At 43.0% G+C, this 40,493-nt stretch carries 46 protein-coding genes, 1 tRNA gene and 2 other annotated features (1 of these 49 running past the window's edge); of the genes, 10 read left to right on the forward strand and 37 right to left on the reverse strand.

Features of this window, described 5'->3' with window-relative positions; translation table 11 throughout:
* The 4 genes from sucA to ACNAZ4_RS17375 all read right to left on the reverse strand — a co-directional run.
* On the reverse strand, window positions 1-1,789 hold the 5' portion of the coding sequence (gene sucA / locus ACNAZ4_RS17360; protein WP_415816393.1) for a 2-oxoglutarate dehydrogenase E1 component. 1,067 nt of this gene lie to the left of the window's left edge; the window shows 1,789 of its 2,856 coding nt (coding positions 1-1,789); it begins with the start codon at window positions 1,787-1,789; the stop codon falls past the left edge of the window.
* A gap of 273 nt (window positions 1,790-2,062) precedes the next feature.
* Complete coding sequence (locus ACNAZ4_RS17365; RefSeq protein ID WP_415816395.1) at window positions 2,063-2,299, reverse strand: hypothetical protein; 237 nt, start codon at window positions 2,297-2,299, stop codon at window positions 2,063-2,065.
* Between the two features lie 125 nt (window positions 2,300-2,424).
* Window positions 2,425-3,492 carry a tRNA 2-selenouridine(34) synthase MnmH gene (gene mnmH / locus ACNAZ4_RS17370; protein WP_415816397.1) on the reverse strand — a complete coding sequence of 356 codons (1,068 nt, stop codon included), beginning with the start codon at window positions 3,490-3,492 and terminating at the stop codon, window positions 2,425-2,427.
* A 119-nt stretch (window positions 3,493-3,611) separates the two neighbouring features.
* Window positions 3,612-4,190 (reverse strand): hypothetical protein, encoded by a 579-nt coding sequence (locus ACNAZ4_RS17375; protein WP_415816399.1) that lies wholly within the window; start codon window positions 4,188-4,190, stop codon window positions 3,612-3,614.
* A 360-nt stretch (window positions 4,191-4,550) separates the two neighbouring features.
* On the opposite strand from ACNAZ4_RS17375, the gene ACNAZ4_RS17380 reads away from it, so the two are divergent.
* Window positions 4,551-5,150, forward strand: coding sequence for an SAM-dependent methyltransferase (locus ACNAZ4_RS17380; protein ID WP_415816401.1), 600 nt, complete (start codon window positions 4,551-4,553; stop codon window positions 5,148-5,150).
* Window positions 5,151-5,313: 163 nt separating this feature from the next.
* Here the strand turns inward: ACNAZ4_RS17380 and trpA are convergent, their stop codons facing one another.
* From trpA to ACNAZ4_RS17420, 8 genes are all read right to left on the reverse strand, one after another.
* Window positions 5,314-6,084 carry a tryptophan synthase subunit alpha gene (gene trpA / locus ACNAZ4_RS17385; protein WP_415816403.1) on the reverse strand — a complete coding sequence of 257 codons (771 nt, stop codon included), beginning with the start codon at window positions 6,082-6,084 and terminating at the stop codon, window positions 5,314-5,316.
* A complete protein-coding gene (gene trpB / locus ACNAZ4_RS17390; RefSeq protein WP_415816405.1) occupies window positions 6,084-7,289 on the reverse strand; it encodes a tryptophan synthase subunit beta in 1,206 nt (401 codons plus the stop codon). Before trpB ends, trpA begins: the two co-directional genes overlap by 1 nt.
* Complete coding sequence (locus ACNAZ4_RS17395; protein WP_415816407.1) at window positions 7,290-7,907, reverse strand: phosphoribosylanthranilate isomerase; 618 nt, start codon at window positions 7,905-7,907, stop codon at window positions 7,290-7,292.
* Window positions 7,897-8,691, reverse strand: a complete 795-nt coding sequence (gene trpC / locus ACNAZ4_RS17400; protein WP_415816409.1) for an indole-3-glycerol phosphate synthase TrpC — start codon at window positions 8,689-8,691, stop codon at window positions 7,897-7,899. Before trpC ends, ACNAZ4_RS17395 begins: the two co-directional genes overlap by 11 nt.
* A 1-nt stretch (window position 8,692) precedes the next feature.
* A complete protein-coding gene (trpD, locus tag ACNAZ4_RS17405; protein ID WP_415816411.1) occupies window positions 8,693-9,718 on the reverse strand; it encodes an anthranilate phosphoribosyltransferase in 1,026 nt (341 codons plus the stop codon).
* Window positions 9,702-10,304, reverse strand: a complete 603-nt coding sequence (locus ACNAZ4_RS17410; protein ID WP_415816413.1) for an anthranilate synthase component II — start codon at window positions 10,302-10,304, stop codon at window positions 9,702-9,704. The genes trpD and ACNAZ4_RS17410 overlap by 17 nt, the downstream gene beginning before the upstream one ends.
* Window positions 10,285-11,682 carry an anthranilate synthase component I gene (gene trpE / locus ACNAZ4_RS17415; protein WP_415816415.1) on the reverse strand — a complete coding sequence of 466 codons (1,398 nt, stop codon included), beginning with the start codon at window positions 11,680-11,682 and terminating at the stop codon, window positions 10,285-10,287. Before trpE ends, ACNAZ4_RS17410 begins: the two co-directional genes overlap by 20 nt.
* A gap of 58 nt (window positions 11,683-11,740) precedes the next feature.
* Window positions 11,741-11,996, reverse strand: a binding site (T-box leader).
* A 71-nt stretch (window positions 11,997-12,067) separates the two neighbouring features.
* Window positions 12,068-12,314, reverse strand: a binding site (T-box leader).
* 61 nt (window positions 12,315-12,375) lie between these two features.
* The gene (locus ACNAZ4_RS17420; RefSeq protein WP_415816417.1) at window positions 12,376-13,017 is read right to left on the reverse strand and encodes an MOSC domain-containing protein; all 642 of its coding nucleotides are present in this window, start codon (window positions 13,015-13,017) and stop codon (window positions 12,376-12,378) included.
* A 171-nt stretch (window positions 13,018-13,188) separates the two neighbouring features.
* Here ACNAZ4_RS17420 and ACNAZ4_RS17425 point away from each other — a divergent pair, with 171 nt between their 5' ends.
* Window positions 13,189-14,460 (forward strand): MFS transporter, encoded by a 1,272-nt coding sequence (locus ACNAZ4_RS17425; protein WP_415816419.1) that lies wholly within the window; start codon window positions 13,189-13,191, stop codon window positions 14,458-14,460.
* A gap of 31 nt (window positions 14,461-14,491) precedes the next feature.
* On the opposite strand, the gene ACNAZ4_RS17430 is transcribed toward ACNAZ4_RS17425, so the two are convergent.
* From ACNAZ4_RS17430 to ACNAZ4_RS17460, 7 genes are all read right to left on the reverse strand, one after another.
* Entirely contained in the window at window positions 14,492-15,253 is a 762-nt protein-coding gene (locus tag ACNAZ4_RS17430) for an alpha/beta fold hydrolase (RefSeq protein WP_415816421.1), read from the reverse strand.
* Between the two features lie 245 nt (window positions 15,254-15,498).
* Entirely contained in the window at window positions 15,499-15,618 is a 120-nt protein-coding gene (locus ACNAZ4_RS17435) for a putative holin-like toxin (protein WP_415816496.1), read from the reverse strand.
* Window positions 15,619-15,756: 138 nt separating this feature from the next.
* Window positions 15,757-16,557 carry a DUF2935 domain-containing protein gene (locus ACNAZ4_RS17440; RefSeq protein WP_415816423.1) on the reverse strand — a complete coding sequence of 267 codons (801 nt, stop codon included), beginning with the start codon at window positions 16,555-16,557 and terminating at the stop codon, window positions 15,757-15,759.
* Window positions 16,558-16,784: 227 nt separating this feature from the next.
* The gene (locus ACNAZ4_RS17445) at window positions 16,785-18,644 is read right to left on the reverse strand and encodes a PTS fructose transporter subunit IIABC (RefSeq protein WP_415816425.1); all 1,860 of its coding nucleotides are present in this window, start codon (window positions 18,642-18,644) and stop codon (window positions 16,785-16,787) included.
* An 11-nt stretch (window positions 18,645-18,655) separates the two neighbouring features.
* Window positions 18,656-19,570, reverse strand: a complete 915-nt coding sequence (pfkB, locus tag ACNAZ4_RS17450) for a 1-phosphofructokinase (RefSeq protein ID WP_415816427.1) — start codon at window positions 19,568-19,570, stop codon at window positions 18,656-18,658.
* Entirely contained in the window at window positions 19,567-20,319 is a 753-nt protein-coding gene (locus ACNAZ4_RS17455; RefSeq protein ID WP_415816429.1) for a DeoR/GlpR family DNA-binding transcription regulator, read from the reverse strand. Before ACNAZ4_RS17455 ends, pfkB begins: the two co-directional genes overlap by 4 nt.
* Before the next feature lie 175 nt (window positions 20,320-20,494).
* Window positions 20,495-21,124 (reverse strand): LysE family transporter, encoded by a 630-nt coding sequence (locus ACNAZ4_RS17460; protein ID WP_415816431.1) that lies wholly within the window; start codon window positions 21,122-21,124, stop codon window positions 20,495-20,497.
* 138 nt (window positions 21,125-21,262) lie between these two features.
* Between ACNAZ4_RS17460 and ACNAZ4_RS17465 the strand changes: the two genes are divergently transcribed.
* A tRNA-Leu gene (locus ACNAZ4_RS17465) sits at window positions 21,263-21,346 on the forward strand.
* 318 nt (window positions 21,347-21,664) lie between these two features.
* Here the strand turns inward: ACNAZ4_RS17465 and ACNAZ4_RS17470 are convergent.
* Window positions 21,665-21,871, reverse strand: a complete 207-nt coding sequence (locus tag ACNAZ4_RS17470) for a cold-shock protein (protein WP_144479781.1) — start codon at window positions 21,869-21,871, stop codon at window positions 21,665-21,667.
* A gap of 415 nt (window positions 21,872-22,286) precedes the next feature.
* Here ACNAZ4_RS17470 and ACNAZ4_RS17475 point away from each other — a divergent pair, with 415 nt between their 5' ends.
* Together ACNAZ4_RS17475 and ACNAZ4_RS17480 are read left to right on the forward strand one after the other, a co-directional pair.
* A complete protein-coding gene (locus tag ACNAZ4_RS17475; RefSeq protein WP_415816433.1) occupies window positions 22,287-22,907 on the forward strand; it encodes a LysE family transporter in 621 nt (206 codons plus the stop codon).
* 97 nt (window positions 22,908-23,004) lie between these two features.
* Complete coding sequence (locus ACNAZ4_RS17480; protein ID WP_415816435.1) at window positions 23,005-23,310, forward strand: DUF6509 family protein; 306 nt, start codon at window positions 23,005-23,007, stop codon at window positions 23,308-23,310.
* A 45-nt stretch (window positions 23,311-23,355) separates the two neighbouring features.
* On the opposite strand, the gene ACNAZ4_RS17485 is transcribed toward ACNAZ4_RS17480, so the two are convergent.
* The 6 genes from ACNAZ4_RS17485 to ku all read right to left on the reverse strand — a co-directional run bounded on the left by ACNAZ4_RS17485 (window position 23,356) and on the right by ku (window position 27,503).
* The gene (locus ACNAZ4_RS17485) at window positions 23,356-23,751 is read right to left on the reverse strand and encodes a cytosolic protein (RefSeq protein ID WP_415816437.1); all 396 of its coding nucleotides are present in this window, start codon (window positions 23,749-23,751) and stop codon (window positions 23,356-23,358) included.
* A 30-nt stretch (window positions 23,752-23,781) separates the two neighbouring features.
* Window positions 23,782-24,279: a metallophosphoesterase family protein gene (locus ACNAZ4_RS17490; RefSeq protein WP_415816438.1), complete on the reverse strand. Its 498-nt coding sequence runs from the start codon at window positions 24,277-24,279 to the stop codon at window positions 23,782-23,784.
* 58 nt (window positions 24,280-24,337) lie between these two features.
* Complete coding sequence (locus tag ACNAZ4_RS17495) at window positions 24,338-24,856, reverse strand: hypothetical protein (RefSeq protein ID WP_415816440.1); 519 nt, start codon at window positions 24,854-24,856, stop codon at window positions 24,338-24,340.
* A gap of 225 nt (window positions 24,857-25,081) precedes the next feature.
* Window positions 25,082-25,579, reverse strand: coding sequence for a GreA/GreB family elongation factor (locus ACNAZ4_RS17500; protein WP_415816442.1), 498 nt, complete (start codon window positions 25,577-25,579; stop codon window positions 25,082-25,084).
* A 29-nt stretch (window positions 25,580-25,608) separates the two neighbouring features.
* Window positions 25,609-26,511 carry an NAD-dependent epimerase/dehydratase family protein gene (locus ACNAZ4_RS17505; RefSeq protein WP_415816444.1) on the reverse strand — a complete coding sequence of 301 codons (903 nt, stop codon included), beginning with the start codon at window positions 26,509-26,511 and terminating at the stop codon, window positions 25,609-25,611.
* A gap of 137 nt (window positions 26,512-26,648) precedes the next feature.
* A complete protein-coding gene (ku, locus tag ACNAZ4_RS17510; protein ID WP_415816446.1) occupies window positions 26,649-27,503 on the reverse strand; it encodes a non-homologous end joining protein Ku in 855 nt (284 codons plus the stop codon).
* 137 nt (window positions 27,504-27,640) lie between these two features.
* Here ku and ACNAZ4_RS17515 point away from each other — a divergent pair, with 137 nt between their 5' ends.
* Entirely contained in the window at window positions 27,641-29,473 is a 1,833-nt protein-coding gene (locus tag ACNAZ4_RS17515) for a DNA ligase D (protein WP_462937936.1), read from the forward strand.
* Between the two features lie 46 nt (window positions 29,474-29,519).
* Here the strand turns inward: ACNAZ4_RS17515 and dapF are convergent, their stop codons facing one another.
* The 8 genes from dapF to ACNAZ4_RS17555 form a co-directional block, all read right to left on the reverse strand.
* Window positions 29,520-30,500, reverse strand: coding sequence for a diaminopimelate epimerase (dapF, locus tag ACNAZ4_RS17520; protein WP_415816450.1), 981 nt, complete (start codon window positions 30,498-30,500; stop codon window positions 29,520-29,522).
* Between the two features lie 164 nt (window positions 30,501-30,664).
* The gene (locus ACNAZ4_RS17525) at window positions 30,665-30,994 is read right to left on the reverse strand and encodes a four-helix bundle copper-binding protein (protein ID WP_415816452.1); all 330 of its coding nucleotides are present in this window, start codon (window positions 30,992-30,994) and stop codon (window positions 30,665-30,667) included.
* Window positions 30,995-31,081: 87 nt separating this feature from the next.
* Entirely contained in the window at window positions 31,082-31,873 is a 792-nt protein-coding gene (locus ACNAZ4_RS17530) for a hypothetical protein (protein ID WP_415816454.1), read from the reverse strand.
* A 189-nt stretch (window positions 31,874-32,062) separates the two neighbouring features.
* Window positions 32,063-33,451 (reverse strand): S8 family peptidase, encoded by a 1,389-nt coding sequence (locus ACNAZ4_RS17535; RefSeq protein WP_415816456.1) that lies wholly within the window; start codon window positions 33,449-33,451, stop codon window positions 32,063-32,065.
* A 275-nt stretch (window positions 33,452-33,726) separates the two neighbouring features.
* On the reverse strand, window positions 33,727-34,506 hold the full coding sequence (locus tag ACNAZ4_RS17540; protein ID WP_415816458.1) for an ABC transporter permease: 780 nt from the start codon (window positions 34,504-34,506) through the stop codon (window positions 33,727-33,729).
* Window positions 34,503-35,411: an ABC transporter ATP-binding protein gene (locus ACNAZ4_RS17545; RefSeq protein ID WP_415816460.1), complete on the reverse strand. Its 909-nt coding sequence runs from the start codon at window positions 35,409-35,411 to the stop codon at window positions 34,503-34,505. The genes ACNAZ4_RS17540 and ACNAZ4_RS17545 overlap by 4 nt, the downstream gene beginning before the upstream one ends.
* On the reverse strand, window positions 35,411-35,611 hold the full coding sequence (locus ACNAZ4_RS17550; RefSeq protein ID WP_415816462.1) for a PLD nuclease N-terminal domain-containing protein: 201 nt from the start codon (window positions 35,609-35,611) through the stop codon (window positions 35,411-35,413). Before ACNAZ4_RS17550 ends, ACNAZ4_RS17545 begins: the two co-directional genes overlap by 1 nt.
* 113 nt (window positions 35,612-35,724) lie before the next feature.
* Complete coding sequence (locus ACNAZ4_RS17555; RefSeq protein WP_415816464.1) at window positions 35,725-36,045, reverse strand: DUF4870 domain-containing protein; 321 nt, start codon at window positions 36,043-36,045, stop codon at window positions 35,725-35,727.
* A 107-nt stretch (window positions 36,046-36,152) separates the two neighbouring features.
* Between ACNAZ4_RS17555 and ACNAZ4_RS17560 the strand changes: the two genes are divergently transcribed.
* The 3 genes from ACNAZ4_RS17560 (at window position 36,153) to ACNAZ4_RS17570 (ending at window position 38,456) form a co-directional block, all read left to right on the forward strand.
* Window positions 36,153-36,446, forward strand: a complete 294-nt coding sequence (locus ACNAZ4_RS17560; RefSeq protein WP_415816466.1) for a hypothetical protein — start codon at window positions 36,153-36,155, stop codon at window positions 36,444-36,446.
* A 52-nt stretch (window positions 36,447-36,498) separates the two neighbouring features.
* Window positions 36,499-37,623: an amidohydrolase gene (locus ACNAZ4_RS17565; RefSeq protein WP_415816468.1), complete on the forward strand. Its 1,125-nt coding sequence runs from the start codon at window positions 36,499-36,501 to the stop codon at window positions 37,621-37,623.
* Window positions 37,624-37,895: 272 nt separating this feature from the next.
* Window positions 37,896-38,456 carry a GNAT family N-acetyltransferase gene (locus ACNAZ4_RS17570; protein WP_415816470.1) on the forward strand — a complete coding sequence of 187 codons (561 nt, stop codon included), beginning with the start codon at window positions 37,896-37,898 and terminating at the stop codon, window positions 38,454-38,456.
* 142 nt (window positions 38,457-38,598) lie between these two features.
* On the opposite strand, the gene ACNAZ4_RS17575 is transcribed toward ACNAZ4_RS17570, so the two are convergent.
* Together ACNAZ4_RS17575 and ACNAZ4_RS17580 are read right to left on the reverse strand one after the other, a co-directional pair.
* A complete protein-coding gene (locus ACNAZ4_RS17575; protein ID WP_415816472.1) occupies window positions 38,599-38,763 on the reverse strand; it encodes a hypothetical protein in 165 nt (54 codons plus the stop codon).
* Between the two features lie 167 nt (window positions 38,764-38,930).
* Entirely contained in the window at window positions 38,931-39,710 is a 780-nt protein-coding gene (locus tag ACNAZ4_RS17580) for an SDR family oxidoreductase (protein ID WP_415816474.1), read from the reverse strand.
* Between the two features lie 168 nt (window positions 39,711-39,878).
* On the opposite strand from ACNAZ4_RS17580, the gene ACNAZ4_RS17585 reads away from it, so the two are divergent.
* A complete protein-coding gene (locus tag ACNAZ4_RS17585; RefSeq protein WP_415816476.1) occupies window positions 39,879-40,352 on the forward strand; it encodes an Hsp20/alpha crystallin family protein in 474 nt (157 codons plus the stop codon).
* A 66-nt stretch (window positions 40,353-40,418) separates the two neighbouring features.
* On the opposite strand, the gene ACNAZ4_RS17590 is transcribed toward ACNAZ4_RS17585, so the two are convergent.
* On the reverse strand, window positions 40,419-40,493 hold a 75-nt coding region (locus tag ACNAZ4_RS17590; protein ID WP_415813528.1), incomplete at its 5' end, for an IS3 family transposase.

The raw sequence follows: 40,493 nt of genomic DNA on the forward strand, positions 1-40,493 counted from the left end.
AATCGATTTTACCGTTTTCAGAAAATGCATCCTGCCTTCTCTGTAGGATTTTTGCCAATTTATTGAAAACATCGAACCCTTCCGGCCATTTAAGGAGGTCACTGTTTATTTTCATTAGTGTTTCTGCCGGCACGCCTGTATTGATCCTCGGAATGCCCATTTCCACTACTTCCGGGATATCCGGCTCTCTTTTAGCCTCTTTCTCTGCTTTCGGGACTTTTTCGTTGGCTTCTTTCAGGATTGTATTTATTTTATCCTCGATTCCGGCCCGTTTTTCATCTGTGAACACACCCTGGGATACAAGCTTTTTCCCATAGATTTCCTTTACTGTTGGGTGATTGTGGACAAGCTTATACATCTCGGGATTGGTAGTCATTGGTTCATCCATTTCATTATGGCCGAAGCGTCGGTACCCAATCAGGTCGATCAAGAAATCCTTGCCGAACGTCTTTCTGTATTCAAAGGCCAGCCTTGCTGCCATCAAACATGCTTCAGGGTCATCGGCATTCACGTGGATGATTGGTATTTCATATCCTTTTGCAAGGTCACTTGCATACCTTGTTGATCTTGAATCCATTGATTCAGTTGTAAAGCCGATCGTGTTGTTTGCTATGACATGAACGGTTCCGCCTGTCTTGAATCCCTGCAAACGGCTTAAATTCAAAGTTTCCGCAACAATTCCCTGTCCCGGGAATGCCGCGTCACCATGTATCAGGAGAGCCATGGCCTTACCCGGATCAAATTTTGCATATCCTGGCAGATCCCGGTCATCCTGCGCGGCCCGTGTAAATCCTTCAACAACAGCGCCGGCGAATTCAAGATGACTTGGATTGTTAGCCAGTGTCAACCTTGCATTGGCGGTAGTACCTGATTTGATTTTACGATCAATACCAAGGTGATACTTTACATCTCCAGTCCAGCCAAAATTGATCCCGATTGAGCCCTCAGAAGGAACCAATTCCTTGTTTGGAGCATGCTGGAATTCGGCAAAAATCATTTCATACGGCTTACCTAAAACATGGGCAAGGACATTAAGCCTTCCCCGGTGGGCCATTCCGATATTGATGGTCTCGACTCCGTTATTGACTGCTCTGGCTATGACTTCATCCAAAAGCGGCACCATTGTGTCTAATCCTTCGATTGAGAAACGCTTTTGCCCTACAAACGTCCTGTGCAGGTATTTCTCAAAGTTTTCGACCTCTGCCAGGCGCTCAAATAAGCTGATTTTCCTTTCAGCTTCCACCTTGGGAATCAGCGTTCCAGATTCTACTTTGTTCCTTAACCATTCTTTTTCATCGATTTGGTTCACTTGTTCAAATTCATACGCGATCGTACTGGAATATACTTTTAGCAAATAATCAAATGCTTCTTTTCCGGTTTTGACAGTAGGAGGTGCACTTGGACAGACTAGGTCAACAGGAATATTGTTCAAGTCATCTTCGGTCAGTCCCCATTTTTCCAGGCCATCCAGGACCTTTTCTGCATTTCCTGATTGTAACGGATAAATATTGGCAGATAAATGGCCATTTGAACGTATATAATCTGCATATCTCAGTGCAGCTGCGATTTTTGCAGGATTTCCAGAGATTTGTGCAGCTGGTGGCTTTTGGTCAGCAAATTGATCTGTACTCTTTCTTTTGTCAGAGTTCGTTTCAAAATATTCCCTGATTTCCGGATCTACTGCACTGGGGTCCTGCAGGTACAATTCATATAATTCTTCCACATATCCCTGATTAGCTCCATAAAACCCCGGCCATCCTGTTCGATATTCCGTAACAGGTTTTTTCATCGTATAACCCCCTTGCTTTTCGTAAAGTGCGCTAATTATTTGTTACCCTGTCGTATCCTTTTTTAACGGTAAAATCGAAGAATAATAATATAATTCAGATATCAAACGTTTACATTAATATTTTAACATGATATTTTCTTTTAACCAAAGGTTTTGACTACGAAGATGTTGTTAATTACTTTATTAGATTTTATTATTCCAAAAAAACGAACCCAATAAAAAAAACCGGCTATGCCGGTTATAGTTTCTAAATTTTTGTAGACATCAGGAAGGTTAAAGACTCATCATAGTCACATACATATTTTTGGGCGCGAATAGGTTATTTCTTTTCTCAATTTGATTTGTCTCGATCATTTCATTATGTTCAACAGGTAACTCAATGTGACCGCAAGTGATGCTCTTTTGGAACCTTGAACCTGCGTTGAATATGTCGACTCCATCATTATTGGTGAATCCAACCCTTTCTTCATGCAGCGAAAAACGATGATGACAAGTTTTTGATTCGCTCATATTCCAGCCTCCTACGATATAGTCCCTTACTATATTATATATCGAATTATCCAAATATTAAGTGATAAAATTCATAAAGAAAAGGAAAGCAATTTGAATGCCTTCCTTTCTTAATTACCATTCCATCAAATCTTTAAACCACTATTGGAATCAAAGAGTGTATGTTTTATTTTTTTTTCAAGTTGTACCAAAACATCAGGCGCATCCGCATCAATTTCATGAAAAGGACCTGAATACTCCTGAAGCGCATGTCCATAACGAGGATCATAATAATGAATTAACAGGATTTCGATCAGTTCCCGGTAATTCTTTTCTTTCAAGGCAATTTGTAGTGATGTTGCTGCATCTTGGGAAACCCGTCTCAAAAGCTTAGAGACCTTTTCCTGTACTTCTTCTTCAAACCATTTTTCTTCTTTGAAAGGATGGACATACTCGTTATATATTCGTTCAACCCTGTTTGGGATTGAACTTTTTACAAGGAAATGAACTCCGTCAGTCTTTTTCGCAATCATCTCTTCAGGTTGCGCGGAGCGTCCGATTCTCTTGCTTTCCGCCTCAATGATGAAATAATTCGATTCTTTTATTTCATTCAGCCGATCAAACAGCAGTGAATCAAACGTTTTTTGATTATGGGCATCTCCCATCCCAATCATTCCAAAAATCGAGCCTCTATGATTGGCTATTTGTTCAAGATCGATTACAGGATAGCCTTTTTCCTGCAGGGATTTTAAGAGTTCCGTCTTGCCTGTGCCCGTCATTCCATGCAAGACCACTGCCTTAGTCGGCAATAACTCGGGAATTTTTTCTAAAATGTATTCCCTGTAAGCGCGATAACCGCCTTCGAGGCGATAGGAAGGCACGCCTGCATATTCCAGGAACGAAGCAACAGAACGGCTCCTCATCCCGCCTCTCCAGCAATGGATAACAGGCTCCGCACCAGTATTTTTCAGTTCTTTAATTTCACCAAGAAGGCCTGGCAGCTTCGGGGAAACAAACTCCATCGCCCGCCATTTAGCTGCTTCTTCACCTGATTGTTTGTAAAGCGTCCCGATTTCCTGTCTTTCCTGATCGGTAAACAACGGTATGTTCACTGAACCCGGAATCGGTGAATCCTTATGCTCGATAGGAGCTCTAACATCTACTGGGATATATTTACTTGAGCTGATTAATTCTTGGACAGATATGTCTTTCATTTTTCCGATTGACCTCCATGGTCCTTAAAGTGAAACTTTAGTCCCACTCCTACATCATTTTTTTATAATCTCCATCGTACCATAATTTTGGCAAGAAAAAAACCGCAGTGCATCTGCGATCAACACGAAAACTTAATTCCAACTAGCTTGCTGATGGCCCGGCAAAATTCCACCCATTCTTTCGGGAATGCTTCAAGGCCTTTGCTTTCATATGTCTTTTCTTTCGTTTTAAGAGCAACTGACCAACTGGTGCCATCCACGATGATTCCCTCTGTTTGGTAATCTTCCTGCCAATCCCACAACCTAAACGAATACAAGTGTTTCTTGAATTCTTCTACGCTGCCATAGTTCCCCGTCCTTAGCGGTCCTGGTGCTTTCGAATCAAGGTGCCACTCAAAATAGGTGAATGTATTTCTTTTAAAATCTATTCGCACTCTCATCTCTGGACCCGGGTACCCATGCAGGACAACTGTCAGCATCAATGGTTCTTTATCTGGCCTGATTGAGACAGTGTCTTCATTTAGTACGAACACTTCTGTATTCCCAGTGATCAAAGTTTTAATATATGAAGGTTCAATAATCAGTTTCGTATGATGAAATCGGTCAGGGACCTGCTCATTCATTTCGTCGCATATGACTGGAATCGATGCGGTTCCCTTTTCTTCGAGTATCATGAGCATCGCTTCGTACATTTTCATATCGCTCAACTTCCTTTGTCAAAACTAAATATCTCGTCTAATATTTTACTATTTCTGTAAAGCTTAAATAAAGTATATATAATATTATCAAAAAAGTACTGTAACATATCGCACGTTTTTGTAAAAAATAAATCAGGTTGACTACGACGAAAAAAGGCAAATTATATCCTCGTTCGACCTTTCTTTGTAGTTTATTGTCTTATCTTGCGCTTTCCCGAGAAATAATTTTCAGAATAAACCAAAAATAATAAGTTGAGCAATATTTCTTCATCATAAGTTGCTGCTGATTTTATGTGGAGTTTAAAAAGAGACGAAAACTGGTATAAAAGAGAGAAGCAGCACTCCAGGGGTGACATAAAAATGATTGAATCGATCGCAAAACAATTCGAGAAGCCTAAAGGAATTCTTGGCAAGCTTGCCGGGACTGTCATGTACTTTGAGAATAGAAAAATCAACAGGTGGAGCCTCAATAAGCTTCTGGTCCAAAAAAATGACCGGATTCTTGAGATCGGTTACGGACCTGGATACGGAATTAAGACGTTAATGTCAAACTACAAAACAATTTTAGTGGACGGAATTGACCTATCCACCAAGATGAAGGATGAAGCGACAAGGAGAAATAAAAGATGGATTGAAACGGGGCAAGTCCAATTGACAGCAGGTGATGTGGCCGACTATCATCCCGATCATTGTTACAATAAAATGATTTCTGTCAATAACTACCCTCTTTGGGACAAACCATTGCTTTCATTGAGAAGATTATATAAGTTACTCGAAGTGGGTGGAAGGATTGTCCTTACTGTCCAGCCTCGTGAAGAAGGATCTACCGACGAGACGGCAAGACAGCTAGGTAAGCAAATGAAGGAAGATTTGCTTAATAGCGGATTCCAAAACCCGGAAATCTCCTTTTTAAAAGTAAGGCCGGTGTTGACTGTATGCGTCACCGCAGTAAAAAAGTAACCGCTGCTTGAAGATCAAGCAGCGGCCTTTCTGTCGGTAAATGTAAAAAATTTTCGCTTCGATCGTTGCTTTTCGTACAAATACACAATTCCGTATTCTACAAAGGTTCTGAGGATACGCGATAATTAAGCAACAAAGTCTACGAAAAGAGCCCATTGAAAGGTCAAACACTGATTTTTTCTGCAGAAAGAATCAGTTTCTTGATTTCCTCTCTTTCACCCTGTTCGAATAAATCGATTATTTTACTGCCTACAATGACTCCATCACAGTGCTTGCAGACTTCCTCGACTTGTTCTTGTGTTGAGACACCGAATCCGGCTAATACTGGCACGGAGCTCTCACTTTTAACAAAGGACAGGAACTCAGCAAGGTCTTCACTGAAATTATTTCGTGAACCGGTGATTCCTGTAACGGTTACTGCATAGATAAATCCTGATGCACTTTCAGCAATCTTCTTTATTCTTTCCTTTGGTGTCGTTAATGTGACCAGCCTGATCAGCGATATTCCATTCTGTTCAAATGGTGCAAGGACTAACTCTTCTTCCTCCAGCGGTAGATCAGGGATGATGCAGCCAGAGATTCCGGCATTGGCAGCATCAAATGCAAAAGCTTCAATACCATAGGCCACGACAGGATTTGAATAGGTCATTAATATCAAAGGGATCTCTATCTCAGTTTGGTATGATTTTAAATCATTCAGCACCTTTTTTACGGTGATTCTTTGAGCGAGCGCTCGGATTCCTGCTTGTTGAATCGTAGGGCCATCGGCAACGGGATCGGAAAAAGGAATACCAATTTCGATCGCATCTGCCCCTGCGTCCTGCAGGAAGAGCAATCTATCCTTCAGCGCTTCCAGTCCGCCATCTCCAGCCATTATATAAGGTACGAACACCTTTTTCCCTTTTTCAGTCAGTGCCTTTTTAATTCTATCCACTATTTCTCTCCTCCAATCAGATCTTTAATCGTCTGTACATCTTTATCGCCACGGCCAGATAAGCAGACAACGATGTTCTCATCTTTACTCATTCCGCCAGCAAGCTTGACTGCATATGCAATGGCATGTGCGCTCTCCAAAGCAGGGATGATCCCCTCTAATTTCGAAAGCAGCTGAAAGGCACCAAGTGCTTCGTCATCTGTTACGGATTCATACGTAATTCTGTTAATATCGTGCAGATAGCTGTGTTCAGGACCAATTCCAGGATAATCCAAACCAGCTGAGATCGAGTGGGCCTCCTGGATTTGACCATCCTCATCCTGTAACAGGTACATCATTGCACCATGCAGGACGCCTGGTTTTCCTTGCGACAGGGATGCAGCATGCTTTTCTGTTGTGAGTCCTAAACCTGCAGCTTCGACCCCATAGATCGATACGCTTTCATCTTCAATAAACGGATAGAATAATCCAATTGAATTGCTGCCTCCGCCAATACAGGCAACTAGAGCATCGGGCAGCTTTCCTTCTTTTTCGAAAAATTGCTTCTTCGTTTCTTTGCCGATGACACTCTGAAAATCGCGCACCATCTTAGGAAACGGATGGGGGCCCATCACAGATCCCAGAATATAGTGCGTGTCCCTGACGTTCGTTACCCAATATCTGAGTGCCTCATTGACGGCATCCTTTAGTGTCCCGCTCCCTGCATCGACACTGATCACTTTTGCTCCAAGCAGCTCCATCCTGAAAACATTCAACTGCTGGCGCCCGATATCCTCTTTCCCCATGAAAATCACACACTCCAAATTCAGCAAAGCACAGACTGTTGCAGTGGCAACTCCATGCTGTCCTGCTCCTGTCTCGGCGACAATCTTCCGCTTGCCCATCCTGACTGCCAGTAAAGCCTGCCCGACAGTATTATTGATTTTATGTGCTCCAGTGTGGTTCAGATCTTCTCGTTTAAGGTAAATTTTAGCGCCACCGGCATGCTTGGTGAGATTGCCGGCAAGGTATAAAGGAGTTTCCCTCCCCACGTAATTCTTCATTAAATTTTGCAGCTCGGATTGGAATCCCTCATCTTCCAATGCCCGGTTATATTCGTTCTCTAGTTCAAGTACAGCCTGCATCAGTGTTTCTGGAACAAACCTTCCGCCATAATTCCCAAAATGCCCCTTTTCGTCCGGTAAATTATAAGTGCTTGTAGTCATTTAAACTTCCTCCCTTTGATCTTTTGCATTATTTATAAAGTCTTTTATTTTCTCATAATCCTTTTCCCCATTCGACTCGACTCCACTGCTGACATCCACCATGAAAGGATTGACCATGGCACTTGCTTTGCTGATATTCCCCGGGTCCAATCCACCCGCCAAAATGATATTTGTCTTTGACTTGCCGATTGCTTTAGCCAGCTCCCACTCAAAAGTTGAACCATTTCCTCCCTGAAATTGAGCCGGAGGACTGTCTAGGAGTAAATAGTCCGCTTCTATATCGTCAAGTTTCTTAAGATCCTCCGGTGACGTAACGGAAACTGCCTTGATCAACGGCAGCCTAAGTAATCGATAGTCAGCAGGATTCTCATCCCCATGAAGCTGGATATGGGTAAGACCTGCAGTTTCCGCTATCTGCTTAATTTCTGCAACATTTGTGTTCACAAAAACTCCTACCTTCCAGACAGAGTCTGGTAAAACAGCAACAATATTTCTGGCCTCTAATTTTGTAATTTGTCTTTTGCTCCTTGCAAAAACAAAACCAAGAGCATCAGCCCCGTTTTCAACCGCATTCAGAGCCGCCTCTGTTGTTTGTATTCCGCAAATCTTAACCTTCATGTCGATCCCTCACTACAGGAACGGTAAATTCCCGGAAGGTTTCTAGTAAATCAGCGGAAGTCATGAATGTCTCCCCAATCAGCACACCGCTTGCACCTGCTGCAGCAGCACGGACGATGTCTTCCTTTGTTTTCAAGCCGCTTTCACTGATTAGAAATGCTCCGGCTTTTTTCACAAGCGGTCCAAGCTTCTCGGTATTTTCAAGATTGACCTCGAATGTCTTCAAATCACGATTATTGATACCAATGATTTGAGCCTTTATATGGAGAGCTTTTTCCAGGTCTGTCTCGTCATGAATTTCAACCAGGCACTCAAGCCCTTTTTCAGATGCATAATCGTATAGCTCTGTCAGTTTTTCCAAGGGAAGTGCCGATGCAATGAGCAAGATGACATCTGCTCCTGCCGATATGGCCAGATCAATCTGGATTTGATCAACGATAAAATCCTTGCAAAGAACTGGCAGGTCCACTGCTTCTCTGACTTTTTTTAAATCTGTGAAAGAACCTTTAAATCCTTTTTCATCGGTTAAAACGGATATAGCCGCTGCACCCGCTTTGGCATAAAGTTTCGCTTGCCGCGCAGGATCTAATGAAAGATTGATATCTCCTTTAGAGGGTGATGCTCTCTTGAATTCAGAGACAATGGCGACATTGTTGGCCTCTTTTAAAGCTTTGACCAATGATCTTGGTCCGGAATGAGGTTCAGCAATACCAACTCCCGCATTTCTCATCTCCTCCACTTCCACTCTTTTACGTTGAATGATTGAATCGAGTATTGTGCCCATCTCATCCTACCACCTTTTTGTTTTGATTGCTGACGCTGATTAAATTCTCCAGTTTAGCCCGTGCCCTGCCTGAATCGATGCTTTCGGCTGCTATCCCAACTCCCTGCAGAATCGATTCTGCCTTCCCGGCTGTATATATCCCCAACCCTGCATTCAGCAGGACTGTATCCCGGTGTGGACCTTTTTTTCCTTGAAGAACCTGAAGCAGGATCTCTGCATTGTCACGGGCATCCCCACCCATAATCTTGCTGTTATCGTATAGAGAGAGGTTCACTTCTTCTGGATGAAGCTTCATGCGCTTGATTTCCCCTTCTGAAACGAGGACCATCTCATTTTCACCGGCCAGCGATGCCTCATCCATTCCCCCCGCTCCATTGATGACAATGGCTCGCTTCCTGCTGAGGTTTGATAGCACATGTGCAAATTTATCAAGCATATCCCTGCGGTAAATACCAAGCAGCTGGTAATCAAGCTGAACAGGATTTGTCAGTGGCCCAATTAAATTGAAGATTGTAGGGATTTTCAGGTCTCTTCTTACCTTCATGATTTGTTTCAATTTCGGATGGACATGTGGAGCAAAGAGAAATGCGATTCCATTCTGTTCAAGGATTTCTTCTGTTGCTTCTGGAGTGAAGTCCAGGCTGACACCGAGAGCTTCCAATACATCCGCGCTTCCTGTCTTACTCGATACGCTTCTGTTTCCATGCTTTGCTACCGTGATACCGGCTCCGGCAATGACAAATGCTGATGTTGTGCTGATGTTAAAACTCTTTGAACCGTCCCCTCCCGTTCCGCAATTATCCAGAACATTCGGTATTTTCTTCGTAAAATGGAGAGCATGTTTCCTGATTGCTTTAACTAATCCGGAAACCTCTTCTGCTGTCTCGCCTTTTGATTTTAGTCCGGTCAAAAACGATGCAATCTCGCTATCCGTCGTTTCCTGCGTGAATATTCCCCTGACAGCTTCCTCCATTTCATGTTCCAGCAGCGAGTTGCCTTCGATCAGCTTTTCAAGATAATGTTTCATAAGAGTATATCCCCTTTCTGATTTCGGTTAGAAAATTCGCTAAAATCTGCTTTCCGTTCTTCGTTCCAATCGATTCTGGATGAAACTGAAGTCCGTATAACGGATAATGATTATGCTTGATTGCCATGATTTCTTCGTCATCGTCAGCTTCAGCCAGCACTGTAAAATTTCCATCAAGCGTCGTACGGTCAATCACCAGGGAGTGATATCTCATTACTTCAGGCCGTTCTTCAAGGTCCTTCATCAGCGAAGTTCCGGTATGACGAAGCCGAGACTCTTTTCCATGCCTGATTTTTTTAGCCTTGATGATTGAGCTGCCAAATGCATAAGCTATCGCCTGGTGGCCCAGACATATACCCAGAATCGGGATTGAGGACGCCAATTTTTTTACAGTTTCTACACAGATCCCGGCTTGTTCCGGCCTGCCCGGTCCAGGCGAAAGGACTATTGCCTCAGGTTCCATCCGTGATATTTCCTGGACCGTTAGTTTATCGTTCCGGACTGTTTTCACCTCTGCACCCAGCTCACTTAGATACTGGTAAAGGTTATAAGTAAATGAATCATAATTATCGATCAGTAGAATCATGGCCTGCCTCCATCAATGCTTTTAATTTATGATTTGTTTCATCAAACTCTTTCGCCGGGTCAGAGTCATATACAATGCCTGCCCCCGCCTGAAGATATCCATTGCCGTCCTTGACAACCAAGGTTCTGATTGCCAGTGCAAAATCCATGCTTCCACAAGCCGAGAAGTAACCGACGGCCCCTGAATAAACACCTCTTTTTTCTGTTTCAAGCTCGTTGATGATTTGCATCGCGCGAATTTTCGGGGCCCCTGACACTGTTCCAGCAGGCAGGCATGCCGCCAACCCATCGATTGGGTGGGCATCTGGCAAGAGCCTTCCGCTCACCTCTGATACGAGATGCATGACAAACTGGTACCTCTCGACAGCCAGGAATTTATCAAGTTTGACGCTGCCGACTTCACATATCCTGCCTAGATCATTCCTGGAGAGATCGACGAGCATCTTATGTTCGGCCAGCTCCTTTTCATCCTCCACTAATTCCATTTCAAGTTCTCGGTCTTCCTCTGCTGTATGCCCTCTTGGCCTTGTTCCTGCAATAGGATTAGTGATCATCGTTCCATTCCGGTATTTCACAAGGCTTTCCGGAGATGTACCCGCAATTGCATAGCTTTCAAAGTCAATGTAGTACATATAAGGGGAAGGATTACCAACACGCAGCTTTCTGTAAAATGAAAATGGATCTCCTTTGGCTTCCGCCGTAATCCTTCTTGATAACACAACCTGAAAGATTTCCCCCTCTTCAATCAGGCTCTTGGCTTTCCTGACAGATTCTTCATATTCCTCCCTGTTTTGCGAGGATTTAAAATCTGATAGTGAAAATCGACTGCCAGGCTGTTTTTTTATTGGCGAATCAAGTTCTTCTTTGCGCTTCTTGATTTTCTTTCTAAGTTCGTCATTGCTGTAACCTTGAAAAGGAATGCCAATCAAGCTGATTTTCTGTTTAAGATGATCAAACATGATAACTTCATTGAAGAACATCAAGTGTGCTTCAGGCATATCGAGAGGGTCTTCCTTCATCGGTCCGATATCTTCAAACTCCCGAATGAAATCATAGCTTACAAAACCGACCCCGCCTCCTATAAAAGGAATATCAGCTTGGGGCTTAACTTGCGGAAGCAACTCTTTCAGCGCCTGGGAAAATGATATCTGAAGTTGTTCCCTGCCCCCTTCCCTCAACAGGTATGTCTCTTCCTTTCCCTTCAATAGCTCGAAAACAGGATCACAGCCAATAAAAGAAAAACGGCCGGAATCGTTATGTTTATGGGAACTTTCGAGAAGGAATTTTTTCTTTCCGGAAATCATTTGATATACAGATATCGGTGTCAATGTATCTCCCTCAATTTCCTCGACCAAAACCTCTGGTGCTTCTGTGTTCATATAAATCCTCCTTAGAAAAATAAAAAAGTCCCCTATACATGCACAGAAATTGTGCTGTATAGAGGACGATTACGAATGGACCGCGGTGCCACCTCTGCTTGGAACTTAAAAAAGTTCCCTCTCTTCAAGTACAGGGAATCTAAAGTGATTCCGATATACCCTATCCCTTTAACGGAGGAAGCCGGGCAGCCCTACTGTCATTTCAGGCTGCCTCTCACAAGGCCATTCAGCAGGCATTATCGTACCGGTTCACACCATTCCCGGCTCTCTGTAACGAAAATATCCTGCTTACTCTTCTTGCTCATCGAGTTAACATAATAATATTATTGTTTTTTAGGGAAGGCTGATTTTTTTACAAATAAAAAAGGGCCCTCTCCTTATATAAAATAAGGACGAGAGACCCGTGGTGCCACCTTGATTAGCTGTTAAAACAGCTCACTTTACAGCATCAAGCCTAATTGCTTAATGCTTGCCTTTTGTAACGATAAGGCCTGTTCGCCAAAGCCTACTGCCTGATGGGTTCGGTTTGGAAGCTCGGAAGTCCATTCGCTGCAACAGTTACACTGATTCTCACCAACCATCAGCTCTCTTAAGCACCCGTTCCAGTTACTACTCTTCGTCATCACTGTGCGATATATTGTTTTAAATGATATGCTCAATAAATATAAATGTCAATAGAAAAAATACAAAATTTTAATTTTTCTGCTTTAAAAGTTTATTCAATTCTTGTTTCCAAGCCTCTGCCAGGCCTTCTGTTCCGATTAGTGATTCAATTGCTGCAACGTCATTCCTGCGATGAAAAAGAATATCATTAGCTTCGAGTATGGAAAAATCCTCTTGAACCCGATCGAGCAATATGATTTCCGCCTCTTCATTGACCAGACCTTCCTCAAGCACCCTGAAAAAATAACCGGTGTAACCCGTCTGGACAACTTTCTTCAATAAAAGGTCAATTTGATTGTTTTTAGATATCTTCGAACATGGAATCCGGCCCTGCGACACTTGTACAGTCGCTTCCCCCAACCGGTAAATATCTCCTATGTATACGTCCGACTCTTTCATTCCATGTGCGGAAATATTCTCGCCAAAAGTGGGTACTTCAATACTTTTATTGAATTCTGATGACCATTGCCGATAATGTTCAGCCGGGTAGAAACAAACAGCCCGATCAGGACCTCCATGAAACTCTGTGGCTGCTACTCCATCCCCCTCGAATGAACCCATTGCAAGGAATGCTTCTTTTACACTCTTCTTCCCAATCGCGGATTCCTCTGTCTTTCCTATCCAGTTCTTCAACTCAGGCTTCCCTATATGTAAATACAGAATCTTCCCCATGTTCCTCCACTCCTTCCTTACTTTTCCAACTATTTTATCCTTTCCGCGGGAAAAATACCATAGTCTCCTTCAGATTAAAAGTGGACTTGCCATTACCATAAAAAGACACCATTTTTTCTTCCGTTTTCGACCACACTAAAATTAGTATGAATTTAAAGGCAGGTTTCGAAGATGAATCATATTGAGAACTTGTTTCCAAAATCCGGGAGTCTTTCAGGTAAGAAAGAAAAGGATACAAATAATGATCCTGTCAATAATCAAAAATGGGCCATCGTTTCGATCGCATCGATACCGCTTGTAATGACACTTGGCAATTCAATGTTGATCCCCGTATTGCCTGTCATTGAAAAACGAATGAACATATCTGCATTCCAATCGAGCTTGATCATAACCGTCTACTCAATAGTGGCAATCTTTTTAATCCCTGTTGCCGGATACTTATCTGACCATATCGGCCGAAAAAAAGTCATCATACCAAGCCTCATCATCACAGGAATCGGAGGAATCATTTCCGGATGGGCTTCATGGCAAATGGACGACGGATATTGGATTGTGTTAATCGGGAGAGCCCTTCAGGGTGTGGGAGCAGCCGGTGCCTTCCCGATCGTACTGCCACTGGTCGGCGATATGTTCAAAAGCGATGATGAAGTGAGTGGTGTGCTTGGTGAAATTGAAACAGCAAACACCCTGGGGAAAGTCTTAAGCCCAGTCCTAGGTTCATTCCTGGCAGGGTTCATCTGGTTCATTCCTTTTTTTTCTATTCCTGTCTTTTGTGCAATTTCCATCATCATGATGATCTTTCTTGTTAAAAGCCCCAAAAAGAAGAACAAACCATTGCCTTTTAAGGATTTCATCAAAAAGGTAAAACTGATTTTCACTGAAAATGGACGTTGGCTTTATGCCATCTTTTTTATTGGTACAATCGTCATGTTTGTACTTTTTGGAGTATTGTTTTACCTGTCTGATATTCTTGAGAACAAATACGGCATAAAGGATATAAAGAAAGGCCTTTTGCTTGCTCTGCCATTAGGGGCACTTTGCCTTTCATCTTTTATAACAGGTAAAGTAATCAAAAAGAATATGGTGCTTATGAAATGGATCACATTCATCAGTTTAGTGGTACTTGGGATTGCCGTTGTTATGCTCAGCTTTTCAAAGGAATTGTGGTTCCTGATATCCATGTTCCTTATTGCTGGAATCGGCATCGGAGCAAGCCTTCCTCCGCTTGATGCGCTGATCACTGAAAGTATCGAGAAGGAAGAAAGGGGTACGATCACCTCCATTTACAGCTCGATGAGGTTCATCGGCGTTGCAGCAGGACCTCCTATCATCGCTTTGCTGATGAAAAATTCGGACAAACTCATATTCTTCATCCTGTCAGCATTGAGTATAGCGGCAGCGCTTGCAACTTTCATGGCAATCAAGCCTGACAAAAAGGCATAAAGAAACGCATTGATTAGAGTCAATGCGTTTTTCACACCTTTTTCAGCAAAAAACTGGTGATTTCCTTGTTAAAATCCTGCCACTTTTTTACCGGCACCTGATGTGAGACACTTTGGATTATCGCTGTTTCAAAATGTTCAAGTTCTCTCTCATAGGTCCTGAGATGCTGGTTAATAAAATCTTTTGATCCATAAACCAACAACAATGGAACTGAAAGGGCTTTAAGTCTTTCGACACAAGAATAGCCGAGCGACTCATAATAAAAATGAAACCAAGTATTCAAGTCGGTCTTCAACATATGCTTAATAAGCGCGGACCTGTACCCAATATCAAAGGTATGAGCAGTGGCAATTACTTTCGCCAGTGTTTTTGGGGAGTGTTTCACGAAGTACATCCCAAGCAAATGCTCGTACCTTAACGATGGAGAAATGACTTCCGCAAAACCACCGGAGAGGATCAGGGACTTGGTGCGTTCCGGATATGCCAGGGCGAATTCCTGGGCGATGCTTCCGCCAGAAGAGTAACCGCACAATGTCACTTTTTCCAAGCCGATGCAGTCGGCAAGCTGCAAGATTTCTTCTGCATACTTTGGGATAGTGACTTTATCCAATACTGCTGTAGATTCTCCGTGACCGCTTAAGTCAGGGAAAATCACTCTGTATCGTTGGCTTAAAGGCCACTGAAAATGAAACACCTTTCTCCCCATACCCGGCGGGTGGAGGAAAATGATTGGGTCTCCTTCTCCCGCTTCTTCGTAAAAGAGATCACCATATTGCAATTTGCATATTGGCACAGCCAATTCACTCCTTTATGCACGGATTGAGATAACTTCCATAGTATGGACAAAATGCAAGTCCAATCATGCATAAAGGACCATATAACCGTGACATTGACAGTCTTGTATGGTATTCTTGTATTGTAAAAACGAATAAAAAGACTGCCGGTGTTGGCCCACCGACAGCCATTGCAATAGCCGTTCCCATTGAGGATCGGACATGAAACTGCTGGACCTCTCACTCAATTTCGGTTAAGGGAGGTCTATTTTTTTTGGCTCAACGTCAGCACTGCGAGGATGAGGCTGGCAAATGAAAACATAGCCATAAAGGTCTCGAATACTGTCATAGGCATCACCCCCTTCCTTCGGGGTTCGCCGACCATCCAACAGATTTGACTATTGCTTCTCAAGTATAACACACCCTCGTCCAAAACAAGAACACACGTTCTGTAATTAACCAAAAATTAGGGCTAAGATACTAGATGGCCACGGGTGTTAACCATCCAGTATCCACCCTTTTATTATTTAGGTTCCAATCTGGGTTTGCCCGGATCACAATTGGGCTGTTTCATAGCCGTTGCTTCCGCCACCTTTGATAAATAGTAGCACTCTTCCCTGAACATATGGTCAGCCATAAGCGGCGCAAAACTGCCTAATGCCTGTTCAGTCAACTCAAGCTCCTTAAGCTCATCGAGAAACTTCATGAACACCTCGATTTCCATTGAAACCTCGTGGTTCATTCTATCCAGCGCTGGAAATGAGGTCAGATTAGTACGCAGATAACCTGTCAGTTCAACGGCTTTAATATAGAAATCTTCAAAATACTTTACATATTTCTCACTTTTGGCTTTCAAACGTTTTTCAACCTGATCCAGATTACTTTGGATCGCACCAGCATGGCCAGCTGCATCAAGGAGCCAGACGGTATGGTGATGGAGCTCGTGAAATACAGGCGGGACCTCTCCCTTTTTAAGATATTCGAGAATCCGGAGATATTCTTCTACTTCGTTTACCATGTGATTGATAAAGGTAGGACCAAAATGGATTTTCACCTTCCCGGTCAGCATTTTTTCAATTAGCTCCAATTTAAATTGCCTGATTTTCTTCGCTTCTTCTTCCGCTCTCATACTCAAATGGATTAAATCGGTCGTTTCAACCCTCTGCAAAAGCCTGTCAAAAGTATTGATGAAATATTTCGCAGTATCAATTTCCTCCTGTTCAATAGGAGCAAGCGCCTCGAACAGGAACCTCCCGTGATCTCCGAGAATCTGAAGCCAAAAACGATGCTCATATAACGCCGCTTCCTTGAAATCCCCAGCCATTCCAGTTCCCTCCCCAAATATAGCTTCATAAAAGCATATCTGTGTCCTGCGAAAATTATTCATTCAACTGATTTAAACAGCGGGGTAATGACTTGGTTAAATAAAACTGTTGAATTCGTTCCAGACCCTTCGCTTTCCCTAGAATCAACGGGAATAAACTAATATAGAGCTTTAAAAATGCCAAAAATATAAAAAGGCCTGCAGATGCAAAATCTGCAGGCCTTCTATTATCTTGTTACCGGCTTCTTCAGTAAACCAAGCAAGATCGCTGTAACAGCAGATCCTATTACAATCGCAGCCAGGTACAACAGCCATCCGCCATCAACAAGCGGTACGACGAACAAACCGCCGTGTGGAGCTCTAAGACCGATATTGAACATCATTGACAATCCGCCGGCTACTGCAGCCCCAGCCATTGCGGATGGAATCACACGGAGAGGATCCGCAGCCGCAAATGGGATGGCACCTTCTGTGATGAAGGAAAGTCCCATGATGTAATTCGCTTTTCCGGCATCCTGATCTTCTTTGGAGAATTTGCCTTTAAAGAATGTAGTCGCGAGTGCGATCCCTAAAGGAGGGACCATTCCAGCAGCCATGATGGCAGCCATTGGCTCATATACACCGTTCGCAAGCAAACCTGTTCCGAAAACATAGGCTGCCTTATTCACTGGACCGCCCATGTCGAATGCCATCATTAAACCAAGGACAATTCCAAGCAATACAGCATTGCCGGTCCCTAAGCCTGACAACCAGTCAGTAATTGCCTGATTCAAGGCACCTACCGGTTTATTAACAAGGAATAACATGATAAATCCTGTTAAAGCAATACCAAACAATGGATACAAGAGGATTGTTTTTATCCCTTCCAGTGAAGCTGGCAGACTTGAGAATAATTTCTTAAGCCCAAGTACAAGATATCCTGCAAGGAATCCAGCGACCAAACCGCCAAGGAAGCCTCCGCCGCCAGTTGCTGCAAGCACGCCGCCAACCATACCAGGGGCAAATCCAGGTCTGTCAGCAATGCTTAAAGCGATGAAACCAGCGAGAATCGGCACCAGCAATCCAAATGCTCCAGCTCCTCCGCCGATATCCATCAGCGCTTTCGCAATTGGATGATAAGATGGATCCTCTGGATTGAAGGCATTATAGCCAAACATGAAAGAGATTGCGATCAGGATACCGCCTCCGACAACGAAAGGAAGCATATTTGACACGCCATTCATCAAATGCTTATAGATTCCGCCACGGCTTTCTTTCTTTTCTGTCGGCGCATTGCCTGTCGACTTGTAAAGTGGCGCATCCTTCTTAACCGCTTGTTCAATCAGGTCTTTTGGTCTGCGGATTCCGTCGGCAACCGGTACATCGATCAATGGTTTGCCTGCGAACCTTTCCATATCAACCTTGGTATCGGCAGCAATAATGACAGCCTCAGCCTTTTCTATGTCTTCTGTCGTGAGGATATTTTTCGCTCCTCCTGATCCGTTCGTTTCTACCTTGATGTCCACGCCCATTTCAGCCGCTTTCGCTTTTAACGAATCCGCTGCCATGTATGTGTGGGCAATTCCCGTTGGGCATGCCGTAACAGCGATGATGAATTTTCTACTTCCCCCAACAGATTCCTCTTCTTTTTCTTCCTGATCATAACTGTTGATGACCTCAATGACTTCATCTGCTGACTTAGCAGCCATCAGCTTCTCACGCGCATCCGCCTTCATTAAGATGGTTGATAGCCGTGCCAGTGCTTCAAGATGCGTGTTATTCGCTCCTTCAGGGGCTGCAATCATGAAAAATAAATGCGCTGGCTGCCCATCAAGGGAGTCATAGTCGATTCCTGACTCTGAGCGTCCAAAAACGATGGCAGCATTTTTTACAACTCGTGTTTTGGCGTGGGGAATTGCAATCCCATCCCCAACACCAGTCGTGCTTTGTTTTTCGCGATTTAAAATCGCTTCGGTGAATACCTCTCGATCCGTGATTTTCCCCGCTGCTCCAAGTACTTCTACAAGCTCATTGACAGCATCGAGCTTTGATTTGGACTCCATTGATAAAAGAATCGTTTCTCTTGTCAGCAATTCTGTGATTCTCATTGTTCTCCCCCTCACTGGTAATCTTGAATTTTTACTTCTGGAAGAAGTGTCTCTATTTTTTCAGGTGTGCAAAGGCCGATTGAAAATGCAGTTGCACTGCCTGATGCCACACTGAAGCGGAATGCTTCTTTGGTGTCACCGGTTTTCAAATACTGTGCCAGGAAGCCTGCCACCATCGAATCCCCGGCTCCCACAGAGCTTTTCACTTCCCCTTGTGGAACGCTCGCATGAAAGGCATCCGTTTCATTGATATAGACAGCACCCTTTTCAGCAAGAGAAACAATGACATTTTTTGCTCCTGCCTCCACGAGTTTTTTTCCATACTGAATGGCATCCGCCACTCCTGATATCTCTCTGTCGAAAAACTGCCCCAATTCGTGATGGTTTGGTTTTATCAGGAAAGGCTGATATCCCAGCACGGTTTTGAGCAAATCTCCTTCTGCATCAATGATCACTTCTGCCCCTGTTCCTTTGCAGACCTGGACGATATCCTGATAAATCGTTTGTGGCATGCTTGATGGGATGCTTCCAGCGAGGATCAGAAAATCTCCTTTTCCAAGTTGTTGCATTTGTTCTTTCAATAACCCGATTGCCAGAAAGGAAATTTCCGGTCCCCGTGCATTGATTTCAGTTTCCTTTCCAGCCTTCAGTTTGATATTGATCCTTGTATCTTCCTCGACTTTGACAAAGCCTGTATATACGCCTTCCCTGTTAAGGAACTCTTCGACGTATTTGCCTGTAAAGCCCCCTAGAAAACCAGTTGCCTTGCTTTCAACCCCAAGTGAGCGGAGGACTCTTGAGACATTGATGCCTTTTCCGCCTGGAAGTTTTGTTTCATGGGAAGTCCTGTTCAAAGTTCCCAGTACAATCTCACCTGTTTCGACGATATAATCCACAGATGGATTCAGTGTCAGTGTATAGATCATGGTGTCACAACCTTTATGGAAGTTTTGCTGGTATATTGTCCTTTGGTCTCTTCTTCAAGAATATTCGTGATAACTGCCGCTTCATGTAAATCGGCTATTTTAGCAAAAGTGATTTCTGAGAATTTACTGTCATCCGCTAGCACATAAGCTTCGCGCGATAAGGAAATCGCTTTGGATTTGATCATCGCTTCCTCCTGGTCAGGTGTTGTAAACCCTGAATGAGGATGGATGCCATTGACTCCGAGGAAGCATTTATCGAAACGGTATTGTTCAAGACTTGCCAATGCTCCTCGGCCAATCACTGCATTTGTTTTCGGCTTAGCATAGCCTCCGATGACATATGTTTCGATTTGCCTTTCCATCAATGTCGGCAAATGCATCAATCCGTTCGTGACAACTACGATATCCTTTGCAGGCAGGAAAGCGATCATTTCCTGAATCGTCGAACCTGCATCAAGATAAATGCTGTCGCCTTCTTCTACCAGACTTGCAGCATATTGAGCGATTCGCCTTTTTTCCTGAAGGTTTTTGGAAGATTTTTCGATCATGCTCGGTTCCTGAAGTTTCCCCTTCAGCCTTGCAGCACCGCCATGCACCCTCTTCAGGAATTTCCCTTCCTCAAGTACTGTCAGGTCCCTTCGGATGGTGGACTCAGAAGCTTCTGTTAAATCAACAAGATCTTGGATTTTGACAATCGGTTTTTCTTTGATTAATTGTAAAATGAGCTGGTGGCGCTCAGGCGTTAACATGAGCCATTCCTCCTAATTTGCTTCGTAAATTTATCATAATGTAATCGATTACAAAAATCAATCATTTTCTTTCAAAACCAATCAAAATTATTCAAACGCACTCATAAAATGACTGGTTTTGAATGTTTCCGAAAAAAAAACCTCTTTTAAAAGAGGTTTTAAGCATATTATTTTATTAAAATAAAGCTTTAATGCCCTGGTAAGCAAAGTATAAGCCAAACCCGAATAATGAAAGTCCTGATAATATTGAAATCATCCTTAAGCTGTGATAGTTCAAAAATCGCCTGAATCCGGTTGTAATGGCTGCCACAAATACATCCCACAGTGCTAGTCCAATGAAAATCATGCTGCTGTATATCAATAAGTCAGTACGGCCATAATTACTTGCCGTCTTTGCCAGTACAGATCCATAAATACCCAGCCAAAAAAGTATGGATAAAGGACTGCTGATCGACATGAGGAATCCCGTGAGAAAACATTTAAACAAAGACTCTCTCCCCCTGCTAAAGGCAAGATGGATGTCCTTTGCCCTCACCATGCCTTCAATGCCTGAATAAATGAGCACGAAACCGCCGAAAAGCCACAAAAAAATTTGAATAATTGGCATGTCCAAAAAATTCACAAGGCCAAGATAGATGAGAACCATAAAAATAGCATCAGCCATCATCGAGCCAGTACCGACAATCCACGCATGCCAGAACCCATTCTTGATCCCCTTATCCAGCCTGGCTGAATTGACCGGCCCAATGGGCGCAGCAAGGGTCAGTCCCAAAAAAATAAAGCTTGCAAGCAAACTGATGCTCAACTTATCGTCCTCCAGCACACAGAAATTTTGTAAATTTTATGTGGGGAGATTGTAAAATAATACAACTTGTACCAGGTTTCCTAAAAATTTAAATTGAAATCCATCATTTTTATGATATAATTCTTTTATAACTAATTCGCGGGTGTGGCGGAATCGGCAGACGCGCTAGATTCAGGTTCTAGTGGTGGCAACACCGTGGAGGTTCAAGTCCTCTCATCCGCATACAGAAAAGGTGCCTTTTAACAGGGCACTTTTTTTGTGCCTTTAACCAGTTTTGAATAAAGCTGGATTGTGTGGAATTTGATACGGCATTGGCCGACCCCAATGCAGGAGGGTTTTTAACAGCTTTTGTTTCACTTGCTGCAAACCTGTCAAATTACAGGGGCTTTCTTGACAGCTTTAGCTTCTCTCTCTGCAAACCTGTCAAAATAAAGGCGTTTTCCTGGCACCTTGGTCTCAGTTCTTAGCTTTTTTTCGAATATACTAACTTCCAAAATAAATAACAGCCTGGATTCTCATCCAGGCTGTTTGCACCATTTTTTAACCGATTAGATTTTGACTATGGTTGTTGACCACTTCAAGTACCTTGGTCGTTTCCTCCATATCACTTTTGCAAATCGGGCAAGCGGGGACATTGCTGCTTTTAAAGTTGTCACGAACCCAGCAATTGCAATCATCAGAAGTACATACCCATATTTTCGTTTCTGCAGTGACGATTTCTTCAGGCGGTTTTCTTCCAAATGCCAAATTCCTCACGCTCCTATCGTATTAGTCCGGTCTTCTCTCTTTGATCCATCTCCTTCAGCATGTTTCCAGGATTCGGAATCCTTCGAATAATCTGGCTGCTAAGATTTGAGAAAGACCTTATCATCCGTCGATTGATAAAAAAATTCATTTATTATAAAAAGCCGGCAATTGAACCTTTTTATAATAAATGAATGGTCCGAAAGTTGATATCTATTCCATTTTACCACACTTTCTTATTTTTACCAAAAGTGACACATCAGTTGTTCCTGAACAACAATAAATAGTATATTCATTTCCCCCTTTTTTTATTTGAACAGGCAAAATTTTATTTTATTTTTCTAAATAAAGGTTGTACACTCTCTGCCGGCTGAATAGAAATAGTACAAGCACATCGAGGTTTGGGGGTTTCTTAAAATTGAATGTCTTTTTGGGTTACATATTCCTTGGCCTGTCACTCGCAGCGCCTATTGGACCTGTCAATGCCGCACAGATGGACAAAGGCATCAAGAGCGGCTTTGTACAGGCCTGGCTTCTTGGCCTGGGTGCTTTGACGGCTGATATTATTTATATGCTTACTGTCTATCTTGGGGTTGTAAAGTATCTCGAAACTCCATTCATGCAGTCCTTCCTCTGGCTGTTCGGATTTTTTGTCCTGCTGTATACAGGCATCGAGACGATTTTCAATTCAGGGAAAATCATGATGGATCGCAGAGAGGGAGACTCAGGTCTGAAGTCTTTTATCTCCGGGTTCTTTATGTCTATCTCAAATCCGCTGACCATTTTATTCTGGTTAGGAATTTACGGCTCTGTCCTGGCCAAAACTGCTTCCTCTTATGGAACTGGCGAACTTGTACTTTACAGTTTTGGCATCATCCTGGGACTTATCCTTTGGGATATTGTGATGGCCGCAATTTCGAGCAGCTTCCGTAATCTCCTCACTACACGGCTGCTGACTTTAATTTCTCTCATTTCAGGGATTTCCCTGATTGGATTTGCGCTGTATTTTGGTTACCAGGGGCTGAAGTTATTCATCTGATCTTGGCTGTAATGGGAGTTTTTCGGTATATTCCTTGATTCTTTAAGGGTATTTCGATATATAATAGAAAGGACAAAATCAAAAGGATGAGACATGCATGAAGATTACCGGACATACCGTTGAACTCCTTGAAGATCCATTTGGTCTTCTGACAGGGGACAGATATGAGTATTTTTTAAATATTGAGGTGGATGAAGACGATGAGCTTTTTTCAGATAAAGGGCTGCTTTTAAAGGTGCTGTTCCTTGTGGAAGAGAACAACAGCCGAATTCTCCAAAGCTACTTCATTGAACGGGGAACTGAGAAGGTTCTCGATTTTGAACTTGAAGATGATGAAACAGAGTTGGTCAAAGCATATTGCGAACAGCAGGTGCAAGCTGATGAAGAAAACGAACAGGAATAAACGAAACGAAGAGCAGGAGCACCCTGCTCTTTGTTTTAATTATTTTTACACCTCTACTGACTTGCCTTCCTCGACGATATGAAAAAGAAGATGGGCAAGATGCTGAACAGGGCCAAGTTCTCCCTCTTCTTCGTTCAGTTCTTCGGTGAATTCCAGGTCATTCAGGTACAATGCCGAAAATTCGTAGAAATCCTTAAGGGCGAACCCGTAGCAATTGGAGGGTTCTTCGCTGTTCTCCTCATATTGAAGCATTAGATAGTATTCCTTTCCATCCTTATCCTCTGCATCAAAAAAAACAAAAAATCCTATATTTGTGTCCAAGTCGAATAGATGGCGCGTGCCCCCCTCGGTCGCTTGTTCGTAATCCTCGCTGCTCAATTTTTGGACCTTCATTGTTTCAACCTGGTCTTCTGCATGAAATTTCACATCAAATGTTTTCAAGAAGAATAACACTCCATCCTTATGTAAATTTTATTGCGGATCTTTGAAAAAGATATGCTTTCCTTCGATTCTTTCCCCAATTGTCAGGATACCATAGGAAAATTCCTTCTGTCTTCTTTTATCTGTTGGAGAACCCGGATTGAAGATGACTACTCCGTTATTTTCTTTTAAGACGGGAATATGTGAATGACCATAGATGATGCAATCAACGGGATCATCGGCAAAAGCATCTATTGCCCTTTTTTCAGTCGTTTTCCCTGTGCCGTAACCATGGACAATCCCGATGCGAAAATCCCCTGCGAGGAATACTTCTTTTAAATTAAGAAGGCTTTTAAGTTCAGGACCATCTACATTGCCGGTCACCCCAATGATTGGTGCATACTGTTGCAGCTGATGATAAAGTTCGACTGTCTGCCAGTCTCCGGCATGGATGATGTAATCACAATCTTCCAGGTCACGCTTCAGGATCATCGGCAGCTGCTTCGCCTTCTTAGGCATATGAGTGTCGGAAACGACAACAACTTTCATGGGCGAACACACTCCTCCCTACTGCTTACCCCTGTTATGTTACCCTCTATGAATCGGTTTAACCTTTGTACTTGGTTACATTAAAATAATCATTCGTGTCGTTATACTCATTGACCTCAATATCAAGGTCATGAAAGAAACGGTGAAGCTGAAGCAAAACCTTTTTATCTTTACTGCCGTCCTTGATTGTTTTTGAATAGTTGGCGATGGATTCAAAATCAGATTGAAGTGAGGCATTTTCAGTTTCTACCGTGGACATAACTGATATGATTTCCCCAGCGATCTTCCTTTGTTCTTCCCAGTCCACTTTGTCAATCCTACCCCAGCCAAGGTTATCATTATACTTTTTATGAAAATCAGAAATAAACACTCCGACAGATGAGTAGCCAGTGTTATCTGTGTTATCCTGGAATACCGCAACAGTCTGTCCCTTTCCCTGATCGCTTGTATTGCTGCTGTTCATAATAGGATTGCCGCTCCCACTTTCCCACATTGAATAACCCGCATACAATCCGAAAGCCAGCAAGAACAGACTGGCAGGTAAAATCATGAGTTTCCATTTATTTTTCTTTTCCATCTGTCAGCCCCCCTATGTCCAATTTCAACTCATCTTATCTGTCCTTTTATATATAATTAGACAGCCGCCAGTGAATAACCTTCAATAATTCACCATGAAACATATCTTTATAGTGAAACAGGCTAATCGTAAAAAACAAATCAATCCTCATTAAAAAATCCCGGACTAAATAAAATCCGGGATGTTTCTATAGATTCAAATTTTGCGAAGAGCAAAAGGATTGGTTTATTTTGATGCTTCATCCCAGGTGCGATAAAGCCCTAAAACACAGCATTTGATTTGGCCAGATGGAACGGAGAGAATCGTTTCCTCACCCGGTTTTAAGCCGATCAATTTCTTGGCGACGGGAGCATCATAATAAATTTTATTTTCATCGATATTTGATTCGCCATATCCGACGATTTCATAGGTTTCTTCTTCTGGATCATCTTGATACTCGAACAAACACTTAACAATTGATCCGATTTCAACCACTTCTGTATTTCTCTCGCTGATGTTAATGAACTCTGCAGATTTGTATATTTGTTGAACTTCGTGCAGGCGGTCCACCAGTATCTGCTCATCTTGCTCTAACTTATGGAAATTGGGATTGGCCAGTTTATCATCACCGCAAGCATTGAAAGCAATATTCTTTTCGATGCGAACTTGCTTTAATTCCTGCTCGAGACTGGCTATTTGCTTAAGAATCAATTGCTCTCCCGTCGGGGTGATTTTAACAGCCATGTTTCTCTCCTTTCCCTATTCGTCAGTTTTCATTCGCTTATCTTACCATACGCTTTTAAATAATGCTTGATTAACATATCCAGAAGACTATGAAGGTCCGTAAATCTGTAACCCAGTCCTTCTGCCAGTGACGTGTCAATCGACCATGAACCAGGCAAAGCATATGGCGACATACTGCCTGAATGTGGATTTTCTTCAATGATTGCTTTTTTTCCTGTCAGCAACTCGATTTTATCAACCAGTTCCTGCAGACTGATGTCTCCTGCCGATCCCGGATTGATTGGACCCGTATAGTCTGACTTACCGATTTCCATCAGAAAATCAGCCGCTTCCTCTGCCTCGATAAAACTGTAGCGCATCCCTGGTTTTGGTATACCAATTGATTCACCTGAAAGTACTTTATCAACATGGAATTTCAATCGCTCCGTGTAATCGTCTGCAGAAACGACAATCGGGAACCGTGAAGAGACGGTTTCAAATTGTCCAAGCTGGTGGAAAACTGCTTCAGAGGCACGCTTCGCCTCTTTGTAGCCCTCATAACCAGGATACTCCCTGCGGCCTTTGTACATGATTGAATATGTATGTGCATTGAAGTCCTCTTCCTTATGGAGTGTACCGAATTCATAGACAGCCTGTGTCGAAGTGAAAATGTATCGGCCCACCTTTCCATTTAATAATTCTGTTGTATCCCTGGCTTCCCATGGAGAAAAACATGATTGGTCATAGACCAGGTCGAATTCTTTCCCTTTCAAGGCTTTTGCCAGCGTCTCTTTCTTCTCCCGATCGATCACGATCCGGTTCACTTTATCACCAAATGGATCGGCTTTTGTGCCTCTTGTAGCAATGGTAACCTCATCACCTTGATCGACCAGTTTCCGGACCAATTTTTTGCCAAAATACTGGGTTCCTCCCAGGACAAGTACCTTCTTCATCTGAATACCCCCTCTTTCTTAATAGTTTTATTCTTCCTTAAACGGGGATTCTCCTTTTTCAAAGTGTTTTTTATGTTAAAAACCGGCCACATAAAAGGAGGCCGGTTTAAATGATCAATTGGTAATCATGCTTGGTGTCAGGCTTGTTTCTTTTCCTTAGCCTTTGGTTTAGCGGCTGTCTTCTTTTTCTTTGGAGCTGCAGGTTCTTTCTTTTTCTCAGGCTTCGTGCGGTCAATAGAAGCCTGCAACGCTGCCATAAGATCTGTCACATTGGAGACTGGCTCTTTTTCTGTTGGTGTAACCAGCTCTTTGCCGGTGCGCTTCGCTTCGATCAATTCTAATAAGGCTGTCCGATAATCGTCTTTATATTTATCCGGTTCAAATTCGGTGGTCAGCTGATCAATGAGCATGATGGCCGTTTCCAGTTCTTTTTCGGTCACCTTGTCATCTGCAGGGACGTTTGGTACATCAACGGTTTTTCTGACTTCATCGGGGAAATGAATCGTTTCCATGACCAGTGTGTTATCATATACCCTGATTACAGCCAGCTGCTCCTTAGCGCGGATCATGATTTTCGCAATGCCCACCTTCTGGGATTCCTCAAGTGCCTTCCTTAACAAGGAATAAGCTTTTCCGCCGCTTTCATTAGGCGAGATGAAATAGCTTCGCTGATAGTAAATCGGATCGATCTCGGACATTTTTACAAAATCAATAATTTCGACGGCCTTGTCCTCGTTTTCTTTCCTCAGTGCTTCCAAATCTTCCTCTTCAAGGATGACAAACTTCCCTTTCGTGTACTCATATGCTTTGACAATGTCTTCATTCCTCACTTCTTTATCACAAACCGGACATGTTTTTTCGTATTTAATTGGCGAGTGGCATTCCTTATGAAGTGTCCGAAGCTTGATGTCCTTATCTTCCGTTGCAGCATGCAGCTTTATTGGGATATTGACAAGTCCAAAGCTGATGCTCCCTTTCCAAATTGTATGCATAGCATTCTCCACCTTATCGTTTTATTACTAATTTGCTTTAGAATTCATGAATCATCCCTAAAAACATTTGCCAGCGTACTAGTTTGCAGTCAAATAGGGACAATATAAATATGACTGAGGAAAGGATGGGAAGAATGCTGAAACCGATGCTCCCAACACTTGCATTTGAAACGCCCCGGGGAGATGGATGGCATTATGAAGTCAAATATGATGGCTTTCGTGCACTGTTGACATGGGATCATGAAATCGAAATGACCAGCAGGAATGGGAAAGCGCTGCTGCCTTTGTTCCCGGAAATCGCTGACTTTCTGCTGGCTAATAAAGAGAAGTTCGTGCCATATCTACCGCTGACGTTTGACGCTGAACTGGTTTCACTTGAAAACCCGTTCAAAGCGAACTTCGGGGCCCTCCAGATCAGGGGGAGGATGAGGTCCAAGGATAGAATCAAGATGGAATCAGCAAGAAATCCTTGCAGGCTGATGGTTTTTGACCTTCTTAAAATAAAAGGCAAAAGTTTAGCGGGTGATCGGTACCAGGACAGGCGCGATCAGCTCACCACTCTATTCAATGAGCTTGGTTTGCCTCAATCCCCCAGCCCTCAACATCCGTCTCTTTTACAGCTTGTCGGCAGTGAGAAAAATCTGGATAGCTTATGGGAAAAGGTGGTCATTTATGACGGTGAGGGAATCATTGCGAAGCAGGCCACTAGCAGATGGGAAGAAGGAAAACGTACAGAGACATGGATAAAAACAAAAAACTGGAAATATGTACCCTGTTTTGTGACTGCATATGAAAAATCGAATGGTTATTTTTACATCTCGGTTACTAAAGGGCAGGAATTACAACAAATAGGCCTGGTGATCTTTGGCTTTAAGCCGGAGGAAAAGAATGCCCTTCATCAGATCATCAAGCAGAACAAAAGCGGAGAAGACCACCAATTCATCTATGTGGAGCCGGCGATCTGCCTGGAGGTAAAATACCTTGAAATCTATGAGGACCAGCTTCGTGAACCTCATTTCCACCAATTCAGATTTGATTTAACTCCAGCAGCCTGTACGTATGATAAATTCGTTCTCCAGCAAAAGAACCTGCCCCCGGATATCGAAATCACGCATCCTGACAAGCCACTTTGGGAAGATCCGCCTATCCAAAAGATTGACTATATCCATTATTTAAGGGAAATCTCGCCTTATATGCTTCCTTTCCTTAAAGACAGGCATTTGACAGTGATTCGTTTTCCGCATGGCATGTTTGGAGAAGCCTTTTACCAAAAAAACGTTCCTGATTATGCACCGGAGTTTGTACAAACTTCGACATGGGAAGGCATTGAATACATTATCTGCAACAATATGAAGACTCTTTTATGGCTGGGGAACCAAATTGCCGTGGAATTCCACATTCCTTTTGAGACTATCAAAAGCAAAGGACCTGAGGAAATCGTCTTTGATCTTGATCCGCCATCAAGGGAATATTTTCATCTGGCAATTAAAGCTGCGATTGATATTAAGGAAGTTCTTGATGAACTGAAGCTGATCAGCTTCGTAAAAACATCTGGCAACAAAGGGCTGCAGATTTACGTACCGCTTCCTTCAAATAAATACAGCTATGAAGATACAAGATTTTTCACCGCATTTATCGCGAACTATCTCGTCTCTAAGGACCCTGATTCTTTCACGATCGAGAGGCTGAAGAAGAACAGGGGCAATAGGTTGTATGTGGATTATATCCAGCATGCAGAGGGCAAAACGATTGTCAGCCCCTATTCCGCCCGCGGAAAATCTCATGCAGGGGTGGCGACACCGCTCTTTTGGGACGAAGTAACTGAGGATTTGAAGATTGAAGACTTTCAGCTGGGAGCGATCATCGAGCGCGTAAAAAGATTAGGCTGCCCGTTCAGAAATTACTTTGCAGCAAAAGCCGAGCAGGACTTCGAGCCAGTTTTAGACGTATTAAAAAAGAAAAAATCCTGAAGATCGCCTTCAGGATTTTTTCAGGGTATCAATATACTTATCCTTTTTAAAATCTGCTGAGATACTTTTTGGCATGCTCCTGCAGCTTTTCATATTGTACATCCTCATTGAAGTCTTCCTGTTCGAGAATCTCTTCAAGGATTCCATCAACATTAAAATCAACTTCAATTTGGGCGGAGTAGACAAACGTGGCGTTGCCAATTAAGTCAATGGTGAATGTATCACCTTCCTTATGGGCTGCACACTGTACCATTCCGCCATTGTTGTACACATTAATCGGCTGTTCCAATTCATTTTCATTCATCAGGCATGTAACAAGAGTGGAGGCTGACATGGCTGTGCCACAGGCGTTCGTATAGCCTACTCCCCGCTCATACGTCCTGACAAAAATACTACCCTTTTCCAGCAGCCTGATGAAGCTGACATTCACGCCATCAGGAAATAAATCGTTTGGCTGGTTCACTTTTACGCTTAGCTCAGTCTGCAAATCAGAATCCAACCGGTCTTTGCTGACAACTGCTGTTAAGTGCGGATTAGGTACCGCCAGCGCTGTGAATGTTAGTTCTTCTGACAATGCCGGGATCTTCTCCTGGATGAGCATATCTTGTTCAAGGTTTAAAGGCAAATCCTTCAAGTCGAAAGTGACAGGAGAGATTTCCACTTGATAGGTCGGAATACCGCTGAAAATTTCTTCATGCTTCCTGACCTGCAGATTGGCCTTCAGCGTTTCAATGACCGCTTCATCCACTCCTAGCTTCTCACAGACATACCTGCCTGCACAGCGAAGCCCATTTCCGCACATCGATGCTTCCGTGCCGTCTGAATTGAAGATGCGATACTGTGCATCCGCGACCTTGCTGGGACGGATGAACAGGATTCCATCTGCCCCCAATGAGTTCTCCCGGTCACATAGCGCCAACGCGAGATCCCGTCTTTTAAAATCATCAAATTTATAGTTGCGGTCGGTTTCATCTATCAGTAAGAAATCATTATTCGATCCATGGCATTTAATTAAATCAATTAACATGTTTACGCCCCCAAAATCCTTCGTTATATTACAAGATGCCATAAATATCGGAATTGTTCAATAGACATGCTGACGTGCAGCAATTTATCAATCCTGCTACTGCTCTTTTTTAGTTAATCCACGGCAAAAAAAATGACCAGCATAGCTGCTGATCACTTTCATGATTAAGATGCCATCTTCCTGCATTCTTCTGCGCATTTAAAGCATGCTTTCGCGCATTTTTGGCAATGGTCATGATCATGCTTTTTGCATTCATTGCCGCAGGCTTCGCAGAGATCCGCACATAAACCACAGATCTGGTTAACGAAATGGCTGTTGGTCTGCATCGCTGTTACTGCCATGCGGCAGATTTCTGCACATTCTCTGTCCATCCTGATGCACTCAGCCATCATTTTCACATTCTCTTCTTTCAGGCAGGAATCAAAACATACATTACATGCTTCGATACATTCAATACACGCCTGGATACAATCCTGATATTGCTGGTTTACCATATTCCAACCTCCTTACGGTCCTATCTATCTGTTATCCTCACAGCAGGCTGGATAAACGAATATTTGAGAAGTGGAATATATTTCAAACTAGTGATCGTAATACATAAAGCGTATGGCAAGAGCAGCAAACACTGTCAGCCGCTCTTCCTGACTCAAACTATAGTCGAAGACAAGTACTGGTGTATTTGCCTCTATAAAATAATGGGTCCACTCAAGGGGCATCCAGCCTTTTTGAATTCTGGCCGCAACCTCCCCTTTTTCCCGGATCATCTTAATGTCTTGGTACAGACCAGATGATTCTTCGATTTTCAATTTTTTTCCGTTCTTTAAAAATGCCATGCCAGTAGTACCCGAATGCTTCTTTCCCGGATAAAATATACCGATGATTTCCCCTTGTTGATTCAGCAATTTCAACCTTTTCCTCTCTTCAACCAGGCTGGCTTGCATCCTTCCATGTGAGTCATAAATCCCGATCCGCTTCCTTATTCTTTTATCAGCAAAGTCAGGGATGAACCATCTGTATTTCCTAACTATGATTTCTCTCATTTCTCCAGCAAGCATGCCATCAGGAGTAAAAAAAAGCATCTTTAACGCAGGTGCCGGGGCAAAAGCCAAAAGAAGGCTGTTATGCCCGAAAAACCGCTTATCCTCATAGCAGGAAACCGGTATTCTAGTCACCTCTGTCTTATTTTTATACGATATAAAACCGATATAATAGATCAGGCTGACAGCCAGAAAAGGAATCGAAACAAGGAATAAAGGCAAATCCCAGGAAAAGACCATACTGATAGTTAATGCTGCGAAAAGAATTCCGGCTGATATGATAGAACCGTTTAGATTCAAATAAGCTTTTTGCTGGTAAAACTCCCGGATACTCATATCTATTATCTCCTTGAAGAAAATCTACTTGTTCATTCTATGTCTATTATTCAAGGAGGCCAATCATGCTAGGTTTTTTTCTGGTGAGTCATTAAAATGCAAGAGCCGAGCTGTTCAAAGCTAGTAAACGGACGCTATGATGCCGAAAGAATGAAAAAACAGACAGGAAGCCCTGTCTGTCCAAATCTCTTATTTCAATTTCAAAGCATTCACTGCATTGATTAAACCATGTCCTGCATTTTCATCGTAACCTGGCTTGAAGAGATCTTCAGCAGAGTTTTGGATGATCGCTTTTACTTGTGCAGGAGTAAGTTGATCTTTGCCATGCTTTGCGATTACTACACCTGCAAGAGCCGCAGTTTTCGGTGCAGCCATTGAAGTTCCGCCCTTACCGCCATATGCGTGGCCAACGACATTTTTATCAGCATCGAGTACTGGCACTGTACTCCATGCAAGGTAGCTATTATCTCTTCCGGCCCCTGTTGAAGGATCATAGTTCGGACCAAGGTCTCCCCCTGGTGCCATCACATCGATTTTACCAACTCCGTAGTTAGAGTAGAAGGCAAGGTTTTTCAAAGCACCGCCAGCTGATACACGGATCATTGTCTGGCTGCTTGGACTTCTGTGGGTAGCCCCCTTGTCATCCCCTGACAATTTCCCCGGACTGCTTAAGTCGACAGCATTGTTACCTGCTGAACCGACAACCGTCACTCCGTTTTTGATCGCGTACTGGATTGCACGGTTGAACAATTGTACATCTGCAACAATGTCTTTCGTTGCATAAGCAGGATCCTGGAACCAGTCATATCCTCCAAGGGACATGTTAACAACATCAACATTATCATCAGCAGCGGTCATCAGCGCCTCTGCAATATGGGAAGTTGCTGCTCCGCCAGTTGGTCCGAACACCCGATAGGATGCCACTTTAAGATCTGGACCAACGCCAAGTGCCCTGCCCTTAGCGGCAATTGAGCCGGCAACATGGGTACCATGGCTGTTCTGGTCGATCGGATCATCATAGCCAGGAACGAATGACTTCCCACCGGCATAATTGTCTTTCAGATCCGGGTGGTTGTAATCAATCCCAGTGTCGATTACACCAACAACAATATCTTCCCCGTCTGCAGATAATCCGGTTCCGCCCGGAAGCTTCCAGGATTCTCCGTCATTCGTCACCTGCTTGATATCCCACATGTAGTTGTTATAAATGTCTGCTCCTTCAGTAAAGTCTTCCGCTGAAATGGTTTCACCATCAATCGTTTGTTCTGGATAAACGGTATTCTCGACTCCTGCCTCGAGTACAAGGGAGGATTTTTTTACCTCTTTCAGGAAGTTGGAATTCTTCGAAGTGACTTCAACCGCTCCAAGCTTGTCCAGCTTATCTTCCACTTTTCCGCCAGCCTTTTTGATTGCATCAGCATAGCCTGCAGGAAGTCCCTGTTGATCTTTAAAAACGACAAGGTATGTATTTTCTGAGTTCCCTTCTGCCTCTCCTTTTCCAACACCTGCATTAAAAATAGTCGCAGCTCCTAACAGTACTGCCAATGTTCCTGCATAAAGTCTTTTTCTAGTCGACATATTACCCCTCCTTTTTATCTTAATTTTCATTATATTCAATCATTTATCTTTGGCAATATAATGATTTCGACAAGAAAAATAGGAATACATAAGGGAATTTAGGCCTTTATTATCATTCTTTTTCCATTTCCTATATGATGACATTGGCAAAATGTGTTGAAAGAATTATTTATTTTAATTGATTGAATGATTTTTTTCGACAAAGGGAAATGAAAAACAGTTCTTCTCTACTAGCATAAAAAGAGTCAAAAAAAGACCTGGTCAGTGACCAAGTCCTAATTCGCTAGTTCCTTTTTCTTAAAAATATAGATTGCCAGGCTCAAGAATAAAATAATCATTGTGACGGTCAAGCCTGAAGCCGGCCATACATGTTCAGACCATTGATCGCTAATCAATTTCTCTGATACATAGGAAAAGAGCTGTGTTGGACTCCATTCCATCAGATGCTGAAAAGATCCGCCAATCATAGTCGTTATGAATACCGTTACAAGGACTGTCACCGCTGCTGCACCAGGATGTATGAATGCTGCACTGCATAAAATCAAGAAAGACAGCACAAGCACGAGCCATAGAGAGTATAACCCAAATGCATTCATGAGACTGCTGAAAGGGAGAAACTCAAAGAGAACACCCGTATAATACCAGCTTGCCAACATTCCAAGGAAGAAAGATAGAATGATTAATATAAGTGCTGCTGCCCATTTGGAAGTGATGTAGGCGACATACGAAACAGGTTTGACCAGGATTAATTGGGCAACTCCGCTTTTGCGCTCACCCGAAATCGTTCCCATAAAGGAGAGAACAATTAATAATACGCCTAGCAGCTGATATTCTCCCAGGCTCATGATGAACACTTCTTGAGGCGAAGGCTCTGGCATTTCAAAAACCGCTCCTTCGGGAAGGCCGCCTGACGAGCTGATTATCTCAGGCAGGTAATAGGTGGTCAGGGGGTCCAATACTCCCAGCAAGATAAAAGCGATTGGCATCCAAATCCATTTATAGTTTCTGGCCATTTCAAGGAATTCTTTATTTAATAGTGTGAACCACTGCTTCATTTTTGCACCACCTTCATGAAAACATCTTCAAGGCTGATGGATCCTATTTCGTATTTCGTGAGCGGCCAGCCATCCTTGACTGCCTGGCTAAGGATCAAATCTTTGACACCTTCAAGTTCTTCCGTAAATATACTCGCCTTATTTCCTTCTATCTGGATTGACGTGATTTTTTCATTGCCCGAAATAGAATTCAGGTATACTTTGGCATCCTGGTTAAATACTAGGTCAATTTTTGACTGATGGTATTTCTCCCTGAATTCTTCCATTGTCCCAGATTCAATCAGTACACCATTATGCAGGAACAAGATGCTTTCACAGACCTCTTCCGCGTCATTCAGGATATGGGTTGAAAACAAAACCGTCGCATCCTGCTTAAGCCTATCCAGCAGCTCAAGAACTTCTCTTCTCCCGAAAGGGTCAAGTGCTGATACAGGTTCATCAAGCATGATCAGCTTGGGACGGTGGATGATTGCCTGCGCGATGCCAAGCCGCTGCTTCATTCCGCCGGAGAACTTGCCAATCCTCCTGTTCTTTGCATCCTCTAAACCAACGAGCTCCAGAAGTACGGCTGCCCTTTCCCTGGCTTCCTTCGTTCCCAGTCCTGAGAGCTTCCCTACATATTCAAGGAACTCCTTTGCTGTCATCCAGTCATGGAAAACAGGATGCTGCGGAAGATAGCCAATGAGTCGGCGGTGATCATCTCCCTGTTTCGCTCCCTCGAATACGATACTGCCTTTTGTCGGTTCAAGTAATCCGGAAATCATTTTCATTGTAGTAGTTTTCCCTGCTCCATTCGCACCGATTAATGCTACACATCTCCCGGTCTCCAGTTCAAAATCCAGTCCTTTGACCACTTTTAAATCCTTGAAGCTTTTTTCCAGATTTTCGACACGTACTAAGGCCATTACTGGTTTCTCCTTCCAATCACGAAATACAGGATCGGGCCGATGATATTTACCACCAATATGACCACTGCCCATAACCATTTTGGTCCGTTCGTCTTTTCTATTCTAATCAAGTCCACCAGAGCCACAACCAGCAAAATAACCTGAATGACAATTATCGGTGCAACTAGTGCCCAGTTTACATCAGCAAGTAATTCCATTCCTAAAACCTCCTCATTTGTTTTACAACCATAAGACGGCCGAGGCAAAAATTCGTTCAAAAAAAAGTAAAAAAAAATCCGGCAGTATTTTTGCCGGATCAGTCAAATGCATATTACAAAATCCTGAAGATGAATGGAATGCGATATTCCTGCCCTTCATAAGCTTTTATTGCCCCAACAATCGTGAAGATCATCGCTAATATCCCGATAACCCATAACATGAAAAACCCAATCAAAACGATGACGAGAATTCCGCTGACAATTCCATATACTGTATAAGAAATGAAAAAGTTCATATATTCCCTTCCATGGTAATCAACGTAGCTTGAGTCATCTTTTTTTACAAGCCAGATAATCAGCGGTCCTAAAAACGCGGTGAAAAAACTGATCAAATATATTCCTGCTGCAATGAGCCGTTCGTCATTTTTTGGCATTCGTCATTCCTCCCGATTTCCTTATAGTTAACTGTACGAAAAAGCGGGAAAAAAGTTTCATGATAACCGAACTTTTTCATTATAATGATTGTTAAGAGTTTTCATTATTGGCTCAGTTAAAGCCCACTGATGGTTTATCACCTGTTGATTTTAGTGGAAGGCGCGTAGACTCCTCGAAAATGCTAACGCATTTCCTTCGTGCGTGGGCAGGTTCAAGGAAGCCAAAACAATGTCCTGCCGGCGCAGCTGGTCAGGTGAGACCCCGCAGAAGCGAAGCGACGAGGAGGCTCAGCGCCAGCCCAGAGGAAGAATTGTTTATGAAAAAGACGGCAGTTGGTCTTTTTCATATTCTTCCCGCGGAAAGCGAAGCGCCTGGAACGAAAATCAACAGCCATGTTTAACAGAGCCTTATTTCTGTAGATACAAGAAAATAAAAACAGGATAGGATGAACTATGAAGAGGATTTTATTGAAAAACGCCAATGTCATTCCAATCACTTTTGAACAGAGACCAAATTGTGATGTTTTGATTGAAAATGGAAAAATATCCAGAATCGGAAAGGATATACCCGCAGCATCTTGGGACGCAATTATAGACTGCTCCGGGAACTTCCTGCTTCCTGGATTCATTGATGTCCATACCCATCTCGGTCTCTATGATGAAGGTACAGGCTGGGCCGGTAATGACGCTAATGAAACGATTGAGCCAATGAGTCCTCATGTCCGTGCGATTGACGGTGTATATCCACTCGATCCTGCTTTCAGCGACGCCCTGAAATATGGGATTACCACTGTGCATGTTATGCCGGGAAGCGCGAATGTGATCGGCGGAACTACATCCGTCATTAAAACAGCAGGTAAAAACATCAAAAATATGATCATCCAGGAAACAGCAGGACTCAAAATCGCTCTTGGTGAAAACCCTAAGCGCATCCATAGTATGGGCAATAAAGATTCGATAACCCGGATGGGCATAATGGGGATGCTCAGGGAAGCTTTTTATGAGGCAATGAATGCAGACCAGCCTGAATCTTTGCGGATCCAACCTATCATTAAAGCGTTGAAAAGGGAGATTCCCGTCAGGATCCATGCTCATCGTGCTGATGATATAATATCAGCGATCCGATTTGCCGAAGAATTCAACCTGGATTTGCGGATCGAGCATTGTACAGAAGGCCACTTGATTGCTGAAGAGCTTGCAGGACTTAATTTAAAGGTTTCTGTCGGCCCCACACTTACACGCCGGTCGAAGGTTGAACTCAAAAATAAGAGCTGGAAAACTTATCAGGAATTGACGGACCACGGTGTTGAAGTGTCCGTCACGACCGATCATCCCTACACACCGATCCAGTATCTGAATCTCTGTGCTTCTATAGCCGTCCGCGAAGGTTTGTCGGAACAAAAAGCACTTGAGGGCATTACGATTTTACCAGCGCGGAATTTGCGTGTTGATCACCTTGTGGGCAGTATCGAGCCTGGCAAAGATGCCGATTTGGTTTTGTGGAACCAACATCCTTTCCACTACAGTGCCAAACCAATCTGGACTATGGTGAATGGTGAAATCGTTTATCAAAAATAGTCGAAATTCAGTGTAGATTTTTGGCAAAAAATCGCAGAAAAAAAAGATAAAAAACCTATTTGCTTTTTTGCAAATATCCTGTATTATACTTCTTGGAAATAAAATTTCATAAAGCAAAGTGATTAGGGAAGGCAAATGGTGCGCCACCAGTATCCTGGTTCTAGTGGGTTCGATTCCCACCCCGAAATTTTTTAGCAACTTACAAAAAATTTCGAGGGTGGCCGTAAAGTACATTCGTACGGGATAGGACTGCCCTGTGTGGAGGGATACAGATGCTCAAGAAACGCGATCTTCATGATTGCCACGAATTATTTGAGCTGATGGCGCATCCGGATGTCTTCCCTTTTGTGCGCCAAAAGGCAAACTCATATGAAGAATTCGTATTCATTACAAAACAAACGATTGAAGCTGAGGAACAGGGTGAACTGATATCCCGAACGATTCTTGACGAATGGGGAGCGCCAATCGGCACAATCAACCTTTTCGACATCCAGGAAGGTGCAGGGTTCTTAGGCACCTGGCTGGGCAAGCCTTATCATGGCAAGGGCTACAATAATATCGCTAAAGATGCGTTTTTCCAGGAACTATTTTATGAACTGGGGATTGAAACGATTTTCATGCGGATCCGGAAAGTGAATATTCGCTCCCTCAAAGCAGCAGAAAAGCTGCCTTATGTTGTGAAAGCAAACGATACTCGAAGAAATATTTACGAACAGCTTAATGCTGCCGAAGAGGTTTATGACCTTTATGAAATCCCTAAAGATCAATATACCCTTTACCTGAAGAGGACTGTTCCACAGGATGAGGAAGCCGTACAATTGCTGGAAGCATAACATCAAACGCCCTTTTAGGGCGTTTTTATTTTGCATCGATATTCTGGATCAATGATTTTCTTCGAATACCCGGAAGCATCGAATCGCCTTAATTAATAGCGAAAACGCTTTCTTCTTCTGCAGACAAGCATGCGGGACTCAATTAATTAAACGGATCCGTAACATCCATTTCTTCCCGGTCATGTAAGGATGCTTCAGATAAGAAGGCCTCCAATTCTGCATCAGTCAGTGTCTCATAACGCCCGTCCTCGAAAAAAATTTGTGTCTGGTTCGGATTGATCCTATTCATATTGAAACCAATGCCCATCTCAATCACCTCAATGAATAAACTAAATCGCAATAATAATTAGATAATTTCACCCTGATTGAATTTCTTTGTTATTAGCTTTCCCAGCAATCATTCCCTTATTCATTGCATGGTTGGTTGCTTTTCATATACAACAAAAGCCCTGGATTTCCCAGGACTTCTAATGTCTAAGATTTTTCCCGATAGATTTTCCCCAAAACATCCTTACCGCCTGTTATCGGAATGATGCTGCCGGTTATAAAACCGGATTGATCGTTTGCCAGGAAGCTGATTACTCTTGAAACATCCTGTCCGGTACCCGGTCTGCCTACAGGAACAGTTGAATCGACCGTATGAAGGGAATCTTCAATTGCTTTCTCCTTCCACTCACCTACGATATCTCCTGGACAAACCATATTTGCAGTAATTCCATTCTCCGCTTCTTCCAGTGCAATCGTTTTGGTCAAAGACGCCAAACCGGATTTAGCAGCAGCAAACGCAGACCTGTAAATCCATCCTGGAGCAGACTCTACCCTGTCAAAACCAATTGTTATGATCCTGCCCCACTTCCGCTTTCTCATCAACGGGATAATAAGATTCGATAAATAGAAAACAGCGTTCAAATTGCCATTTATGATGTAATTCCATTCATCGATATTATATTCGCCCATTCTTTTCCTCTCTGATATATATGGACCGGCATTATGGACGACTATATCAATGGCGGGGAACTCCTTTAATGCCTGGGAAACGATTTGTCCACAAGCCTCATAGTCCGTAATATCCCCTTGGATACATATATTCCTTGTATTGTACTTTTCTGTCAGATAAGCAGCGAGTTCCTCTGCTTCATTTTTGCTGTTCCGGTAATTGATGATCATATTGACCCCTTCGGCAGCAAGCTGCTGGGCTGTACGTCTTCCGATCCCGGCCGCACCCCCGGTAATTAAAGCCGTTTTATTTTCCACACCCTGTACTCCTCATCTTCATTAGACTACTTATCACTATACTAAAAAGAAGAGGGATGTTTTGCAACTTTAAGCTTTTAAATTGAACAACTCTTCCTTTAACCGCTGGGCATCCGCCTGCATATACTATCCATATCGAATATGGACTGCTTGAAAGGCGGGATATAAATGTTTCCATGGAATATGATGCCATTCGACAGAAATACTCAAAAAAAGTTTTTGGAGATGAAACCGGAAGAAATCGAAAATTATGTTCAGCAAATGATGGGCAAAATGCTCCAGCCAGATATGAAGGGGATGTTTAAGCCTGAAGATTGGTTAAAAGGAATGCAGCAGCAAAGCACTCCTCAAACAGAGAGCTCGTCCAACAAGCTGAACGCCAATATCTTCGAGACTCATGATTTCGTATATGTAAGGCTTCCTATGAAAAACGATACTTGGTCTAAACAAATGAAGCTATTTTATACTTCAAATCAAGTAATCATTGAACACATACCTGAATTCTCCGACAAGCATACCATCGTGCTGCCTGCAACAGTGAAGCGAAAGGGTGCATCTGCGACTCATCGGGATGGAGTGTTAGAACTCAGGCTGCCCAAGATTGTCGATCTGCAGTTTTCTGAGATTGATATTTCCACCTAACAAAAAAAGAACAGCCCACAGTGAACTGCTCCCCGTCAAGTAGACAGTGGAAATAATAAAAACAATCTAAGCGGCTTTAGCCCTGTATTCTAAAGGGCTAAGGCCGTTTAATCTTTTTTGGTAACGTTCATGATTATAAAA

It is taken from the genome of Mesobacillus thioparans, assembly GCF_965138835.1.
GTDB lineage: Bacteria > Bacillota > Bacilli > Bacillales > Cytobacillaceae > Mesobacillus > Mesobacillus thioparans.

Excerpts from the sequence above, each read along its gene's own strand:
- ACNAZ4_RS17365 (WP_415816395.1), bottom strand. The coding sequence starts at position 2,299 with ATGAGCGAATCAAAAACTTGTCATCATCGTTTTTCGCTGCATGAAGAA.
- mnmH (WP_415816397.1), bottom strand. The coding sequence starts at position 3,492 with ATGAAAGACATATCTGTCCAAGAATTAATCAGCTCAAGTAAATATATC.
- ACNAZ4_RS17375 (WP_415816399.1), bottom strand. The coding sequence starts at position 4,190 with ATGAAAATGTACGAAGCGATGCTCATGATACTCGAAGAAAAGGGAACC.
- ACNAZ4_RS17380 (WP_415816401.1), top strand. The coding sequence starts at position 4,551 with ATGATTGAATCGATCGCAAAACAATTCGAGAAGCCTAAAGGAATTCTT.
- trpB (WP_415816405.1), bottom strand. The coding sequence starts at position 7,289 with ATGACTACAAGCACTTATAATTTACCGGACGAAAAGGGGCATTTTGGG.
- ACNAZ4_RS17395 (WP_415816407.1), bottom strand. The coding sequence starts at position 7,907 with ATGAAGGTTAAGATTTGCGGAATACAAACAACAGAGGCGGCTCTGAAT.
- trpC (WP_415816409.1), bottom strand. The coding sequence starts at position 8,691 with ATGGGCACAATACTCGATTCAATCATTCAACGTAAAAGAGTGGAAGTG.
- trpD (WP_415816411.1), bottom strand. The coding sequence starts at position 9,718 with ATGAAACATTATCTTGAAAAGCTGATCGAAGGCAACTCGCTGCTGGAA.
- ACNAZ4_RS17410 (WP_415816413.1), bottom strand. The coding sequence starts at position 10,304 with ATGATTCTACTGATCGATAATTATGATTCATTTACTTATAACCTTTAC.
- trpE (WP_415816415.1), bottom strand. The coding sequence starts at position 11,682 with ATGAACACAGAAGCACCAGAGGTTTTGGTCGAGGAAATTGAGGGAGAT.
- ACNAZ4_RS17420 (WP_415816417.1), bottom strand. The coding sequence starts at position 13,017 with ATGGGGAAGATTCTGTATTTACATATAGGGAAGCCTGAGTTGAAGAAC.
- ACNAZ4_RS17425 (WP_415816419.1), top strand. The coding sequence starts at position 13,189 with ATGAATCATATTGAGAACTTGTTTCCAAAATCCGGGAGTCTTTCAGGT.
- ACNAZ4_RS17435 (WP_415816496.1), bottom strand. The coding sequence starts at position 15,618 with ATGGTCGGCGAACCCCGAAGGAAGGGGGTGATGCCTATGACAGTATTC.
- ACNAZ4_RS17440 (WP_415816423.1), bottom strand. The coding sequence starts at position 16,557 with ATGGCTGGGGATTTCAAGGAAGCGGCGTTATATGAGCATCGTTTTTGG.
- ACNAZ4_RS17445 (WP_415816425.1), bottom strand. The coding sequence starts at position 18,644 with ATGAGAATCACAGAATTGCTGACAAGAGAAACGATTCTTTTATCAATG.
- pfkB (WP_415816427.1), bottom strand. The coding sequence starts at position 19,570 with ATGATCTATACACTGACACTGAATCCATCTGTGGATTATATCGTCGAA.
- ACNAZ4_RS17455 (WP_415816429.1), bottom strand. The coding sequence starts at position 20,319 with ATGTTAACGCCTGAGCGCCACCAGCTCATTTTACAATTAATCAAAGAA.
- ACNAZ4_RS17480 (WP_415816435.1), top strand. The coding sequence starts at position 23,005 with ATGAAGATTACCGGACATACCGTTGAACTCCTTGAAGATCCATTTGGT.
- ACNAZ4_RS17490 (WP_415816438.1), bottom strand. The coding sequence starts at position 24,279 with ATGAAAGTTGTTGTCGTTTCCGACACTCATATGCCTAAGAAGGCGAAG.
- ACNAZ4_RS17495 (WP_415816440.1), bottom strand. The coding sequence starts at position 24,856 with ATGGAAAAGAAAAATAAATGGAAACTCATGATTTTACCTGCCAGTCTG.
- ACNAZ4_RS17500 (WP_415816442.1), bottom strand. The coding sequence starts at position 25,579 with ATGGCTGTTAAAATCACCCCGACGGGAGAGCAATTGATTCTTAAGCAA.
- ACNAZ4_RS17505 (WP_415816444.1), bottom strand. The coding sequence starts at position 26,511 with ATGAAGAAGGTACTTGTCCTGGGAGGAACCCAGTATTTTGGCAAAAAA.
- ku (WP_415816446.1), bottom strand. The coding sequence starts at position 27,503 with ATGCATACAATTTGGAAAGGGAGCATCAGCTTTGGACTTGTCAATATC.
- dapF (WP_415816450.1), bottom strand. The coding sequence starts at position 30,500 with ATGTTAATTGATTTAATTAAATGCCATGGATCGAATAATGATTTCTTA.
- ACNAZ4_RS17525 (WP_415816452.1), bottom strand. The coding sequence starts at position 30,994 with ATGGTAAACCAGCAATATCAGGATTGTATCCAGGCGTGTATTGAATGT.
- ACNAZ4_RS17530 (WP_415816454.1), bottom strand. The coding sequence starts at position 31,873 with ATGAGTATCCGGGAGTTTTACCAGCAAAAAGCTTATTTGAATCTAAAC.
- ACNAZ4_RS17535 (WP_415816456.1), bottom strand. The coding sequence starts at position 33,451 with ATGTCGACTAGAAAAAGACTTTATGCAGGAACATTGGCAGTACTGTTA.
- ACNAZ4_RS17540 (WP_415816458.1), bottom strand. The coding sequence starts at position 34,506 with ATGAAGCAGTGGTTCACACTATTAAATAAAGAATTCCTTGAAATGGCC.
- ACNAZ4_RS17545 (WP_415816460.1), bottom strand. The coding sequence starts at position 35,411 with ATGGCCTTAGTACGTGTCGAAAATCTGGAAAAAAGCTTCAAGGATTTA.
- ACNAZ4_RS17550 (WP_415816462.1), bottom strand. The coding sequence starts at position 35,611 with ATGGAATTACTTGCTGATGTAAACTGGGCACTAGTTGCACCGATAATT.
- ACNAZ4_RS17555 (WP_415816464.1), bottom strand. The coding sequence starts at position 36,045 with ATGCCAAAAAATGACGAACGGCTCATTGCAGCAGGAATATATTTGATC.
- ACNAZ4_RS17565 (WP_415816468.1), top strand. The coding sequence starts at position 36,499 with ATGAAGAGGATTTTATTGAAAAACGCCAATGTCATTCCAATCACTTTT.
- ACNAZ4_RS17570 (WP_415816470.1), top strand. The coding sequence starts at position 37,896 with ATGCTCAAGAAACGCGATCTTCATGATTGCCACGAATTATTTGAGCTG.
- ACNAZ4_RS17575 (WP_415816472.1), bottom strand. The coding sequence starts at position 38,763 with ATGGGCATTGGTTTCAATATGAATAGGATCAATCCGAACCAGACACAA.
- ACNAZ4_RS17585 (WP_415816476.1), top strand. The coding sequence starts at position 39,879 with ATGTTTCCATGGAATATGATGCCATTCGACAGAAATACTCAAAAAAAG.